This window comes from Streptomyces sp. NPDC090021, assembly GCF_044748225.1.
In the GTDB taxonomy this organism is placed as follows: Bacteria; Actinomycetota; Actinomycetes; order Streptomycetales; family Streptomycetaceae; genus Streptomyces.
This window is the reverse complement of record NZ_JBIVFO010000024.1, coordinates 55307-112977: the sequence shown is the minus strand read 5'-3', so window position 1 is coordinate 112977 and position 57671 is coordinate 55307. Positions and strand designations below refer to the sequence as shown.

Below are 57671 nucleotides of genomic sequence, written 5' to 3'. Positions count from 1 at the left end.
ACACGGCTGGCTGGGCGAGTTCCCCACATAGCCGGGGTCCGGCGCTTGAGTAGGGTTGGCGGAGATCAACACGGACGGGGAGGGGGATCGCGCGTGGATGCGCCGCGTCTCGACGACCCTCGACGCATCGGGCCCCACGGCGTTCTGGCGCGGCTCGGTGACGAACTCGGACACACCGCCGCCGAAAGGCGGTTCATCGTGCGCGCCGACGACGGCGACCGCACCCTCCTCGCCCGGCTTCCCCGCCCCGGCGTCGACCCGACCCGCTGGGCCATCGAGGCCGAGGGGGCCCGGCGGCTCTCCGTACCCGGGTTCCTGCCGGTCGGCGAGGTCGGCGAGGTCGGCGGCGGCGGGGCGGAGCCGCCCTGGTGCGCGGGTCCGTACATTCCCGCCGTCCCGCTCCCCGACGCCCTGCGGGCGCACGGCGGGCCGCTGCCCGACCCGGTCGTACGGGCCCTGGGCGCGGCCCTCGCCCGGACGCTGGCCACCGCGCACGCGCAGGGCGTCGCGCACGCGGGCCTGACCCCCGCCGCCGTCCTGCTCACCGCCGACGGGCCCCGCCTGAGCTGCTTCGGCGCGGTACGGGCCGCGGCTCCCGACGGCGCACCGCGCAGCGGCCTGCCGGGCCTCGACTCCGGCGCTCTCGCCCCGGAGCAGGCGGCCGGCGGACGACCCCGCCCGCCGGGCGACGTGTACGCGCTGGGGGCGGTACTCGCCTACGCCGCGACCGGCCACACCGTCCCCGAACGCGAGGAGCTGCCCGAATTCCTGCGCGAACCGGTCACGGCGTGCCTCTCCCGCGACCCCGCCCGGCGCCCGCAGGCGCACCGGCTCTTCGCCCACCCGGAACCGGCGCCGCATGCGGCGACCGTCCTGGACACGGCCGGACCGATCCCGCTGCCCGCGCCCGTCGTCGTCGCCCTCGCGCACCAGTCGGCGCGGGTCCTCGCGGCCGAACTCCCCGTTCCTGCTCCCTGGACCGCCCGCTGATGCTGACCCCGCTGACCCCACTCACCCCGCTCCTCCCCCTCACCCACGACGACCCGTACGCCCTCGGCGGCCACCGCCTCGTCGCCCGCCTCGGCAGCGGCGGCATGGGCACCGTCTACCTCGCCCGCTCCGCCACCGGCCGGACCGTGGCGCTGAAGACGATGCACGCCCGCATAGCCGCCGACCCCGCCGTCCGCACCCGCTTCCGCCTTGAGGTGGACGCGGCCCGCGTCATGGGTCCCGTCCACGGCGCCCGGGTCTTCGACGCCGATCCGCTCGCCGAAACCCCCTGGCTGGCCACCGAGTACGTGCTCGGCCCGCCCCTCGACGAGGCCGTCTCCCTCGCGGGACCGCTCCCCGAGCCGGCCGTACGCGCCCTGGGCGCCCGGCTGTGCGCGGCCCTGGCCCAGCTCCACGCCTCGGACGTCGTCCACCGCGACCTCAAGCCCTCCAACGTGATGATCACGGCCGACGGTCCCAAGGTCATCGACTTCGGGATCGCCCGTGCCCTCGGCGACGACCGCCTCACCCGCACCGGCACCGCCGCGGGCACGCCCGCCTTCATGTCCCCCGAGCAGGCGACCGGCCTGGAACACACCTCGGCAGGCGACGTGTTCGCCCTCGCCGGTGTCCTCACCTACGCCGCCACCGGCCACGGCCCGTTCGGCAGCGGACGCCACGCCGACCTCATGTACCGGGTCCGCCACGCCGACCCCGACCTGACCGGAGTCCCGGCCGCCCTCGTCCCCGTCCTGACGCGCTGCCTCGACAAGGACCCGGCCGGCCGACCCACCACCTCCGGCCTCGCCGCCCTCCTGCGACCCGGGCAGGACGGGGGCTCCTTCGCCGGGCACCTGCCCCAGCCGCTGCTCATGGAGATAGCCCGCCGCGTCGGCGGTGTCTGGAACGCCCCGCCCCCGCGGCTGCCGGCCCCTCCGGAGCACACCCTCACCCCGCCGCTCCCGAGCAGCACGCCGCCGCCCGCCTCCGGCCTCTCCCGCCGCCGGCTCCTCGCCCTCGGCGGGGGTTCCGTGCTCGGGGCGGCGGCGGTCGGAGCCGGCGCCCTGGCCTGGCTCGGCCGCGAGGACACCACCGCCGCGAAGCCGCCCTCCCCCGCCTCCGGGGAACCGGCGTGGGACCTCCTCTGGCAGGAGCCGGCCAGCTACGCCGAACCGCTGATCCCACCCGCGCCGCTGCTCCTGAACGGGCTCCTCCTCGTCGGCGAGTACGACGTCAAGGGCCTGGACCCCGCGACGGGAGCCGCCAAGTGGGATGACCCCGACGTCTACTTCATGCGCCGCACCACCACCGACGGAACGAAGGTCTACGCCGCCGACACCACCCTCGACGAGGCCGACCCGCTCCGCGTCTCCACGGTCGACACGGCAACCGGGAAGCTCAACGCCCCCTTCAGCGAGCTCAAGGACCTGCGGGCGATCCTCTACGGCACCCAGCTGCTCTGTGCGACGGCCGAAGCCGTGCACCTGGTCGGGGGCCGCGGCACCCACACCCACGACGGCTTCGGCAAGGACCAGACGTGGTTCCTGCTGAAGGTCGACGCCCGCTCCGGCCGCAGGCTCTGGGAAGTGCCGCTGCCCGCACGCCCCGCCGGCTCCCCGCACCTGCACTTCCTGTCCGCCCGGGCCACGGGCAGGTACCTGGTCCTCGTCCAGCAGTCCGCGGACGCCGAACCACGCCTCGTCGTGCACGACTCCCCGACGGGCAGGGCACTGTGGGACAGGCCGCTCCAGGGCGCGCAGCCGGTCCTGAGCCGGGCCCACCTGGCCGTCGACGACCGGCACGTGTACCCGGCGGCCGGTGAACTCCTCGCGCTCGGCCTCGCCGACGGCAAGCCGGTCTGGCGCTTCGAGGGCCTGACGCCGAAGGCCCGGTTCGGTCCCCCGGCCGTCAAGGACGGCGTGGTGTACGCGGTCGAGGAGAACCGGGGCCTCGTCGCCCTCGACGCCGTGACGGGCGCCCTGCGCTGGGCGGAGAAAAGCCGCGCGGTGACCGCCGAGGACCTCGCCCTCCCGCCCGCCGTCGGGATCTCGTACGTGTACACCTACGCCCGGGCCTCCTCCGGGCTGGTGGCCGCCGACATCCGGACCGGCGCCGTCAGCCACCCGTTCAAGGCCGCCCGGGCCCGGTACTTCGCCGACACGACCGCCGAGCGGCTCATCGCGATCGGCGGCGAATACGTCGCCGCGTACCCGCTCGCCTGAACCCCTCACAGAAAGCCGCACACGTCATGAAGCCCCTGGAATCCGGAGATCCGATCCGCCTGGGCCCCTACCGCGTCCTCGCCGTCCTCGGCGAAGGCGGCATGGGCAAGGTCTACGTCGGCCAGGACGGCGCGGGGCAGACGGCCGCGGTGAAGGTGCTGCACCCCCACCTGGCGCACGACGCGGACCTCGGCCGGCGCTTCGTCCGCGAGGCCCAGGTGGCCCGGGCCGTCGAGAGCCGATCCGTGGCCCGGGTCCTGGACGCCCGGACGGAGGGCGGGCGGCCGTGGATCGCCACCGAGTTCCTGACCGGGCCGACGCTCGCCGATGCCGTACGCGCCCACGGCCCGCTCGACGAGCCGACGGTACGGGCCCTGGCGGCGGCGCTCGCCGGCGCGCTGCGCGACATCCACGCCGCCGGCCTCGTCCACCGGGACCTGAAGCCCGCCAACATCGTGCTCACCGCGACCGGCCCGCGCGTCATCGACTTCGGCATCGCCCGCCCCGAACACGGCCTCACCCTCACCGCCACCGGCCAGGTCCCCGTCACTCCCGGCTACGGCGCGCCCGAGCAGGTCCTCGGGCAGCGCGTCGGCCCGGCGGCGGACGTCTTCTCCCTCGGCGCGGTCCTGGTGTTCGCGGCGAGCGGGCACCACGCCTACGAGGGTTCGCACGTCGCGGCCGTGCAGTACGAGGTCGTCCACGGCGAGCCGCGCCTGGACCGCGTACCGCCCGCGCTCCGGCCGCTGATCGGGCCGTGCCTGGCCAAGGACGCGGCGGCGCGGCCCCTGCCGGAGTCGATCGTCCGGGCGGCCGCCCCGCCCCGGGGCGCCGACCGGCTCTGGCGCCGGGGAGTGATCGCGCAGGACATCACGACCCGCGAGCACAGCCTGCACCGGCTGACGACCGTGCCGGGCGGGGTCGCACCGCGCTCCGTGTCGCGTCGCCGCCTGCTGACGGGTCTCGTCGCCGGCGGATCCGTACTCGCGGTCGGCGGCGGCACGGCCGTGTGGTGGAGCCGCCGGACCGGCCCCTTCGACATCCCACCGGCCGTACCGACCCCGCAGGCCAGGCTCTTCGACGCGAAGAAGGGCGACTACGTCCTCGGCGAGACTCCGGCGCCGCTCTGGAGTGTCGCCTCGGCCGTCCAGGACACCACGCCCGCGCCCCTGCCCGTACGGGACGTCGTCATCGTCGGGGCGCCCGGGGGCGGCATCGCCGCGCGCAGCGTCGTCGACGGGACGCTGCGCTGGTCGGCCGGAGGGGTGGTGGCCGTCGGCCGCTACCTGTCCCTCTCCGACCGGCTGGTGGCCGCCGCCGACGGCGACGGCACCCTCATGACCTTCGTCGCGTCGACCGGCGAGCCGAAGTGGACGTCGCCCGCCGAGGCCGCCTCCCTCCTCGCCGCGGACGACGAAGCCGTCTACGTGATCACCAAGGAGGGCCGGGTGCGCAGCATCGGCCGCTCCGACGCCAGGATCCGCTGGACCGTCGGCGTCGACGCGGACCTCGGCAAGGAGGCCGCCTCCCGCGGCCTGGTCGCCCAGGGCCGGCTCGTCGTCACGGCGGCGGACGGGTCCGTCGTCGCCCTCGACACGGCCGACGGCCGCAGGGCGTGGGACCGCCGCAAGCTGTCCGACGAAGGCCGGGCCAAGGCCGCCGTGTCGGGCCGCACCCTGTGCGTGACCGGCAAGAACCTCACCGCCGTCGACGTCGTCGACGGCAGGGAACTCTGGCAGGCGGGGAATCCCGAGCCGATGAACGGCATCGCGCCGTTCTGGGGCCCTCCGACCATCCACGGCGACCACGTGTACGCGACCTGCCTGAACCTGCCCCTGCGCCTCGACCTGCGGACCGGCGGGGGAACGGGCTGGAACTTCGCGGGTCTCCTCGAATGCGACCCGCCCAGCCCGCTCGTCGTCCAGGGCAGCGGCATGTGGTCGGTCACCGTCAACCGGACGGAGGGAGGCATCAACGTCGTCGACCTCTCGCCCGAGAACCGGACGCCGTGGGTCTTCCGCATCATCAAGAACCCCACCCGCTACTGGATCACGGCCGACGCGAACCGCGTGTTCCTGCTGGACGGCACGACGCTCGCCGCCCTTCCCGTGTTCTGAACCGCCGGAACGCGCCGGCTCGGCGGTCAGACCCTGAAGGGCGGCTGCGGCCAGCGGTGGGGCCGGTGGGGGGCCCACCACCAGAGGTCGCCGACGGCGAGCAGGAGGGACTCCGCCGCGAGGTCGGCCCGGACGTCGGGGGCGACGCCGTCGGCCGACGGGAACGCCCGTACCGCGGCCACCGCGGCGAGGTAGTCCGGTTCGTCGATGACGATCCGGTTCAGCACGCCGGGCCGGTGGTCGCGGATCTCCAGGAAGCCCGGCCCGTTGCGGACGAGGCACTTGCCCAGGAAGAAGCCCTCGGCCCAGGCCGACCGGAGCTCGGCCGCGTCGGCCGGCCCCTCGACCCGCGACGGCGGGTAGAGGTGGCTGAGCGTGTACGCCGACGGGCCGGTCCGGCAGGCCCCGGCGTCGGGCAGCCGCACCCGCCAGTCGACGACGACGCCCCAGGCGGTCAGCTCCCGGACCAGGTCCAGGACCCGTACCGCGCAGGTCGGTTCGGCCGTGGCGGACAGATCGACGAGGGCATGGAACTCGGCCCTGCGCACGCCCGTGCGGTACAGCTCACGGGCGGTGCGCGCCGCGTCCACGGAGGCCTCGGCGACGGTGACGCTGCCGAGGTGCATGCCCGGGAGGGTCCGTGCGTGGTCCCGGTAGTCCCGCCAGAGGTCGATCACCGGTTTGCGGGCGGGGATCACGAGGCGCCCCCGGGTCCCTGCGCGGGGCCGGGAGCCCGGGTGAAGTCCCGGGTCAGGTCCGGGGCCGAGCCGCCGAGGCGGGTCAGCTCCCCGTTGGTGCCCAGGGGCACGACGTGGACGTACCGGCCGGCGTCCTCGAAGAGGAGCCCGGCCTCTCCCCACTGCGCGAGCAGTTCGGCGACCCGGGCGGGGGTGACGCTGGCGGTGAACCTGGCGCTGAGCCGGTGGGTCAGCGACTGGACGCTGCGCGGGTCCTCCAGGAGCCGGAACGCGGCCACCTCGACCGGGTCCGTGATGGTCCTCGTCGTCCAGCCGAAGTCCTCCCGCCGGCTGGTCAGCACGATTCTCGATCCGATGTCGTAACGGGTCAGGCTGCTGTGCAGGTGCTGGTCGCGCCACCGCTCGACGGCGACGCCGAGCTCCTTCGCGACGGTCTCGTCGATGCCGGCGTGCGGGGCGTCGAAGAGGTAGGCCAGGTCGTACAGCTCCGCCTCCGGCAGGTCGTACACGACGCCGTAGTGGGCGGCCGGCCGCAGCGGCGTGAAGCCCAGCTCCGGCCGGTCGAAGTAGGGGCTGAACCTCTCGATCTCGATGCGGGTGACACCGTCCGGCGGGGTGAGGTGGGCGAGGGCGGGGAACTGCCGGATCACCTCGGTGTAGTCGCGTTCCTTCTCGCCGGGGAACCCGTAGAGGTAGTTCCAGGTGGCCCAGAGGCCCGCGGACTGGGCGTCCCGCAGGTGGCGCACGTTCTGGCAGCCGGTGACGCCCTTGTCCATCAGGCGCAGCACCCTGCTGCTGAGGCTCTCGATGCCGGGCTGCACCTGTACCAGACCTGCGTCGGCGAGCGTCTTCAGATGGCGGTAGCGGAGGTTGGACTTGATCTCGTAGTGGAACCGCAGGTCGTGGTCGAGGTCGATCAGGGCGGGCAGCACGCTGCGCAGGTATCCCATGTCGAGGATGTTGTCGACGACGAGGACGTCGAGCACCTGGTGCTGCCGGGCCTGTTCCACGATCTCGTTCAGGAAGGTCTCGGGGGCCTTGCTGCGGAAGGCCATCGACGATCCGTTGAGCCCGCAGAACGTGCAGTGGTGCTTCTCGCCCCACCAACACCCGCGGGATCCTTCCAGGACCAGCTTCGGCTCGATCCGGGAGCGGGCCGCGGAGCTCTCCACGCGGGTGAAGTACGGCCGGTAGTCCGGCTGCTTCAACTCGCCGGGCGGGAGCGGGAACCGGGGCATGCCGTTCGCCCGGTGCGCACCGTCCTCGCCGCGCCAGCACAGCCCGGGAACCGTCCCCGGCTCCACCTCGCCGCGGACCACGCCGAGCAGCGCGGGGAACGCCCGCTCCGCCTCGCCGCGCACCACGTAGTCGACGGCCGGGAAGTTGCGGTGCAGGGCAGCCCCCTGCGGTCCGTCGCAGTTGGCGCCGCCGAGCACCGTGGTGGTGCCCGGCGACAGCCTCTTGACCGCCGCGGCCGTGGCCAGGGCGGCTGTGTTCTGCTGGAACGTGGTGGTGAAGCCCACCACGTCGGGACAGGTGTCGGCGATCCGCACGGCCAGTTCCTCGACGAACCGTGCGGACGCCTCGTGCAGCGCCAGGCACACGTCCCGCAGGTGCGGGCCGAGGCCGGGCGCCATCTGCTCCTCGAATTCGCGCACCCGCCACTGCGGAACGCCGTGCAGGGCGCTGGAGAACACCCAGTCCCCGTAGCCTTCGAAGTACGCGTGACTGGCGAAGAACTCGTAGTCCTCGACCTGCAGCCCGATCGCTTCCGCCGCCCAGTCGAAGTAGTCCAGGTTGGCGTTCACCGTCTCCACGTCCGCCCGGTGGGAGCGGCCGATGGAATGCAGGATCCCCAGCGCGAGGGACGGCGTGTCCAAGGAAGCCCACGGCATGTTCACCAGAGTCACACGCATGTGCCGAGCAGCCCTCCGGTCTGTATCAGGGTCCTTCCACCACAAGAGGCCTGCGCACGCCGATGACGTCCGTGCCTGATCTCCTGCTTTCCGCCATCGCGCGTGGGTCGACGTGGATGGTGGTCTTCTTCACGATGGTTCCCGTCCGTTTCCGTGGTCAGTGGATCGGTTGCAGAACGGGAACTCTAGGCAGAGTCACTACCGGATTCCTTCCGGTCACTCTGCGTGCAACCTGGGTGAGGATCGATTCGAGGCAGTGGGCCGGCGCGGGGGTGCCCACGCATGCGGCCAGCTCGGCGAGCTCCATGCGCAGCACCCGGCCCGCCGCCGGGTCCGTGGTGTCCAGCGCCTGGCAGAGCAGCTCGACGGCGGAGAGCAGCACGTGGTGGACCGGCTCCGCCCCCAGCAGCCGGATGGACTGCGTCAGCCGCTCGACGGCCCGGTCGATGTGGCCGTCGGCGAATTCCAGGGAGGCCAGCACGTAGAAGAGTTCGCCCATGCCGAACTCCAGGTTCATGTCCCGCAGGACGGCGTGCCCCTCCTCGATGAACCGGCGGGCCGAGGGATCGCGCAGCTCCAGCAGGCTCAGGCCCAGGGTGAGGCCGCTGAACGCCTCGTAGGGGCGGTCCCCCAGCTCGTGGAAGGCCGCGAGGGCCGTCTCCGCCTTCTCCCTGGCCTCCTGGAGTTCCCCGCGGTGGCGCAGTACGACGGCCCAGTGGCGCAGCGCGAGGGCCTCCTCGCGCCGGTTGCCGGCCAGAGCGCTGAGCCGGACCGCCTCCTGGAAGGCGTCCGACGACAGCTCCCAGCGCCCCTGCTCGTAACGGATCGTGCCCAGCTCACGGGCGGCCACCGCCTGTTCGAGCGGGCTGGCGGAGGCCAGCGCCGCCCCGGCGGCCCGGGTCACCTCGGTGAGGGCGGGTCCCAGCCGGCCCAGCGCCCGCAGCGCTCCCGCCCGGATCGCCAGGCACTCGCTCCGCAGCGCGGTGAAGTCCAGCTCCTCAAGGACGGCGCTCGCCCGGTCCACGAGCTCCAGCCCGGCCTCGGGATCCCTGCGGATGCACCGCAGCCGCGCCAGTCGCAGGGACATGACGCCGACACCGGCGGCGTCGCCGTCGGCCTCGGCCGCCGCCAGGGCGAGCCGGTGGCCGGCCTCCCAGTCGTCGTAGTGGTGGCGCATCTCCAGGAAGTCGGTGGTGCTGTCGGCCAGTTCCCAGGCGGTCCGGCCGAATCCGTTGGAGCAGGCCATCGCGACGGCGGAGGCCAGTGCCGGGCGCTCGGCCTCGAACCAGAGGTAGGGGTCCTCGACGATGTAGTCGACGTCGGAGCGGTCGAACCCGTCGTAGCGGTTCGCCGCACCCCGCGCCGCGAGGGGCCATTCCCGGGCCCTCGCACCGGTGATGCGCTGCGCCGCCGTGGTGGACAGCGTGAGCCACCCGTCCAGCACCCTGCCCAGGGCCTCGCGGCACTGCGCCTGCGAGTACTCGGCCTGGGCCCGCTCCTTGGCGTAGAGACGGACCAGGTTGTGGTACCGGTAGCGGGTCTGTCCGGCGGCGTCGCATCCGACGACGTCGAGGAGCTGGGTGCTGACGAGTTCCTCGATCAGGTCCTCGGCCTCGTCGATGGTGATACGCAGCAACGGGGCCAGTAACCACGACGCGAAGTCCGGTGTGTCGATCAGGCCCAGCAGGCAGAACGCCTCGCGCTCGCGCGGCGCCAGCTCCTCGTATCCGGTCTCTAGGGTGGCCCGCACCTCCAGGTCCCCGGAGACCAGCACGTCCAGGCGCCGCCGCTCGTCGGCGAGGCGGCGGGCGAACCGGGTGATGCCGCCCCGGGAGTGCTGGGCGAGCCGCGCGGCAGCGATCCGGACGGCCAGCGGCAGGTAGCCGCACAGCCGGGCGATCTCCGCCGTGGTGGCCTCGTCGCCGGCGACGCGGTCGCGCCCCGCGATCCGTTCGATCAGGGCGCCGGACTCCTCCGCGTCGAACACGTCGAGGTCTACGTGCGTGGCGGACTCCAGGCCGCTCAGCCGCGGCCGGCTGGTGATCAGTACGACGCAGCCGGGTGAGCCCGGGAGCAGCGGTCGCACCTGCGCCTCGCTGACGGCGTCGTCGAGCAGGATGAGCATGCGGGAGGAGGCGGTGCGGCTGCGGAAGAGCTCGCTGCACTCCTCCAGGTCGTCCGGTATGCCCTCCTCCCCGACGCCGAGCGCGCGCAGGAAACGTTTGAGCGCCACCAGCGGGTCGAGCGGCCGCGTGTCGGCGGTACGCAGACGTATGTAGAGCTGTCCGTCGGGGAACTGGCCGGCCACCCGGCGTGCGGCCTGCACCGCGAGGGTGGACTTGCCGACCCCGCCCTTCCCCGAGAGGGCGACGAGCGCCAGTGACTCCTTGTCGCCCGTCGTCAGCGTCTCGCGGATGCGGCCGACCTGTTCGGCGCGTCCGGTGAAGTCGGCTATGGACGGCGGGAGCTGGGCCGGTACGACCGCGGCGATGGGGGACCAGACGCGCTCGGGCACCTCGTCGGGCGCCTTGCGGGGCAGGTCGAGGCCGGGGCCGCCGACCAGGATCGCCTCGTGGAGCCGCTGGAGCTCGCCCCCCGGCTCCAGGCCGAGCTCCTCGGCGATCAGGGTGCGTCCGGCCTGGAAGACGGCGAGCGCGTCGGCCACCCGACCGCACCGGTAGAGCGCCAGCATCAGCTGGCCGCGCAGCCGCTCCCGCAACGGCTGCTCCCCGACGAGGGCCTTGAGTTCGCTGACGAGTTCGCCGTGGCGGCCCAGGGACAGCTCCGCCTCGATGCGTTCCATGACGACGCCGATCCGGCGTTCCTCCAGCGCCGGCGACTCGGTCCGGATCAGCTCCTCCGTACCGTCGGCCAGTGCCTCCCCCCGCCACTGGGCGAGGCCGGCGCAGTACGCCTCCACCGCGTCGAGTTGCCGGTCCTGTGCGAGCGCGGCCCTCGCCTCCGCGACGGCCCGGTCGAAGGCCCGCAGGTCGAACCGGTGCTCGCCGAGCTGGAGGCGGTAGCCGTTGCCCGACCGGATGATCAGCTCCGGCCCCAGCTCTCCGCGCAGCTGGGACACGCACTTCTGGATCTGGGCCACGGCGGTCGGCGGCGGCGATTCCCCCCACAGGATCGCGACGAGTCGTTCCACCGGGACGACGTGCTCGGCACGGAGCAGCAGCGCGGCCAGCACCGACCTCGTCTTGCGCCCGTTGAGTCTGACTGCGAGTCCGTCGCGCCATGCCGTGATCGGCCCGAGAACACGGAACTCGAATGTCACGCAGCCCCCTCCTCATCCCGTCCGCCGTCTGCGGATCCAGGACTCCCACCCCCACCTGATGACCTGCGCTTCTGGACGATACCGCACGGTCGGAAGCCCGGCGGAAGCCAACCGGTAGCGGTCAGTGAAAAGCTCATTACATCTCGGACGGCGACGGAAGCTGCAGTTCAAATGACCAGAAATGCGGACACCGATACAGCGGCCGGGGACACCGCCGGCTCCTCGCCGGCAAGCGACCTCACCGGCCCGGACGCCGCTCAATGGGCGGTCCCGCACGCAGCGGGGACCCTCAGCGACGGCGCGTTCTTCGCCGGCCGTCACGCGGCCGGGCCGTACTCCGACGGCGCTTGCGCGGACGTGCAGGCGGTCTCCCGTCCGTGAACCAGCCGGCATGCCGTCGGCATGCCGAGCACATCGACCCTGGAGGTTCAACGTGCACGATGTCTATGACGTTCTCTGCGTGGGATACGGACCCGCGAACGTCGCCGTCGCCGTCGCGTTCGAGGAGCTGTGGCCGCAGGCCCGGGTGAAGTTCCTGGAACGCGAGCCCGGCCCCTACTGGCAGCGCGCCATGCTCCTGGACGGCTCGGACATCCAGAACAATCCGCTGCGCGACCTGGTGACCCCGCGCAACCCGCGGAGCCGGTACACCTTCACCAACTTCCTGCACGAGCAGGGCCGACTCTTCAAACACCTCAACCTGCCCTCCCATTACCCGCTCCGCAAGGAGTACGCGCGCTACGTCCAGTGGGTGGCCGAGAACGTGAGCGCCGACGTGGACTACGGCTGCGAGGTCACCGGCATAGGCGTGACGCCGTCCGACGAGGGCCAGCTGGTCGAGGTCACCGCCGCCGACGGCAAGACCTACCACGGCCGCTCCGTCGTCGTGGCCCCCGGCCGTACGCCCAACGTTCCCGAGGTCTTCACCGGCGTACCGGCCCCGCACCTGTTCCACACCTCCCAGTTCCTGCCCAACATCGCCGATCTGGAGCGGGACTTCGACGGCACGCTCGCCGTGGTCGGCGCCAGCCAGAGCGCCGTCGAGGTCGTGCTCGACCTGATCGCGCGCTTCCCCGCCGCCCGCATCGTCAACGTGATGACCGGCTTCGGCTACCGCCTGAAGGACACCAGCCCGTTCTCCGAGGAGGTCTACTTCCCGGAGTTCGTGGACTACTACTTCAAGGCCACGGAGGAGGGCAAGAAGCGGCTGCGCGACCAGCTGCGCCCGACCAACTACTCGGCCGCCGACGCGGACGTGGTCAGCGCCCTGTACATGCGCATGTACGAGGACGAGCTCGACGGACGCGACCGGGTCCGGCTCTTCACCAACCGCCGTGTCGACGCCGTGGAGCGCACCGCCGAGGGAGTCGCGCTGGACGTCACCGAGCACATCACCGGTGAGAGCGAGCGGATCCACGCCGACCGGGTGGTCCTGGCCACCGGCTACCTGGACCTGGGCATCACCGGCCGCACCGAGCAGCTTCCGCCGCTGCTCAAGGACCTCACGGACGTGCTCGGCGTGACCGACGGCCGCCCGCTGTCCGTCGGCTACGACTACGGCGTCGTCCCGCACCCCGCCTTCGAGGGCGAGGTCCCGCCGATCTTCGTCAACGGCCTGTGCGAGTCCACCCACGGCCTCGGCGACGCGGGCTCCTTCAGCCTGCTGGCGCTGCGCTCCCAGGCCATCGTCGAAAGCCTTGAGCGGCGCCTGGTCGCCGAGCAGGGAGCTGCCGACCTCGTCGCCGCCCGGGCGACCGGCTCCGACCTCTGAGAGAGACGATCATGCAGACCCTTGATGCGACCTCACCGAAACCGGCGGCCGACCTGACCCGGCCCGGCCCCAACGGACGCGTGCTGCTCGACAGCCAGGCCGCCACCGAGTCCAACGCCCGCACGTACCCGCGCCGGATTCCGGTCGCGATCGCCGAGGCCTCCGGGTCCTACATCACCGACCTCGACGGCCGCCGCTACATCGACTTCCTCTCGGGCGCGGGCGTCCTCGCGCTCGGCCACAACCACCCCGAGCTCGTCGCCGCCGTCACCGAGCAGCTGCCGAAGCTGACGCACGGCCTCGACTTCCCGACGCCGGTGCGCGACGAGTTCAAGCGCCGTCAGATCGCGATGCTGCCCGAGCACATGCGCGACGACGTCAAGATGCACTTCTGCGGCCCCACCGGCTCCGACGCCGTCGAGGCCGCGATCAAACTGTGCAAGAAGGCGACGGGCCGCGGCCAGGTCGTCGTCTTCCAGGGCGCCTACCACGGCTCCACCCAGGGGGCCATGTCCCTCACCTCGGAGCACGCGCCCAAGACCGGCCTGCAGAACCTGCTGCCGGGCATCCACTTCACCCCGTACTCCTACTGCCACCGCTGCCCGATCGGTCTGGCACCGGAGACCTGCACCACCAACTGCGCCGACGTGCTGGTCAACACGCTGACCGACACCCACGGCGGGGTACAGCTGCCGGCCGCGATCATCATGGAGCTGGTCCAGGGCGAGGGCGGGGCCATCCCGGCCCGCCACGAGTTCGTCCGCCGGGTCGCGGACACCGCCCGTGAGCTCGGCATCCCGCTGATCGTGGACGAGGTCCAGACGGGCTGCGGCCGCACCGGCACCTGGTTCGCCTTCGAGCAGTACGGCATCACCCCGGACGTCGTCGTGGCCTCCAAGGGCCTGTCCGGCATGGGCCTGCCCGTCGCCGCGATCCTGTACCGCAAGCACCTGGACACCTGGACGCCGGGCAGCCACATCGGCACCTTCCGCGGCAACAACCTGGCCTTCGCCAGTGCCAACGCCTTCCTCGACATCGTCGAGCGCGACCAGCTGCTGCCGCACGTCCGCGTCATCGGCGAGCACCTGCTCGGCGAGCTGAAGCGGCTCGGCGACAGCGACCTCGTCTCCGACGTGCGCGGGCTGGGCCTGATGCTCGGCATGGAGATGGCCGGCAGCGGGTCCCTCGACGCGACCGCCGTCGCGGCCAGGTTCCAGCAGGAGGCACTGCGCCGCGGGCTGATCGTCGAGCTCGGTGGCCGGGACGACTGCGTCGTGCGGCTGCTGCCGCCGCTGAACATCACCCGTGAGGTCGCCGACGACGCCGTGGCCGTCCTGCGCGACGCGCTGGCCGCCCTGGAGTCGGAACTCGCCGCGGAGGCCGGCCGATGAGCACGCTCGTATCCGGACACCCCGGCCGCCCGCCGCGCATCGGCATCGTCAACCTGATGCCGCACGCCGAGCAGTACGAGAACTGGCTGATGCCGCAGCTGTCGCTGGCGCAGCCGTTCGAGCTGCAGTGGATCCGGATCTCCTCCCGCCGCTACCACCTGGACGACCCGGACCGCATCGCCGCGACCTACCGCACCTACGAGGAGGCCACCGCGGACGCACCGCTGGACGGCCTGATCGTCAGCGGCGCCGCGGTGGAGCACCTCCCCTTCGAGGAGGTGCGGTTCATGGACGAGCTGAACGACATGCTGCAGGACGTCCACGCGCGGCGCTCGCCGATCCTGGGCCTGTGCTGGGGCGCGATGGGCGTGGGCCACCTGCTCTACGGCCTCCCCAAGGACATCTACAGCGCCAAGATCTCCGGCATGTACGAGACCGAGCTGCTGGCGCAGGACGGCCCCGTCGCCTCCGCCCTCGACGACCGCTTCTGGTCGACGCACAGCCGCTTCGCCGGTTTCGACGACAAGGCGCTGGACGCCAGCACCACGGTCCGCGCCCTGGCCCGGGCCGACGGCGCGGGCACGGTGATCGCCGAGTCCTACGACCACTCCGTCCTCATGCACACCGGCCACCCCGAGTACTACGGCTCGCGCCTCGCGGAGGAGTACCACAGGGACGTCAACCAGCAGGTGGCCGGCGTCAAGGCACCGGTCGGCGTGGACCTGGACCGGCCGCTGCGGCTGTGGCGCAGCCACAGCCTGGCGTTCTTCGCGAGCTGGGTCCGACTGGTCGCCGACCAGTCGGCCGCGCGCTAGAGGACGGGGAGGACCTGTGTCATCTGTGTCAGATGTGCCGTCCGAGTCATCCGTGCCATCCGTGTCATCCGTGTCCGCGACACACCCCTCCGGGCGCGCACTGCGGCCGGTCGTATGGAAGTTCGGCGGCTCCTCGGTGGGCGACATGGACCGGCTGCGCCGGGTGGCCCAGCGGCTGGTGGAGGCCAGGCGCGCGGGGGCGGACGTCGTCGCGGTCCTGTCCGCGATGTCGGACACCACCGACGACCTGCTGGAGATGGCGAACGGACTCACGACGCAGCCCGACGCGCGGGAGCTCGACGCACTGCTGGCGGTCGGCGAGTCCATGTCGTGCGCGCTCGCAGCGATCGCCGTGCACGAGCTCGGTGAGCGCGCCGTCTCCCTCAACGGCCGCCAGGCCGGGGTGCTGACCGACACCGCGCACGGCAACGCCCGTATGCAGTCGATCGACCCGGCCCGGATCGTGGCCGCCCTGGAGCAGGGGCTGATCGTCCTGGTCACCGGCTACCAGGGCGTCACCGACGACGGTGACGTCACCACGCTGGGCCGCGGCGGCTCCGACGCCTCGGCGATCGCCGTGGCGGCGGCGCTGGGGCTGGACGAGTGCGACATCTGGACCGACGTGCCGGGTGTCTTCACCGCCGACCCCCGGGTCGTGCCCGACGCACGGCGACTGGACCGGCTCAGCCACGAGTCGATGCTCCAGCTGGCCGAGGCGGGGGCCCAGGTCATGCAGCCGCGGGCGGTGGAACTCGCGGCGGCACATGGTGTCGCCATCCATGTCCGGTCCTCGTTCACCGGCGAGCCGGGCACGTGGATCACTGAATCCAGGGAGGAGAACGACATGTTCGAGACGGCCAGGATCATCGGTGTCGCCCACCGCCGGCACGACCCGCTCTACCAGGTCGGCGGCCTGACGCCGGCGCAGGTCTCGGCTGCCCTCGCCGGACACGGCCTGCCGGTCGGATCCATCATCGGCAGCCCGGGCGAGCTCCGGTTCACCTCGCCCGGCGCCGAACCGCAGACGGTCATCGCCGCCCTCGGTGACGTCGGCGCCGTCGTCAAGGTCCACGACGAGGAACTCGGCAGTGTGAGCGTGGCCGGGGACGCCTGCGGCAACCGGTCCGAGGTCACCCTGCAGATCCTGGAGTCCCTGGAGCGCACCGGCATCAGACCGGTGCTCGTCACCAGCACCCCCAGCCGGGTCTCCTGCCACGTCGCCTCCGGCGCGGTGGACGAGGCCGCCCGCGTCCTGCACCGCGCCTTCAACCTGCACACCGACGCTGCCGCCCCGCAGCCCGTCGGCGCGGGCCTGGCCAACTGAGAGGGGGCGAGAGCATGACCACCACGCAGGGGAACGAGGACACCGCGGGCCGACGCGGCGTCCTGGCCAACCGGGACTTCGTCAAACTCTGGAGCGGGCAGACGGTCTCCCTCGTCGGCTCGCAGGTGACCGACATCGCGCTGCCGCTGGCAGCCGTCCTCACCCTGAACGCCAGCGCGTTCCAGATCGGCCTGCTCAACGTCGCCAGGTTCGCACCGTATGTACTGGTGACCCTGCTGGCCGGAGTCTGGTTCGACCGGCGGCGCAGAAGGCCGACCCTGATCGCGTCCGACGCGGTCCGGGTGGTGCTGATCGGCGCCCTGCCGGTGGCCCACCTGCTCGGCGTGCTCTCGCTCCCGTGGCTCTACGTCGTCGGGTTCATGGCCGGCGTGGCCACGGTCCTCTTCGACGTCGGGATCCTCTCCTACATCCCCGGACTCGTCGACAAGAACGACCTGGCGGACGCGAACAGCAAGATGACGGCCAGCTACTCGGTCGCCGGCATCGCAGGCCCCGGCCTGGCCGGTTTCCTGGTCGGCGCGCTGACCGCACCCGTCGCACTCACCGTGGGCGCCACCACCTACCTGGCCTCGGCCGTGGCCCTGTGGTGGATCCGCAGACCGGAGGCCGAGCCCGAACGGCCCGCAGAGCCGACGTCGGTCCGCGCCGACATCGTCGAGGGCCTGCGCACCGTCGTCGGCAGCCGGATCCTGCGACACCTGGCGGCGCAGTCCGCCGTGTTCAACCTGTTCGAGAACGTCATGACGACGGTCTTCCTGGTCTACGCGGTGAGGTCCCTGGGACTGAGCCCGTTCCAGCTCGGCCTGGTCGTCGGGGCCGGCTCGGTCGGCGCGCTGCTGGGCGCCACGTTCTCCGGCCGGATCAGCAAGCGCCTGGGCTTCGGCCCGGCGCTGCGCCTGGTCACACTGCTGGCCTGCCTGTCGCCCGTACTGCTGCTCGTACCCGGGGACACCGGTCTTGTCTCCCTGGTGATCCTGGGCGGGACGCTCGCCGTGCACGGCTTCCACCTGGCCGTCTTCAACGTCAACTCGCTGACCCTGCGCCAGACCGTCACCCCGGCCCGCCTGCTGGGCCGGATGAACGCCAGCTACCGGCTCATCCTCTACGGCACCATCCCGCTCGGCGCCCTGCTGGCCGGCTCGCTGGCCTCCCTGTTCGGGCTGCGAGCCGCCCTGGCCGTCGGTGTCGCGGGTATCGCCCTGCCGGTGGTGTGGATCGCCTTCTCGCCCGTGTACCGGCTGCGCGAGATGCCCCAGGGTCCCGTCGACGCCGACCAGCCCGAAACCGTCGCATGAGTCACGCGCGGCCGTCGTGACCGTGCCCTTGACGCTGCCTCATCCACTGCTCGAAAGAAGGACTAACCAGTCATGTTGACCGATTCCCAGCGGGCCGCGCTGACCGCCAGGCTGCGTCGCACGGCCCCCCCGATCTCCTCGATCCCCCGCCGCTCGCCCGCGCTGCAGGACCTGCCGCTCTCCTACGGGCAGGAGCAGCTCTGGTTCATCGACCAGCTGGCCCCCGGGGAATCCACCTACACCATCGCCGGCGCGGTGCGGATGACCGGCGCCCTCGACCGCCCGGCCCTCGGTGCGGCGATCGACTCCCTGGTCGCCCGCCACGAGGCGCTGCGCACCCGCCTGGTCACCGTGGACGGCGCACCGGTCCAGGTGATCGACCCGGCCGGACCGGTCGAGCTGGCCTTCGTGGACCAGCGGGCCGTCGCCGCCGACGAGATCGAGCAGCACTGGCGGGCGGCCGCCCAGGAGGAGACGTCCCGCCCGTTCGAGCTGGAGCGCGGCCCCCTGTTCCGCGCGCACCTGCAGCAGCTGGGCGACGAGGACCACGTCCTGCTGATCACCGTCCACCACACCGTCTTCGACGGCTCCTCGTTCCCCGTGCTGCTGGCGGAGCTGGCCGAGTCCTACTCCGGCGCCGTCGCCGGAACGGCCGCGCAGCTGCCCGAGCTGCCCATCCAGTTCGCCGACTTCGCCGTCTGGGAGCGCGACCGGCTGCAGGGCGAGACGCTGAAGGAGCTGACCGAGTACTGGAGCGAGAACCTCCAGGGCGCGCCCGTCCTCCAGCTGCCGACCGACCGGCCCCGCCCCCTCGTCCAGACCTACCAGGGGACCACGGAGTCCAGGGACCTCGGCGACAAGATCCTGTCCCGGCTCACCACCCTGGGCCGCGACGAGGGCGCGACCCTGTTCATGACCCTGATGGCCGCCTACCACGTCCTGCTCCACCGCTACAGCGGCCAGGACGACATCGTGGTCGGCACCGTCAGCGCCAACCGCAGCCGCCCCGAACTCCAGCCGGTGATCGGCTACCTGATCAACACCCTGCCGGTCCGGGTCGACCTGTCCGGCGACCCGACCTTCCGCGAGGTCCTGGAGCGCACCAAGACGGCCACGCTGGGCGCCTTCGGACACCAGGACCTGCCCTTCGCGAAGATCGTCGAGGCTGCCAAGGCCCCCCGCGACCCCTCGCGCTCCCCGGTCTTCCAGGTCGGCTTCATGCTCTCCGACGACCAGAAGCGCGACCTGCGGCCCGGCGGCATGACCTGGGCCTCCGAGGAACTCCCCGCCGAGGCGGCCAAGTTCGACCTGCTGGTCTCCGCCGTCGAGAGCGGCGGCCGGCTGGGCCTGAACCTCAGCTACGCCACCGCCCTGTACGACGCGGCCACCGCGCAGCGTCTGCTCGGCCACTTCGAGACGCTGCTCGACGGCATCCTGACCGAGCCCGACGCCCGCATCTCGCAGCTGCCGATCATGACCGAGGCGGAGCTCCACCAGGAGCTCGTCGCCTGGAACAGCGACAAGGCCGAGTTCCCCGACTGGAACCTGCACCAGGCCTTCGAGGCCAAGGTCGCGGCGCACCCCGACGTCATGGCCGTCGAACTCGACGGCGAGGGCCTGACCTACGCCCAGCTCGACGCCCACGCCAACCAGGTCGCGCGGCGGCTGCGCGAGCTCGGCGTCGGCCCGGAGGCGCTCGTCGGTGTCAGCATGCAGCGCACCGTACGCCGCATCGTCGGCATCATGGGCATCCTCAAGGCCGGCGGCGGCTACGTGCCGCTGGACCCGGAGTACCCCGCCGACCGCCTCGCCTTCATGGTCGAGGACGCGAAGATGACCGTCGTCCTCACCGACGAGGCCAGCGCTGCCGCGGTACCGACCGACGACGTCACCGTGCTGGACCTGGACCGGTCCTGGAACGACCTCACCGCGCTGGACGACAGCGCCGTCGAGGCCACCGCCGACCCGTCGAACGTCGCCTACGTCATCTACACCTCGGGCTCCACCGGCCGCCCCAAGGGCGTGGTCGTCGAGCACCGCAACGCCGTCAACTTCTGCTACGCCGAGATCGAGTTCTGGCCGCTGGGCCCGGGAGACCGGATCCTGCAGTTCGCCTCGCTCAACTTCGACGTGTCCGTCCTGGACATCTTCGGCGCGCTGCTGTCCGGCTCCACCCTGGTCCTCGGCAGCACGCAGACACTGCTCTCCCCGCCGCGGCTGGCCGACCTGATCCGTGGTGAGGGCATCACCTTCATGTGCCTGCCGCCGGCCGTGCTGAACCTGCTGGCCGAGGAGCAGTTCCCGAGCCTGCGCGTGGTCATCGCCGGCGGCGAGGCCTTCTCCTCGGAGCTGGTCCGCAACTGGGCGCGCCCCGGCATGCGCTTCATCAACGGCTACGGCCCGACCGAGACCACGGTCGGCTCGACCATGGCCCGGTGCCAGGACGACGGCATCGACCCGCCGCCGATCGGCCTGCCCCTGACGAACTACACGGCGTACGTGCTGGACAAGCACCTCAACCCGGTGCCGGTGGGCGTCGCGGGCGAACTCCACATCGGTGGCGCCAGCGTCACCCGCGGCTACCTGGGCCGCCCCGAGCTGACCGCCGAGCGCTTCGTCATGGACCCGTTCAGCGAGCTCCCCGACGCGCGCATGTACAAGACCGGCGACCTGGCCCGCCGTCTGCCCGACGGCAACCTGCAGTACCTCGGCCGGCTCGACCACCAGGTCAAGATCCGCGGCCTGCGGGTGGAGCTCGGCGAGATCGAGGCCGTGCTCGCCGCCCACCCCTCCGTCGCCCAGGCCATCATCATCGTCGGCGAGGACCAGGCCGGCCAGAAGAACCTCATCGGCTACGCGCGGACCAACCCCGACGCACCGGCCGTCACCGTCGGCGACCTCCGCGCCCACCTCGGCGAGGCGCTGCCCGCGTTCATGGTCCCGGCCCACCTGATCATCCTCGACACCTTCCCGCTCAACGCGAACGGCAAGGTCGACCGCGCCGCCCTGCCCGAGCCGGACGGCGCCGGGGAAGCGGGCGACTACGTCGCCCCGCGCACCATCCTGGAGACGGTCCTCGCCGACATCGTCTCCGACATCCTCAAGCTGCCGCGGGTGGGCATCGAGGACAACTTCTTCGAGATGGGCGGCAACTCCCTCCAGGCGATGCAGGTGATCACCCGCCTGCGCAAGGACCTCGGGGTCGACACGGACGTGACGGCGATCTTCCTCGCCCCCACGCCCGCGCGGCTCGCCGTGACCCTGGTCCAGAAGCACGGCCTGGAGGACGCCCCGCTGGACGAACTGGACGACCTCGACGCCCTGGAGGAGGTGGCCGGCCCCACCACCCCGGGCACCTCGGCCGTCGCCGCCGGCTCGGACACCATCGTGCCCCTGTCGGAGAACACCGACGGCGACCCGCTGTTCCTCATCCACGCCGTCGGCGGCACCGTCTACCCGTACTTCGGGCTGATGCAGGAACTGCAGAGCCGCTACCGCGTGCTCGGCGTGCAGGCCGCCGGCCTGCGGGCCGGCAGCGAGCCGCGGCGGGACCTGCGGGAGATGGCCGACGCGTACACCGAGGCCGTCCGCCAGGCCCAGCCCGCCGGACCGTACCGCCTGGCCGGCTGGTCCATGGGCGGTCTGCTCGCCCTGCAGGTCGCCCGCCGCCTGGAGGCCGCGGGCGAGCAGGTGGCCCTGGTCGGCCTGCTGGACACCCCCTTCTCCGCGGACGACGTCTCCGGAGTGAGCGAGCAGGCCTTCGCCGCCCAGTTCGTCCTGGACGGCGCCCGGGCCCTCGGCCCCGACGCGGGCGAACTGCCCGACCCGGAGACCACGCCGGTGGCCGAGCAGCTGCGCTGGTTCGGCGAGAAGCTGACCGGCGGCACCGGCGACGCGGAGGAGGTCCAGGAGGACATCAACCGCAGGTTCCAGGTGTTCAAGGCCCACATCACCCTGATCGGCGGCCACCGCCCGGAGCCCGTGGCGGCCCCCGTCGTGGTGGTCTCGGCCGAGCAGTCCCCCGACCTGTCGGCACTGTGGACCCAGCTGCTGGGATCCGGCACCCGGACCGTCCGCGTGCCCGGCGACCACTACACCTTCCTGCGTGCCCCCGGCGTCCAGCAGGCGGCCAAGGCCCTCCTCACCGCCGACGAGGCCTGACCCACCCACCGGGGCCCGGCACCACCGCGCCCCGGCCCACCCGAGACCCCAGGCCGGAACAGTCCGGCCTGGGGTTTCCCCATACGCCGCCTGGCGAACCGAACCCGAGACCTCCGCACGACAAGGCCCACCAGAGTCATCCCGGCTGTTTCCGGACAGTGCCGCAGAATCCCGTTTCCCCAGGTCAGAGGCCTACACCTCGCAACCCACGCACCGCCCAATCCGGCCCGCGCCACCCACAGTCCGCTCACGCCATGCCGTCGCCCCGGGCCGTTGGGGTGAGCCACGCCGTGAGCTCCTCGATCCGGCCGCTCGTAGCAACGACCCCGCGTCGCCTCTGAGGAAGTGTTGGGTGATTGATCAACTGCAGGGGGTGGTTGGCTGGTGGTGATCGCTGAGGGCTGGTGTTCTGGGACGATCACCGCCATGTGTGTCTGCGTGTGCAAGGTGGTTCCGGGCGTGGACGGCGGACGGTGCCTGGAACCGGGTTCACGACGCGTTGCGTGACCGGGTCCGGGTGGCGGACGGCCGGGATCCGCAGCCTTCGGCGGCGGTGCTGGACTCGCAGTCGGCCCGCGGCCACCAGGGCGGGCAGGCGATCGGCTACGACGCGGGCAAGCGTGTCCGGGGCCGCAAGCGGCACCTGCTGGTGGATACCTGCGGTCTCGTGCTGCGGGTCGTGGTGCACTCGGCGTCGGTGCAGGACCGGGCGGGTGCGAAGCTGGTCCTGGCCGGGGTCCGGGAGGAGTTTCCGCAGGTCGGGTTGGTCTGGGTCGACGGCGGCTACGTCAACGTCGTGGATGCCGGCCTGGTCGGCTGGGCAGCGGGGCACGAGAACCTGGAGATCGTCGCGATGCCGCGCAACGCGGATGTGAAAGGGTTTCAGGTGCTGCCCCGCAGGTGGGTGGTCGAGCGGACATTCTCCTGGCTGGGACGGTGCAGACGGTTGGCACGGGACTACGAGCGCAAGACCGCGCACGCCGAAGCGATGATCAAGGTTGCCATGATCAGGCTCATGGCCGCCCGCCCCGCAGCGAAGAGATCGAACCACGCGGCCCCATCGAGACCGAAGCAGCCCGCCGCCTCGCCGACGACCTCAAGAACGAGTAATCACCCGAGCACCCAACACCTTCTGACATCCAGGGCAGTCGACCGCTCGCAGGACGTAGGTCCTCACCCGGCGCTGGACGAAGGCGGCCGCATGATCGCAGGTGGAGACGGTGAATCGTTCGACTCCGACCCGTAGTCGGTGGTGACGCCTAGTAGCTGCCCTTGACCGTGATCTTATGGTGGGTGGTATCAAGTCCCTTATGGCGACGGTGCTCTCCGGGCCGCCGGCGCTGGTCGTGGTGGGACGGTGGTGATCACGGCCCGCACCCGGGATGCGGCGGTGCCGTGTCCGGTGTGCGGGACGCCGACGGCCAAGGTCCACGCCTATCACCGCCGGATGGTACGGGGCCTGCCGGCCGACGGTCGCCAGGCCGTGGTCCTCCTGCGCGTACTGCGGCCGGTCTGTCCCGTACTGGGCTGTCGGCGACAGACCTTCCGCGAGTAGATTCCCGGACTACTGAGGCACCATCAACGCCGCACGGTGCGGCTTGCCTGGCAGATATCGCATGTGGCGCGGGAGTTATGCGGCCGGGCGGCCGCACGCCTGGCCGTGTTTGTATCCCGCAGCACCGCGCCGCGCCATCTGCGGTACCTGCCACTGCCGATGCAGGCGGTTCGCAGGTGATCGGCGTGGACGCTTTCGCTCTGCGCCGCCGTCACCACTACGCCACACTCATCACCGAGGCCGAGACCGGCGGACGCGTCGCGGTCCTGCTGACACCCGCGGCGCGCGGATATGCGACAGATGCACAGACGCGCCGGATTCGGCCTTCTCCGCCACCGCCTCCTCCCGCCCTGACCACCACTCGGCATCACCGCTGACTACGGACCGGAGCCGTCGGTCGTGGGGGCGCGCGTCCTGCAACTCGACGGGGCCGAGTTACTCCGGACCCATGCACCTGTTGGCGTGCCATGGTTCAGGAGTTGTCGGTGGTAGATCCCAGAACGGTGACCTCGCCGGTCTCGGCGTCGACAGCGAGGAGGGCTCCGGAGGGGGCTGCTGCTACTTCCTCGGTGCCGTCCGGGGCTGGGGAGACGGCAGGAGCCGGCAAGGCGAAGGCGATCATCCAGAAGGTCGCCCATTCCCCTGCGGGATTCTTCTTCAGTACCAGCTCGGACTCGGTGAACTTGCCTTGGGGCACCTTGCGCTGCGCGGCCTCCCGGGCTTCCTGCGCGGTGACGTGGTGCGGGGGAAGGACGGCGGGTCCCTGTTCGTTGCGGCCGGTGAAGGCGGAGATCCGACCGTCGGCCTCCACCACGACGTCCATCCGCATCGGCATGAGTATGTCCTGCTTACGCAGCCGCCAGGCGACTGTGAACTGGCCTGTTCCCGGCGCGGTCGGCTCGGCGGTAACCTTGCTGCCGCCTTCCAGAGCCCACGGGAATCGGGACCGCACGAAAGCCGTCGCCTGGACGATGCCCTCCTCTGGCGTACGTACCGGATGAGAGTCGATCCCAGGTATGGACTTGGCCGAGGTGGATCCGCTGACGAACTTCGCTCCGTCGCTGAAGTGCAGAGAGCCGTCCTCGAGTGTGACGAGGGTCTGCCCCTCACTGCCGGGCGTCTTGGGGTCGGCGGCCATGTACTGCACGCTGGAGATCCGGGCCTGCGGGCCCCACACATCGCGCACCATCGACTCGGCGACCCGCCGCTGCCCCGGTGTGGCCTTGGTGAGCTCGGTGACCTCCGCGAGGACGGGTGTAACCGTCAGCGCGCCGATCACGAGGCTCGCGAGGGTGCCGACGGCCAGCACCTTCCCACCCTGTAGCAGGTCCCTGCGGTCCAGCACGTGTGGGGCGTCTGCCCGGCGGGATCGCCCCGCACGCGCAAAGACGAGCGCCACGCCAGAGCCGATGGCTGCTCCCAACCCGTTGGCGATGAGGTCCTCGCTGGTGCAGGCGCGTCCCAGCACGGGCAGCGCGGATTGCAGCAGCTCGGTGCCGGCCGAGAGCAGCACGGCGGCGGCCAGAATGACCGCGCGGCGGCGGAAGACCAGAGTCGCCAGGCAGGTGACGGGGATGAAAAGGGCGATGTTCAGCAGGCCCTGTTGAGTGGCCAACGGTCCGAGCAGGTCCCTGTTCACGATGCAGACGCCCCCGGACGCGGCCGAGTGCACGGGGTACAGGGTGAGAACGAGTTCGCCGGCCAACGCCCATCCGAAGGCGACCGCAGTGAGCTGGGCCAGTGCGTGGCGACGGGCCAGGAGCAGCATGACGAATCCGAGCAGCAGCCCGGTCACTAGGAGGATGGGAATCAGCCAGGGATTCCCATTGAGTATGGCGCTGATCATCGAAATGGACCTCGTCCGGAGGCGGGAACGGGAGCGTGGAGAACGCGACCAGGTCGCCCTCCGGAGAAGAGGGCGACCTGGCGAGGGTAAACCGTCAGCAGCTCGTGACGGGCGGCGTCTGGAAGGTCTGCTGACCGCTGACCTCCATCAGCCCCACGGCGGACTTGCACCCGCTGACGGAGTACCCGTTGGTCCATGTCGTGCTCTTGGTGGTTCCCGAGGACTGGTTGAACCAACCCCCCCAAGCGTTCGAGCCGTTGTAGGTCCTGCCGAAGCGCGCCGAGACGGTTCCGCCCCCGGTCTTCTTGTAGGACACCACGATGCTGAGAGTGTTATCGATCGTGCTGCTCGACGACAGGAAGATCGAGAGCGTTCCGTTGCTCAGCGAAGTACACGATGTGCGGTATCCGCAGTTACCGCCAGCGAAAGCGGGCGCGGCCACGCCGAGTGAGAGAGCGCCGGTCATGGCGAGAACGGCTGCAGTCTTCTTCATTAAGGTTTCCCTCCCCTTGATTCACGCAAGATCATGACCAAAATCATCCCTGCCGTCAACCTCGCCGGCAGGGAATGCAGGCTTCCCATGCGGGAACATTCTGAACTACCTCGATCCGCGGGCAAACCGGAGGCCAGAATTCTAATTCTGGAGTATTGCGACGGATGCCCGCACACACCCCAGAAATGGTTCGACCAGTAGGTGCATGGGCCTCCCGGCAAGCAGGCGACCTGCAGTAGGGGGATAACACCCTACGGATCGGCCGAAACTTACACCCGAGGCAGGGCGCATACCGGATTCCGGGAAACGCGTTCCCGATTTCCACTCTTGAACGGCATTCCAGAATGAAGCACTCTACCCATTCTGGTTTCACTTGAGCGACAGTTGGTGGCGACAGACACTCGGCACGAAAAGGACTGGCGTACCGAGGCTCGATTCAGGCAGAGGTCAAGGATGGTATTCCATGGCGCTTGACGCTGGAAGGCCGAGCTTCCCGAGCCAGTCGATTCGAGCCGATAAGCGACTCTGATGGCCCTGATACTTGTCAGGCTTGTTACGTACCCTGCCGGGAACCACAGATCCAGAGATTCGAAAGCATCCATCGTTGGGTGTCCGAGAGCCCGAAGAACCTCCTTTGTCAGTCCGATTCCCACGCTTCGGGGTTTGCCGGCCCTACGGCGCCGGTGACGGCATCCAGAAACAGGATCTGCGAAGGCGTTCCGTCCCTGCCGGCTCCGGCTTGGGGTGCTCCGTCTTGGGGCACACCGTCCCAAGGAGTGGTGGTTGATGTTCCGACAGAGCCGATGCTGACGATCCAGTAAGGGCGCCAGTTGCCTGCGCTGTCCCTGCGGGCTAGAAGGTCGGTGAGTTCGACCTTCTTGCCAGGGAAGTCTCTGATCACGATGGCCTGGGCTTGTTGCCTGTCGAGCCGAGGCGAGGGCAGCGACGGAGGGTCGGGCGTGTGGCGTGCAGCGAAGGAGATGATCGATTGATCGGGGCCGACAACCACGTCCATCCGCATGGGCATAAGTACGCCACCCTTGTGGGAACGCCAAGAGACCAGTTTGGAGGCTTCTTGCGGGCCGGTAGCCGTGAGCTGCGTGCGGCCAGTCAGAGCCCAGGGGAAGTGATCACGCACGAACTCGGTGCTGATTCTCAGGGCCGCTTCGTCGGCGAGAGGGGCCGTACCCGGGTCGAGGGCCGCACTGATCGGCTGGAGTACACCGGAGACTACCTCTCGGGACAGCAACTCGATGTCCAGAACACCGCGGTCGGTGTTGGCCGAGACCAGAGAGGGGCGTCCGGGGGGAGCAGGCATGTACTGCACGTCTCTGACCTGAGCCTGTCCGCCAAAGAACTCTGCGACTACCTCCCGGGCGAGCTCCCGCTGCTCGTCCGTGGCGTTGTTCGCCCAGGCGACCTCCGCCATCACGAACGTGATCGTGAAGGAAGCAGTGAGGCTGATCGCTGCGATTCCGGCGGCGAAGCCCACGAGGGACCGGCGGATCTGGCGGCGGCTGATGATGATGGGGGCACCACCGGCATCGCGGGTGTAGCGTCGGCGCAGGACAGCGGTGGAGAGACCGGCTCCCAAGGCGACACCGAGGCCGTTGGCCCATAGGTCGGCGCTGTCACAGGCCCGCCCGATGCCCGGTGTCAGCGCTTGTGTGACCTCGATGACCACCGAGAGGCTGACGCAGCCCAGGGCAATAGGCACCGGGCGGCGGGTTGCCCAGGTGGCAAGGGCCGCCAAGGGGGCGAAGAGAAAAACGTTCATCAACCCCTGGGTCGTGAACGTTCCCGAGATGACATCGCGCTCGATGACACAGGTCGCAGAGGCAGGAGCCCCGAGAGCGATGGGGTAGAGAGTGGCGGTCACCACGACCGCCGATGCTGCGCCTACGGACGCCCATAGGGGTCCAGATTTCCCGCCGCGTCGACGCCCCAGGAAATAGAACATCAGGGCTGCAGTCAGTGAGGAAATAATGGCGGTTGCCAAAATTCCTTGATTGCCGTTGAGTATTGCTTGAATCATGCGATGATTCCTGGGGTCGCGCCGGCGAATCGGGTACGTGAGGACCTCATTGCGAACGAGTCCGCACGACGATGGGTCCGCGCTTAACAGGCGGTGACCGGAGCGTTGTTGAAGGTCTGCTGACCATCGACCTGGAGCCATCCAACGAGGGAGTCACAGGTGTTAATCGTCTGGTTGGACCATGTGGCCCTCTTCGTCGAGTTCGCGCCCTGACTGAACCACCCACCCGTCTTCGAAGAGCCACGGTACGTGTATCCGAAGCGCGCCGTGATGGTCCCGCCACCGGTCTTCTGATACCAGTCGTCCACATTCCAGCCGCTGACCGTGCCGCTGTTCAGCGAGGTGTAGAGATATCCGTTGCTGAGTACTGTGCGAGATGTGCCGTAGTCCCAGTTACCGCCGGCCGAGGCAGCCGGAGCGATGACACCCATGGTGATAAGTGCAGCCGCTGTGGCGGTTGCGACACGGCGAATCTTGAGCATTTCCAAATCCCCCATTGCTTAGAGCTCTCCGAAGCGATCTTGATCGGCAGCCCTGAACGTAGAGGACTAACGGAGGGTGCGCAAATGAGTTATAAAATCTGTGACCTTGATCACTGACGGCGGGCGTCAACCTCGAGATGGCCAAAATTCAACCCGATAGCAATTTGGCTTGAAATGGTCCAGGTCCACGAAAATTGGAATGCAATATTCCGATGACTCTTGCGAGGGCTCGATGCACGGGGGGAGTGGACGTGGAGGTTCTCGACATCGCAGCCACACCTGCGGGCCACCCGGTGGCCTGCCGCCGCTGTGCCACGGCCTACCCCGCCGCACCTGGCTGCTCACTCCGCCTAGTACTGCAACCGCATGTGGGTGTCGTGGCCCCGTCGTTGGTAGTGGCAGCGGCGGGCTCGGGCTTGGCTGCGGCGCCGGAAGTGTGACCAGTGCAGACGGTGCTCGTTGGTGTGGCAGCGGGGCGTGAGGACGACGTGCCCGATCATCCGGCGGATCTCCGGGACGCTGAGGGGTATGAGGTCTCGCTCGTCGTCTCCGCTGCCCCTTTTGTGGCTTCTGTGGCACGGATGGCCGTGAGGTAGGCCAGGGTGGCCATGGCGAGGGTGATGTGGCGGTACCAGGCCCGGTAGAGCCGGACCTGGTAGTGGTCGAGCCCGCATTCACCCTTCGCGGTCTGGAAGCATTCCTCTACCGCCCACCTGGCTCCGGCGGTCCTGACCAGGTCTTTCAGCCGGGAAGTGACCGGGCCGTAGCAGACGTAGTAGGCGATGTCGGTGGGGTCGGACAGGTTGCGGCGGGCGAGCACCCAGTGCCCGAAGCCGCCCTCCCAGGTGGGCCGGATCGCGACGCGGGCCCAGTGGTAGATCCGCTGGCCATGGGCGCCGGCTCCGGCCGAGATCCGCTTCCACGCCTGCTTCGGCAGGGCCGCGATCAACTCGTCGACGCGTGTGTCCTGGCCGTCGGCGGTGGTCACGGTGTCGTTGACCTTCGTCGCCAGCACATACGCGGCCCGCCGCTCTTCCAGCCAGGCACGAAAGTGTTTGACCTGCCCGTATGCCTCGTCCGCGGTGACCCAGGCGAAGGGAACGGCCGCGTCGATGGCGCGTTGCAGCATCCACTTGAGGTGTTCGATCTTCGTGGCGAACGGCACCGTGTCGTCGATTCCGGCAGCCCGGCAGCGTTCCCGGTCGTCCGTCCAGGACTTCGGTACGTAGAGTTCCCGGTCGATCAACGCCCGCCCTTTGCCGGATGCGTAGGCGAGGAAGGTGCCGATCTGGCAGTTCTCGGTGCGGCCAGCGGTGCCGGAATACTGCCGCTGCACCCCTGCCGACCTGGTGCCCTTCTTCAGAAACCCGGTGTCGTCCCCGATGAGCACGCCGTCTTTCGTCCCGATGCTCTCCACAACGAAGTCCCGGATATCGTCACGGACTGCGTTCTCGTCCCATTCGGAGTGGTTGAGCAGGCGTTGCACGCCGTCCGGGCGGAGCTGGCCGACCTGCTCGGCCAGCGTCCACCCGTTTTTCCTCTCCAGTGGCGCCAGCAGGCCCCTGAGGTAGTCCAGAGCCCGTTCACGTGGCTCCGACCTGCCAAAACGATGCCCGAACCGGGCATGCAGGTCCGCTACACCCTCGGACCACGACTCGATCTGCTCGACCGTCAGCGATTGATCACACAGTCACAACAACGAGCATCGGCGCCAACCGTCACGCCACATGCGGTTGCAGTACTAGGGCTGCCAACGTGCGACAACCCCATGGCCCGCAGCGCTGAGATCCGTCCTCCGCTCGCGCATCGCTCACGCAACCAAACCTGCAGCACCCAGGCCACAGGCCCGACCCTGCGCCGGGCAACAGAAAAAGCCAGGTCAGAAGGTATCTGACCTGGCCTTTCTCTGAGCCGCCTTCGGGATTCGAACCCGAGACCTACGCATTACGAGTGCGTTGCTCTGGCCAACTGAGCTAAGGCGGCACCGCTGGGTAGACAAGGATTCCCCTGGAAGGGATCGCTCATCAGCAGCGGCGCCAAGTCTACAGGGTCCCGGCGGGTGCCCCGAACCACGTTCCGCGTGGGTGAGGCGCAGGTCACGGAGCCGGCCGGCGGGGGCCGCTACGAGGCCGGGTGCGGTCCCTCAGGTGCTCCGGAGTTCCGGAACTTCCACCGGCCGAAGCAGGCGTCGTCCTCGTACCGTGCTGCGCGCTGCTGCCCATGGGCGTGTGCCATCGGGTGCGGCCCGGTGCGGGCAACGGGGCATGCACTCGCGCGGCGGGTCAGCACTTCTTGCCGTCCGCCGGGGGCTTGCCCTCAAGGAGGTAGCGGTTGATCGCGGAGTCGATGCAGTCGCTGCCGCGTCCGTACGCCGTGTGGCCGTCGCCGTCGTAGGTGAGGAGGGTGCCCGATGCGAGCTGGCCGGCGAGTGCCTGTGCCCACTTGTACGGGGTCGCAGGGTCGCGGGTGGTGCCGACCACCACGATCGGCGCGGCGCCCTTCGCGGTCAGCGGCCCCGCCTGGCCCGTGGGCTTCACCGGCCAGTACGCGCAGTTCAAGGCGGCCCAGGCCAGGCCGGCGCCGAAGACGGGGGAGGCCTTCTGGAAGGAGGGGAGGGCCGCGTCGACCGCGTCCGGGCCCTTGAAGGCAGCGGGCTGGTCCAGGCAGTTGACGGCGGCGTTCGCGAACATCAGGTTGGCGTACTCGCCGTCCGCGCCGCGCTCGTAGTAGCTGTCGGCCAGGCCCAGCAGGCCCGCTCCGTCGCCGTTCATCGCCGAGGCCAGCGCCTCGCGCAGCTGGGGCCAGGCGTTCTCGTCGTAGAGCGCCGCGATCACCCCGGTCGTCGCGAGGGCCTCGCCGAGCGGGCGCTTGTCGTCGCCGCTGGGCACGGGCTGCGCGTCCAGCTTGCGGAAGAAGTCCTTCAGGCGGGCGGCCACCTCCTCCGGGCTGCCGTTGCCCAGCGGGCAGTCGGGCTGCTGCGCGCAGTCCTTGGCGAAGGAGGTGAAGGCCGTCTCGAAGCCCTCGGTCTGGTCCCGGTTGAGATCCAGCGCCTGGCGCGTGGGGTCCATCGCGCCGTCCAGGACCAGCCGGCCGACCCGGTCCGGGAAGAGGTTCGCGTACGTCGCCCCCAGGAGGGTGCCGTACGAGGCGCCGACGTAGTTGAGCTTCCCGTCGCCGAGGACGGCACGCAGCAGGTCCATGTCGCGGGCGGCGTCGACGGTGGAGACGTGCGGCAGGACCCGCTTCGAGCGGGTCTCGCAGCCCGCCGCGAACTCCTTGAACGCCGCCACCAGGCGGGCCCGCTCGGCCGCGTCGTCCGGCGTCTGGTCGACCTGGGTGTACTTGTCCATCTCCGGGCCGGTCAGGCACTCGACGGGGCTGCTGCGTTGCACGCCGCGCGGGTCGAAGGACACCATGTCGTACCGGGCGCGGACCGGAGCGGGGTAGCCGATGCCGGCGTACGCCTGGAGGTAGCCGATGCCGGAGCCGCCGGGGCCGCCCGGGTTGACCACCAGCGAACCGAGCCGCTTGCCGGGACCGGTCGCCACCCGGCGGGCCACCGCGATGTCCACGTCCTCGCCGGACCCGGGGTTCGCGTAGTCCAGCGGGGCCTTCATGGTGGAGCACTGGAATCCGGGGACACCGCAGTCGCGCCAGGTCAGCTTCTGCTCGTAGTACGGGCGCATCGCGGCGGCGTCGGGGGACGGGGGCACCGACGGCGTGCCCCCGGCCTCTCCTCTCGCGGACGCGGCGGTCCGGAGCGTCTCCGGCCCGCCCGAGGTGCAGCCGGAGAGCAGGAGCCCGGCTGCTGCGATCACGGTTCCGGTGGTACGCAGCACGCGACTGGTGTCCATCCCCGGAGCCTACGTCCTGCCGGCGGGCGCGGGCGGGCCCTGTCCGCCGGCAGGACCCGGGCCTTCCGTGGCGCTCGCCGGGCGAGGCACGGACCGGGCCCGCTCCGGCCCCGGCGGCCGGTTCGCCCGTACGGGTGAGCCGGGTCGGCACCCGATGACCCCGGAGGCGGCCCGACGGCGGCCCGGCGATCGCTCGGCGGTCGCTCGGCGATGACCCGCGAGGGCCCGGCAATGGCACGGGCGGTGGCCTGTGGCGGCGTGGCAGCAGCCCTGCGGCGGCCCGCGGCGGGGCCGCTGATGCCCCGGCAGCAGGTCTGCGGCGGCCCGGCGGGGCAGCCCGCCAGCCGGGCGGGCCGGCGGCCGGTACGGGGCGTCCGGTCAGCCCGCGCGCAGCGACATCGTCATCGCCTCCACCGCGAGGAGCGGGGCGACGTTGCGGTCGAGGGCGTCCCGGCAGGCGATGATCGCCTCGATCCGGCGCAGGGTCCGCTCCGGCCCCGAGGCCTTGGCGACGCGCTCCAGGTCCTGCCGTATGTCCTCGTTGGCGATGGCGATGGCGGTACCGAGCTGGAGGGCCAGGACATCGCGGTAGAAGCCGGTCAGGTCGGTGAGGGCAAGGTCGAGGCTGTCGCGCTGGGTGCGGGTCCGGCGCCGCTTCTGCTTGTCCTCCAGCTCCTTCATCACACCAGCCGTGCCGCGCGGCATCCGCCCACCCGTCCCGGCGGCGCCCAGGGCGGCCCGGAGTTCCTCGGTCTCCTTGGTGTCGACCTCCTCGGCCATCTGCTTGGCGTCCTCGCCGGCGGCGTCCACCAGCTCCTGGGCGGCCTTCAGACAGGCTCCGATGTCGTCCACCCGGAGCGGGAGCCTCAGGACCGTCGCCCTGCGCTCGCGGGCTCCCTCGTCCGTGGCCAGTCGGCGGGCGCGGTCGACGTGCCCCTGTGTGGCCCGCGCGGCGGCCAGGGCCGCCGCCGGCTCGACGCCGTCCCGCCGCACCAGCATGTCGGCGACGGCAGCGACGGAGGGGGTGCTGAGGCTGAGGTGGCGACAGCGGGAGCGGATGGTGGGCAGCACGTCCTCCAGCGAGGGCGAGCACAGCAGCCAGACCGTGCGGGGCGCGGGCTCCTCCACGGCCTTGAGGACCGCGTTGGCGGACTTCTCGTTCAGCCGCTCGGCGTCCTCGACCAGGATGATCTGCCAGCGTCCCGTGGCGGGGGACGTGTAGGACTTGCGGACGGTGTCCCGCATGTCGTCGACGAGGATCTGGCTGCCGACCGCGGCGACGGTGGAGACGTCCGCGTGGGTGCCGACCATCGTGGTGTGGCAGCCGTCGCAGAACCCGCAGCCCGGCTCACCGCCGAGGGCGCGGTCCGGGCTGGTGCACTGCAGGGCCGCCGCGAAGGCGCGGGCGGCCGTGACCCGCCCGGATCCCGGCGGTCCCGTGAACAGCCAGGCGTGGGTCATCTTCGAAGCCGTCGGCGGCGCGGTCCCCTCCGTGGCGGCCGTGACCAGCGCGTCGGCATCGCGGGCGGCGGCGGCCAGCTGCGTCTGGACCCGCTCCTGACCCACCAGGTCGTCCCATACGGGCATCCCGCCCACCACCTCTCACTCTCCGTGCACCCATTGTGTCGGGCGCCACCGACAATCCCGTACCGCCGCCATCGCCACCCGCGTCAGCGGCGGCGGCGCTTCCCGCGTTCGCCCTCGTCGCCCGCGTCACCCTCGCCGTCGTACTCGTCGTCCCGGCGGCGGCCCAGCAGCTCGTCCGCCAGGGTCGGCAGGTCGTCCAGCGGGGTCTCCTCCGCCCAGTCCGGCCGGGGACGGCGCGGCCGGCCGTCGTCGTCCAGGACCGGGAGCTCCCGCGTCCGGTCGTTGCCGGAGTCCCGGAAGATGCCCGACGGAACCCGGTCGGCCGGGTCCTCCTCGGGGCGGCGGGCCGTCGGCCGCGTGGCGGACCGGGCCGGGCCAGCGCTGCCGGAGCCGCTGCCCGTGCCGGAGCCCTGAGGGGCGTCCGGGCGCACCGGCGGCAGCACCGCCGTCTCGTCGAAGGGACGCACCGGAGGCAGCACCGCCGTCTCGTCCACGGCCGACGCCGCGGACGCCGACGACGACGCCGCCGACGCCGGATCGATCTTCGGCACCGGGACGGTCTGGGTGACGTCGTCCGGGCGGACGACCCGCTTGACCGCCGGGGTCTCGATCGTCACCGCGTCGTCCGGGTGCGGATCGTCCTTCGTCATGTCGACCCTGCGTGCGGGCGCCGCTCCGGAACCCGCCGCCGGTGCGGCCGGAACCGCTGGTGCCTCGGCCGCCGCCGCGGCAGCGGCCCGGGCCTCGGCGGCGGCCGCCGCGGCCGCCGCCTTCGCCGCGGCCTCGGCCGCCTGCGCCTCGACCAGCCGGCGCGCTTCCTCGGCCTTCAGCAGGGCCTCCTCGGCCCGCCGCTGCTTCTCCAGCCGCCGCTCCTCGGCCTCTGCCCGCAGCCGGGCCTCCTCCTCGGCCTGCTTGCGCAGCCGCTCGGCCTCCGCAGCGCGCGCCTTGGCCTCGGCCTCCAGGCGCAGCCGCTCGGCCTCGGCCCGTGCCCTGGCCTCCTCCTCGGCCCGCAGCCGCTCCTCCTCCGCCTTGCGGGCGGCCTCGGCCTCGGCCCTGATCCGTGCCTCCTCGGCCTCACGGGCCTTGCGCGCTTCCTCCTCGGCCCGCAGCCGCGCTTCCTCCGCCTTGCGCGCCGCCTCCTCCTCGGCCTTGCGCCGGGCCTCCTCCTCGGCGAGGCGCCGGGCCTCCGCCTGCGCGGCCACCTCGGCCTCGGAGAGCGGCAGCATCCGGTCCAGGCGGTGCCGTACGACCGTGGTCACCGAGTCCGGGTCCTGCCCGGCGTCGACCACCAGGTACCGGCCGGGGTCGGCGGCGGCGAGGGTGAGGAAGCCGGACCGGACCCGCTGGTGGAACTCCGCCGGCTCCGACTCCAGCCGGTCCGGCGCCTCCGTGAAGCGTTCCCGTGCGGCCTCCGGCGACACGTCGAGCAGCACGGTCAGGTTCGGTACGAGCCCGTCGGTCGCCCAGCGCGAGATCCGGGCGATCTCCGTCGGGGAGAGGTCGCGGCCGGCACCCTGGTAGGCCACCGAGGAGTCGATGTAGCGGTCGGAGATGACGATCGCTCCGCGTTCCAGGGCCGGGCGCACCACCGTGTCCACGTGTTCCGCGCGGTCCGCCGCGTACAACAGGGCCTCGGCACGGTTCGACAGCCCGGCCGAGGAGATGTCGAGCAGGATCGAGCGGAGCCGCTTGCCGACGGGGGTGGCCCCCGGCTCCCGGGTCACGACGACCTCGTGTCCCTTGCCCCGTATCCACTCGGCGAGCGCCTTCACCTGGGTGGACTTGCCGGCTCCGTCCCCGCCCTCCAGCGCGATGAAGAATCCGGTCGTGGAGGGGGCCTGGACGGGCTCCCCGCCGCGCAGCGCGTCGCGCAGGTCGCGCCGCAGCGGCACGCCGCTGCGGTCGTCGGCCTTGGTGAGCACGACGACGGCGACCGGCAGCAGCAGGGCGCCGACGAGCATCAGGGTGAAGGCCGCCCCGCCGTGCGAGAGGACGGCCTCGGCGCCGGTGAGCCGGTGCGGGCCGATCACCGCGGCCAGGACCGGCGCGGCGACGGCCCCGACGGCCACGGCCACCCTGACGACCGCCTGGAGGTGCTCGGTGATCCGGGCCCGGCGGAACTCCTCGGTCTCCTGGTCCAGCAGGGTGTGGCCGGTGTTCGCCGCGACGCCCGCGGCGGTGCCGGCGAGCAGCGACAGGAACAGCACGGTCGCCATGTCGGGGACGAGGCCGCTCAGCAGCAGTGCGAGGCCCGCCACCGCTGTGGCGAGGGCCAGCAGCCGGCGCCGGGACAGCCCGGGCAGCACCTTGCCTGCCTGGGTGGCGCGGATACCGGCGGCGGTGCCGCCGACCAGCGCGAGGACGAACAGCGCGAAGGCCGCCGGGCCCCCGCCCAGGTCGAAGGCGTGCAGGACGGACACGGCGACGGCGCCGGAGACCGCTCCGGCGACGGCGGCGCAGGTCAGGACCAGCAGGGGAATGGCCCCCGTACGGCCCTTGTCCGGCCGGTCTCCCGTCTTGGGGGCGCGCAGCCCCTCCAGCGGGGAACGCGGCCGGGGGGTCGCCGTGTCGGGCAGCACCAGCGGGAGCAGGAGCGAGACCGACGCGGCGAAGAGGCCGGCGGCCACGTACGAGCCGAGGGCGGCCTGGTTCGCGGCGAACCAGTCCACGCCGAGGCCGAGCGCCTTGCCGACGAGGGTCGCCGCGAGCAGTGCGGCCGCCGCGACGGGGAGCGCCGCGAAGGCCGTACGCAGGGTCAGGCGCCGCAGGGCGTCCATGTGGTCCGGCAGCGGCCGTACGGTGGCGCCCTCCGGCGGCGGCTCGGGCAGCAGGGCGGGGGCCGCGCTCTCCTTGGCCAGCGTCCACAGCCGCTCGGCGGCGCCGGACACGAAGACGGTGGCCAGCAGCGCGGTGAGCGCGTGGGCCGGGATCCAGTCGAGCCACAGCGGGGCGACGACGAACAGTCCGATGCGGACCCCGTCGGCTCCGATCATCGTCCAGCGGCGGTCCAGCTTGCCGTTCGCGCCGACGAGCCCGGCCAGCGGGCCGAGCAGGACCGCGCCGAAGAGCAGGGTGGCGAGGATCCGGACGCCGAAGACGGCGGCGACGGCGAGGGCCGCACCGCGGATTCCGCCGCCGAAGGCCCCCTCGGAGGCGGCTGCCTGAAGGGCCAGCAGAACCAGCACCAGCAGGGCGAGGGCATCACCGATGCCGCTCACCAGCTGGGCGCTCCACAGGCGGCGCAGCCGGGGGGTGCGCAGCAGTGCGCGCACCGCACGCTCGCGGGAATCCGCGGCTAGGGCTTCGTCGTAGGTGGGGTTCGCCGGAGCGGTCACGACCGCCGGCTGCTCGGCTCGCGTCATCCGCCCAGCCTATCCGCTGTGCCTGGCCACTGCGGAGGCCTGTGGACGAGCCCGGGTGTGACCCCGGACCCACCTTTCCGCCCGGCCCGCACGAGGGGCGCGCCAGGGACGGACCGGGGACGCGCCAGGGACGGACCGGGGACGGACCGGGACGAAAACACGGGAGCCCCACGCGTCACGTGGGGCTCCCGTGGCGGCTGCTCGTCCGCTACTCGTCCGCGCTACTCGTCCGAGGCCGGGGCGGCGGCCGTCTTCTTGGCCGCGGTCTTCTTCGCGACGGTCTTCTTGGCGACCGTCTTCTTGGCGGTCGTCGTCTTCTTGGCCGCGGTCTTCTTCACGGCCGTCGTCTTCGTCGCGGCCGCCTTCTTCGCCGGGGCCTTCTTGGCGGCGGTCTTCTTCGCCGTCTTCTTGGCCGGGCCCTTCGCCCGCTTCTCCGCGAGCAGCTCGTAGCCCCGCTCCGGCGTGATCGTCTCGACGTCGTCGTCCCGCCGCAGCGTCGCGTTCGTCTCGCCGTCCGTGACGTACGGCCCGAAGCGGCCGTCCTTGACCACCACCGGCTTCTCGCTGACCGGGTCCGTGCCCAGTTCCTTCAGCGGCGGCTTGGCCGCGGCCCGCCCGCGCTGCTTGGGCTGCGCGTAGATGGCGAGGGCCTCGTCGAGGGTGATCGTGAAGAGCTGCTCCTCGGTCTCCAGGGACCGCGAGTCCGTGCCCTTCTTCAGGTACGGGCCGTAGCGGCCGTTCTGGGCGGTGATCTCCAGGCCCTCGGCGTCCGCGCCGACGACGCGCGGCAGCGACATCAGCTTCAGGGCGTCGTCGAGTGTGATCGTGTCCAGGCTCATCGTCTTGAAGAGCGAGGCCGTGCGCGCCTTGACCGCGTTCTTGCCGGTCTTCGGCGTGCCCTCGGGCAGGATCTCCGTCACGTACGGGCCGTAGCGGCCGTCCTTGGCGACGATCTCGTTGCCGCTGACGGGGTCCTTGCCGAGCTGGAACTCGCCGCTCGGCTTCGCGAAGAGCTCCTCCGCGTAGGCGACCGTCAGCTCGTCCGGAGCCATGTCGTCGGGGATGTCGGCGCGCTGGTGGCCCTCGGCGTCCTTCTCGCCCCGCTCCACGTACGGCCCGTAGCGGCCGACGCGCAGCACGATGCCCTCGCCGACCGGGAAGGAGGAGATCTCCCGGGCGTCGATCGCGCCCAGGTCCGTGACCAGCTCCTTCAGGCCGCCGAGGTGGTCCCCGTCGGCCGGTACGACCTCGGTGGCGTCCTCGGAGCCGAAGTAGAAGCGCTTCAGCCACGGCACGGACTGGGCCTCGCCCCGCGCGATGCGGTCGAGGTCGTCCTCCATCTTCGCGGTGAAGTCGTAGTCGACGAGCCGGCCGAAGTGCTTCTCCAGCAGGTTGACCACGGCGAAGGACAGGAAGGACGGCACGAGGGCCGTGCCCTTCTTGAAGACGTAGCCGCGGTCGAGGATCGTGCCGATGATCGACGCGTACGTCGACGGCCGGCCGATCTCGCGCTCTTCGAGCTCCTTGACCAGCGAGGCCTCGGTGTAGCGGGCCGGCGGCTTGGTCGCGTGACCGTCCGCCGTGATCTCCTCGGCGGCCAGCGCGTCGCCCTGCGCGACCTGCGGCAGGCGCCGCTCGCGGTCGTCGAGCTCGGCGTTCGGGTCGTCCGCGCCCTCGACGTACGCCTTCATGAAGCCGTGGAAGGTGATCGTCTTGCCGGACGCGCTGAACTCGGCGTCGCGGCCGTCCGCGGCGCGGCCGCCGATCTTCACGGTGACGCTGTTGCCGGTCGCGTCCTTCATCTGGGAGGCGACGGTCCGCTTCCAGATCAGCTCGTACAGGCGGAACTGGTCGCCGGTCAGGCCCGTCTCGGCCGGGGTGCGGAAACGATCACCCGAGGGGCGGATCGCCTCGTGCGCCTCCTGCGCGTTCTTGACCTTGCCCGCGTAGACGCGCGGCTTCTCCGGCAGGTAGCCGGCCCCGTAGAGCTGGGTGACCTGCGCCCGGGCGGCCGCCACCGCGGTGTCGGACAGCGTGGTGGAGTCCGTACGCATGTAGGTGATGAAGCCGTTCTCGTACAGCTTCTGCGCCACCTGCATCGTCGCCTTCGCACCGAAGCCCAGCTTGCGCGAGGCCTCCTGCTGCAGCGTCGTCGTACGGAAGGGCGCGTACGGGGACCGGCGGTACGGCTTGGACTCGACCGACCGGACGGCGAAGGCGGTGTCCGCGAGCGCGGCGGCCAGGGCCCTGGCGTTCGCCTCGTCGAGGTGCAGCACCTCGCTCTTGAGCTGCCCGTTCGCGCCGAAGTCACGGCCCTGGGCGACGCGCTTGCCGTCCACCGTGTTCAGGCGGGCGACCAGCGAGGACGGGTCGGACGGGTCCCCGGCGCGGCCGGTGGAGAAGGTGCCGGTCAGGTCCCAGTACTCGGCGGAGCGGAAGGCGATGCGCTCGCGCTCCCGCTCGACGACGAGGCGGGTGGCCACCGACTGGACCCGGCCGGCCGACAGGCGCGGCATGACCTTCTTCCACAGGACCGGCGAGACCTCGTAGCCGTAGAGGCGGTCGAGGATGCGGCGGGTCTCCTGGGCGTCGACCATGCGCTGGTTCAGCTCGCGCGGGTTGGCGACGGCGTCGCGGATCGCGTCCTTGGTGATCTCGTGGAAGACCATCCGGTGGACGGGGACCTTGGGCTTGAGGACTTCCTGCAGGTGCCACGCGATGGCTTCGCCCTCGCGGTCCTCATCGGTGGCGAGGAAGAGTTCGTCGGACTCGGCCAGCAGCTCCTTGAGCTTGCGGACCTGGGCCTTCTTGTCGGCGTTGACGACGTAGATCGGCTGGAAGTCGTGCTCGACGTCCACACCGAGGCGGCGGACCTCGCCGGTGTACTTGTCGGGAACCTCGGCCGCGCCGTTCGGGAGGTCGCGGATGTGCCCGACGCTCGCCTCGACGACGTATCCCGGGCCGAGGTAGCCCTTGATCGTCTTCGCCTTGGCAGGGGACTCGACGATGACGAGTCGGCGGCCGCCCTTTGCGGTCTCGCTAGTCGGGGACAACTTGGCTCTTCTCTCCGGTCGGCACTCGGTCGCAGTACGGCGACGCTGCGGAGTGTGACGGTACAACCCGCCCCCGTGTCAAACGGCACAAGCCCGCAACGGCCACTCGAACGGTAACCCGACAAGTGCCGTTTCTGCCGCCCGGATGCCGTGCCGGACCCTTCCCGATCACCGGGCCGAGTGGCCCGGGGGCCGTCTGGCCCCGCCCCCGCGACCCGTGCCGCACCGGCTTACGGCACGTGTGCCACCGCCCCCGGCAGGCCTCCCGCGGCAGTGCCGGAACCTTACGCCGCGCCGGGCCCCGCAGGCCGGCGGAGCCGCGCCGGAAGAAGCGGAGGCAGGGGTGCGACCGTGACGGGGCACACGCCTGAGGCCACCGGCGCACGGCGGCTGGCGCGCGCTCCCGTCCCGGCCTGCACAGCGGCCCCGGACAGCGGGGACGCGACCCGGCCAAGATCACCGGACCGCGCTCCGCGCCGTTCCCCCCACCCCGGCCGCTCTCGGACTCCCCCCGGACCCCGCTGTACCGCACGCTGCCAGCCCCGGGGATACGCCGGGCGAACCCCGGGTTACATCACGGTGCCGCCTACTGCCCGGGGCGTACCACGGGCTCCAGGAAGCCCTGCTCGACCAGCAGCCGGATGGCCTCCGGAGTCCGGTCCCGCAGCACGACGGGGTCCTCCTGCATCAGCTGCGCGATGGCGTCCAGGATCCGCCCGGCGCTCAGTGAGCCGTCACACACTCCCGCGAAGCCCGCGCCGACCGTGTCGACCTTCGTGGCGCGCCGCATGCCCCGGTTCTGCCGGAGCACGACGTGCTCGGGGTCCTCCGCGCCGGGCGAGCCGACCTGCTCCTGGACCACTTCCTCCACCAGCGTGAAGTGGGCCTCCAGCAGGGCCGCGTCGTCGTGCTCGCGCAGGTAGTCCTGACGGGCGAAGTGGGCGAGCACGGCCTCGCCGAGCGGCTGCTCCACCGTGTGCGGCCACTCCTCGATCACGATCGAGGGCTCGGCCGCGTCCGACCGGCGCAAGGTGATCCATCCGAAGCCGACGCTCCTGGTCTTGCGGGCCTCGAACTCGTCCAGCCAGTCCTCGTAGCGCCGGGCGTACTCGGCGGGGTCGGTGCGGTGGTCGCCCGCGTCGCGCAGCCACAGCTCCGCGTACTGCGTGACGTCCTGCACGTCGCGCTGGACGATCCAGGCGTCGCAGCCGCGCGGCACCCAGGAGCGGAGCCGGTCGTGCCAGTCCTCGCCCTCGACGTGCTGCCAGTTGCCGAGGAACTGCGCGTACCCTCCGGGGTTGAGCCGCGCCCCCGCCTCCTGGACCAGGGTCCGGCACAGGTCGTCGCCGCCCATCCCGCCGTCGCGGTACGTCAGCCGGGCGCCGGGGGAGATCACGAACGGCGGGTTCGACACGATCAGGTCGTACGTCGCCCCGCCGACCGGCTCGAAGAGCGAGCCCGTGAGCAGTTCGGCCTCCGGCGCCCCGGAGAGCGCCAGCGTCAAACGGGTGAATCCGAGGGCCCTGGGGTTGACGTCGGTCGCGGTGACCCTCGTCGCGTGCCGGGTGGCGTGCAGCGCCTGGATGCCCGATCCGGTGCCGACGTCGAGGGCGGAGCCGACCGGGGTGCGCACGGTGATCCCGGCCAGCGTGGTGGAGGCGCCGCCGACGCCGAGGACGACGCCCTCCTCCCGGCTGCCGATCCCGCCGGCCCCGCCCACGGCGCAGCCGAGGTCCGAGACGATGAACCAGTCCTCGCCGTCCGGACCGCCGTACGGACGCACGTCGACGGTGGCGTGCACGGTGTCCTCGCCGTCGGCGGCATCCCCGCGCCGCAGCCAGCCGTCGGCCAGGGCGGTATCGACCGGCATCGCCGACGCGGCGTGCACGTACGGCACGGGCTGCTGGAGCAGGAACAGCCGGACCAGGGTCGCGAGCGGGCCGTCGCCGCCGCCCCTGGTGGCGCGCAGGGCGGGGACCGTCTCGCTGCGGGCCAGTGCGGCGTAGGCGGGGGCGCCGAGCAGGTCGAGCAATCCGTCGGCGGTGAAGCCGGCGGCCAGCATCGCGCTGCGAAGTTCGGCGGCGTGGTCGGGCGTGGGGAGGCTGGTGGTACTCACCCGTCCATTGTGTCCGCTGGGGCCCGTCCCGCCGGTCACCGCAGGCCCGGATGTACGAATGGGCGGCCGTGCCCCCTCTCGGGGGCCCGGCCGCCCGGGACTTCGTACGGCGTACCGCCGGACCCTCGGGGCGCCGTGGCCCCGTACCGGGCCGGGTTACTCGGGCGCCGGGCTACTCGGGCGATGCCGAGGTCGTCGCGACCTGGCAGCCCTTCTGGTTGTTGATGGCCTTGTCCAGACCGCCCGCGTTGAGCGTGGCGAGCGCGTCCTGACCGCCCTTCGTCGCCTCCTGCAGGCCGCCGGCGACCTCCTTGAGGCCGTCGGCGAACTTCGTCTGGTCCGCGGGGTCGAGGGCGTCCATCTTGGCCTTCAGGTCGGCGTACCCCTTGGAGGTCGCCTCGAAGCCCTTGACGGCCGACTCCTGGGTCGTGGAGCCGTTCTTGACCGGTGGCACCCCGGCCTGCTGCAGGGCGTTGCCCATGGTCTTGTACGACTCGGACATGGTCGCGAACGCCGCCGAGTCCGTCTGCTTGACCTCGTCGGGCTTGCTGCTCTCGGTCGCCACGCGCTTGATGTCGGCGTTGGCGGTCTCGATCTTCTTGAGTTCGGGCTGCCACTGGTCGCAGACCTTCTTGGCCCAGGCGTTGGCCTTCTCGTCTCCGTCGTCCCCGCCGCAGCCGGACAGGACGAGCATCAGTACCGCACTGCCCGACAGTGCGGCCGCAAGCTTCTTGTTCACCGGATTGGTCCCTTCGGAGGCTCTCGGCCCGGAAGATACACGCCTGCCGTCCGGGGACGCACAAAGGCGGACAGACGACGCGTAGGTCCGCGCCGCCTGTCCGCCTTTCGGGCGCACGGCCGGCCCTGCCCGGCCCCGGCCCTTCCCGCTGCCGGGCCTCGGTCAGGAGACCGTCGCCGGGTCGGCCGACTGGGCCACCCGCTCGGCCGTCCCGTCGCTCTCGTCGCCCACGGCGATGCCGCGGCGCTTGGAGACGTACACGGCGCCGATGATGACGCCGATCGCGACGACCGCGACGACCGCCCGTACGGTCGGGCTGGTGTCCGCGCCGTAGCTGAACTGCACGACGGCGGGGGCGATCAGCAGCGCCACCAGGTTCATGACCTTGAGCAGCGGGTTGATCGCGGGACCGGCGGTGTCCTTGAACGGGTCGCCGACGGTGTCGCCGATGACGACCGCCTCGTGGGCCTCGCTGCCCTTGCCGCCGTGGTGGCCGTCCTCGACCAGCTTCTTCGCGTTGTCCCACGCGCCGCCGGAGTTGGCGAGGAAGACCGCCATCAGCGTGCCCGTGCCGATGGCGCCGGCCAGGAAGGACCCGAGCGCGCCGACGCCGAGGCAGAAGCCCACCGCGATGGGTGTCAGGACGGCGAGCAGGCCGGGCGTGGCGAGCTCGCGCAGCGCGTCCTTGGTGCAGATGTCGACGACGCGCCCGTACTCGGGCTTCTCGCTGTAGTCCATGATCCCGGGGTGCTCGCGGAACTGGCGGCGCACCTCGTAGACCACCGAGCCCGCGGAGCGCGAGACCGCGTTGATGGCGAGGCCGGAGAACAGGAAGACCACGGCCGCGCCCAGGATCAGCCCGACGAGGTTGTTGGGCTGTGCGATGTCCAGGCTGAGGTTCATCTCCCCGGCCTTCGCCCCGACTTCCTTGACGGCGGTGGCGATCGCGTCGTTGTACGAGCCGAAGAGCGCGGCGGCGGCGAGTACGGCCGTGGCGATGGCGATGCCCTTGGTGATGGCCTTGGTGGTGTTGCCGACGGCGTCCAGGTCGGTCAGGACCTGCGCGCCGGCGCCCTCGACGTCGCCGGACATCTCGGCGATGCCCTGGGCGTTGTCGGAGACGGGCCCGAAGGTGTCCATGGCGACGATGACGCCGACGGTGGTGAGCAGACCGGTGCCGGCCAGGGCCACCGCGAAGAGCGCGAGCAGGATCGACGTGCCGCCGAGCAGGAACGCCCCGTAGACGCCGAGGCCGATCAGCAGCGCCGTGTAGACGGCCGACTCCAGGCCGACGGAGATGCCGGCGAGGACGACGGTGGCGGCCCCGGTGAGGGAGGACTTGCCGATGTCCCGGACGGGACGGCGGTTGGTCTCGGTGAAGTAGCCGGTCAGCTGCTGGATCAGGGCCGCCAGCACGATGCCGATGGCGACGGCGACGACGGCCAGGACGCGCGGGTCACCGGAGTGGTTGGTGATCGCCGCGTTCTCGACGCCGACGAGGTCCGCGTAGCTGGAGGGCAGGTAGGCGTAGACGGCGATGCCGACCAGCACCAGGGAGATCACGGCCGAGATGAAGAAGCCGCGGTTGATGGCGGTCATGCCGCTGCGGTCGCTGCGGCGCGGGGAGACCGCGAAGATGCCGATCATCGCGGTGACGACGCCGATGGCGGGCACGATCAGCGGGAAGGCGAGGCCCAGGTCGCCGAAGGCGGCCTTGCCGAGGATGAGCGCGGCGACGAGGGTGACGGCGTAGGACTCGAAGAGGTCGGCCGCCATTCCGGCGCAGTCTCCGACGTTGTCGCCCACGTTGTCGGCGATGGTCGCGGCATTGCGCGGGTCGTCCTCCGGAATGCCCTGTTCGACCTTGCCGACCAGGTCGGCGCCGACGTCGGCGGCCTTGGTGAAGATCCCGCCGCCCACGCGCATGAACATCGCGATCAGGGCGGCTCCGAGACCGAAGCCCTCCAGGACCTTGGGGGCGTCCGCGGCGTAGACCAGGACGACGCAGGAGGCGCCGAGGAGGCCGAGGCCGACGGTGAACATGCCGACCACGCCACCCGTGCGGAAGGCGATCTTCATCGCCTGGTGGGAGACCTCGGTCAGGTCCTTGGCGGGCTCCCCCTCGGCCGGGGTGGCCCGGCGCGCGGCGGCGGCGACGCGGACGTTGGCGCGGACCGCGAGGCGCATGCCGATGTAGCCGGTGGCCGCGGAGAAGACGGCGCCGACGAGGAAGAAGGCGGAGCGTCCCGCCCGCTGGTTCCAGTCGTCGGCGGGGAGCAGGAAGAGCAGGAAGAAGACCACGACGGCGAAGATGCCGAGGGTGCGCAGCTGGCGGCCGAGGTAGGCGTTGGCGCCTTCCTGGACGGCCGCGGCGATCTTCTTCATGCTGTCGGTTCCCTCGTCGGCGGCGAGGACCTGGCGGACCAGGAACTGCGCGACGACGAGTGCGGCGAGTGCCACGGCCGCAATGACCATCACGATGAGCCGATTGTCATCGGTGAGTACTGCGGATGCCAGATCAGCGGTGCTTTCCGGCGCGAGAGGGGTGAAGAGCCCCGTCATTCGTCCTCCTTGACGTGATGAGCTCAAGATGTGGACGGATTGTAGGGAGCGCACCCCGATCAAAACAGTGCGCAGGAAACGCAATTGGCGTGCTCCTGCTCCTCAGCAATAGATCGCGTCACTCCATTACCCTCGAAAGTAGTAATGGGGCAAAGGCATTGACGGATGCTCATCGATCCAGGGAAATGAAAAAGGCCCTGCTCAGCAGGGCCTTGATAAAGATCAGAAGATAGGAGCGGTGGTGCGCGCAGCGGATCTCAAGGGAGGTCGGAAGATCCCGAGACGGGCCAGCTCATCCGGATGGTCCCGCCCGATTCCCCACTGGTCACCTCGACGTCGTCGACGAGCCCGCTGATCACCGCGAGTCCCATCTCGTCCTCGGTGTCCCCGTCGGACTCCTGGACGGCGGCGATGCCGGACACGGTCTCGGCCGGGCTCCCGTCCGGGCCGGGTACCTCGTCGCCGACCTCGATGGAGAACGTCTTGTCCTCCTCGGTCAGCAGAACCCGGACGGGCGCGGTCAGCCCGTTGCTCCGGTGGAGTCCGACGGCACGCGAACAGGCCTCGCCGACGGCGAGGCGGACCTCGTCGAGGACGGCTTCCTCCACACCGGCCCGGCGCGCCACGGCGGCCGCGACCAGGCGGGCCGTCCGGACGTGTTCGGGCTGGGCGCTGAAGCGCAGTTCAACGGTGGCCATGCGCGTCCCCCTCGGACTACGGGCGTGCCTTGACAGGGGCCCGGACCACCCATGGCCCGGCACCCCCGCTCTCCTTGCCGGCCCCCAGCTGCCCGAAGACTGCCGGGGGCCGCCTGGAGCCGTCAGTCGGTGGCGTTGACGGCGTCGTCCACCGTGGTGTGGATCGGGAACACCTTGGTCAGACCGGTGATGCGGAAGATCTTCAGGATGCGCTCCTGGTTGCACACCAGTCGGAGCGAACCCTCGTGCGCGCGGACGCGCTTGAGGCCACCCACGAGCACACCAAGACCGGTGGAGTCGAGGAAGTCCACTCGCTCCATGTCGACGACCAGGTGGTAGCTGCCGTCGTTCACCAACTCGACCAACTGCTCGCGCAGCTTGGGCGCGGTATACACATCAATCTCGCCACCGACCTCCACGACCGTACGGTCGCCGACAGTGCGAGTCGACAGGGACAGGTCCACGGATCCTCCAGCACCTTGCTATCGAGCGGCGCCCCCCAGGGGCCTCCCCACCCGAAGGTAGGTGAGGGATTGGCTGCCGCAATGGCATTCAATCACTTACCGGCAGGCGCGCACGACGCCTTCCGACCATTGTCCCGCACGCCGGTGACACACTCGGTTCCGATGGCCAACACTCACGGTCCCGGACGGCCCACGGCAGACGCGGACTCCCGACCCACCCCCGGCACGGTCCTGGACCGCCTGTCACGGGGGCCTTTCCGCTCTGCGCGCATCACCCATACGGAGCACTTGCCCCCTCGGGCGGGCCGTCATGCAGTCTGGCCCGACCGCATCCGAACGGATGTCGTAGCCGCGATCCGGGCCGCCGGGATCGACCATCCGTGGGAACACCAGGCCGCGGCCGCCGAGCACGCCCTGGACGGCGAGTCCGTGGTCGTGGCCACCGGAACCGCCTCGGGCAAGTCCCTGGCCTACCTCGCCCCCGTGCTCTCGGCGCTCGCGGACGGCGCACGGGCGCCGAACGGGCGGGGTGCGACCGCCCTGTACCTGGCCCCCACCAAGGCCCTGGCGGCCGACCAGCGGCGCGCCGTACGGGACCTGGCCGCCCCGCTCGGCAACGCCGTCCGTCCTGCGGTCTACGACGGGGACACCCCCGTCGAGGAGCGCGAATGGGTGCGCCAGTACGCAAACCACGTCCTCACCAACCCCGACATGCTGCACCGCGGGATCCTCCCGGCCCACCCGCGCTGGTCCTCCTTCCTGCGCTCCCTGCGCTATGTGGTGATCGACGAGTGCCACACCTACCGCGGGGTGTTCGGCTCCCACGTGGCGCAGGTGCTGCGCCGGCTGCGGCGGCTGTGCGCCCGCTACGGCTCCCATCCGGTGTTCCTGCTGGCCTCCGCCACCGCCAGCGACCCGGCGGCGGCCGCCTCCCGGCTGACCGGCGTACCCGTGACCGAGATCACCGACGACGCCTCGCCGCGCGGCGAGGTGGTCTTCGCCCTCTGGGAGCCCCCGCTCCTCACCGAGCTGAGGGGCGAGAGGGGTGCTCCCGTACGCCGTACGGCCACCGCGGAGACCGCCGACCTGCTGGCCGACCTGGTGGTCCAGGGCGTGCGTACGGTCGCCTTCGTGCGCTCCCGGCGGGGCGCCGAGCTGATCTCCGTGATCACGCAGGAGCGCCTCGCCGAGGTGGACCGCTCCCTGCCCCGGCGGGTCGCGGCCTACCGGGGCGGCTACCTGCCCGAGGAGCGCCGGGCCCTGGAGCGGGCCCTGCACTCCGGCGAGCTGCTGGGACTGGCCGCCACGACCGCCCTGGAGCTGGGCGTGGACGTCTCCGGCCTGGACGCCGTACTGATCACCGGCTATCCGGGCACGCGGGCCTCCCTGTGGCAGCAGGCGGGCCGGGCCGGGCGCTCGGGCCAGGGCGCCCTGGCCGTGCTGATCGCCCGGGACGATCCGCTCGACACCTACCTGGTCCACCATCCGGAGGCGCTGTTCCGCCAACCGGTGGAAGCCACCGTCCTGGACCCCGACAACCCGTACGTCCTCGCCCCCCACCTGTGCGCGGCGGCGGAGGAGCTCCCGCTGACCGAGGCCGACCTGGATCTCTTCGGCCCGGCCACCGAGGAACTCCTCCCCCAGCTCGAGGCGGCCAAGCTGCTGCGCCGCCGGCCGTCCGGCTGGCACTGGACCCGCCGCGAGCGGGCCTCGGACCTCACCGACATCCGGGGCGGCGGCGGCCGCCCGGTGCAGATCGTCGAGGCCTCCACGGGCCGGCTGCTGGGCACGGTCGACGAGTCGGCCGCCCACACCGCCGTCCACGAGGGTGCCGTACACCTGCACCAGGGCCGCACATATCTGGTGCGGCACCTGGACCTGGAGGGCTCGGCAGCCCTCGTGGAGGCGGCGGACCCGCCCTTCTCCACCACGGCCCGCGACACCACCTCCATCTCCGTCCTGGACACCGAGACCGAGATCCCGTGGGGCTCGGCCCGGCTCTGCTTCGGCTCCGTGGAGGTGACCAACCAGGTCGTCTCCTACCTGCGCCGCAAACTGATCACCGGCGAGGTGCTCGGCGAGGCCAAGCTGGACCTGCCGCCCCGCACCCTGCGCACCAGGGCCGTCTGGTGGACGGTGACCGAGGACCAGCTCGACGAGGCCCGGATCAACCCGGAGATCCTCGGCGGCGCCCTGCACGCCGCGGAGCACGCCTCCATCGGCATGCTGCCGCTGTTCGCCACCTGCGACCGCTGGGACATCGGCGGCGTGTCCGTGCCGCTGCATCCCGACACCCTCCTCCCCACGGTCTTCGTCTACGACGGCCACCCGGGCGGCGCCGGCTTCGCGGAGCGGGCCTTCCACACGGCCCGCGCCTGGCTGACCGCCACCCGCGACGCCATCGCCGCCTGCGAGTGCGAGGCCGGCTGCCCCTCCTGCATCCAGTCCCCCAAGTGCGGCAACGGCAACGACCCCCTCCACAAGCGCGGCGCCGTCCGCCTGCTCACCCGCCTCCTCTCTGAGTCGCCGGACTCCCCGTCCTCCACCATCTGACCCGCCCTACGGCCCTCGGCCGCGCAGGGAAGAACTCGCGGGCGGCGGTGCGCGGCGCTCTTCCGCCGGGCGGTCCCGGGGCGGACCGGCGCGGGCGCGGATCTCGGGCCTGAAGGGGCCCGCCGCGACCCGTGCGGCCACTTCGGCGACCTCGCCGCCGACGTGGCACCCGGCGAGCTCCGCGCCCTGCGCCCGGGCCACCCGGCGGGCCGTGGCGCAGGCGGTGTCCGGCCCGTGCGCCCAGGTGGCCGCCGCCGCGAGCGCCGCCAGGTCCGCGGCCGCCGCCGCCCGGTGGCGGGCCACGACAGCCTGCCCGAGCAGCAGCACCCCCGCGAACACCGCGCCCAGCACCGTGGCCACCAGCGCCGCCCAGACCGTGGCCGAACCGCGGTCCCGGCTCACGGCGGCGGCCCCACGCTGTCCTCGGCGAGGGCCACCGCCTGCGCGCCCAGCCGCAGCGGGATCCCGGCCGGCCCAGGCGCGGGCGCCGCCACCCGGACCCGCCAGAGGTCGCCCACCCGCTGCAGCTCCACCCTCGCTCCCGGTGGCGCGGCCTCGCGGGCCGCCGCCACCGCGATCTCCACCGGCTCCGACCTGGACGCCGCCCGGGCACCGGCCCGGGCCGCGTCGACACACCGGATCTGTCCGGCCGCCGCCATCAGGGCCCACACCAGCGACGCCGCGAAGAGCACCAGCGCAGGAATCACCAGGGCGGTCTCCGCCGTCACATATCCCCGGTCCCGCATTCCACGCGCCCGCCCGGGCCTCTTCTCAGAACGGCACATCGAGCGCCTTCCCGATGGTCGACTGAAGCGCCGTGGCGACGACGTCACTCGTCACCACCTTGTAGAGGACGGCCGCGAATGCGCACGCCGCGATGGTGCCCATGGCGTATTCCGAAGTGGACATCCCCGCGTCGCTCCCGCGACCGGAGAGAACCGTCCGTACACGAAACCAGATGATCCTCATGGCAACCTCCAGTGGATTTTCGTTGTTGATGTGTGGTCAATGCGACTTCAGGGGTTGGAGAGAAGTCCCGAGGCCATACCGATCACCACCGGCGCGACCCCGATCGAAAGAAATGCGGGGAGGAAGCACAGCCCCACCGGTGCGGTGACGAGAACCGCCGCCCGCTGGGCCCTGGCGCCGGCCCGGCGGGCCCGGTCCTCCCGGAGACCGGAGGCGAGCCGGGACATCGGCTCCGCCGCGGGCGCCCCGGTCCGGGCGGCCCGCTCCAGGCATTCGGCGAGCGCCCGGGCACCCGGCATGTCCGCCAACCTCCCCCACCCGGAGCCCGGTTCGCCGCCGAGCCGCAGCTCCGCACCCGCGCTCGCGAGCCGCTCGCCCACCGGGCCGCCCAGCGATTCGCCCACCACCTCCGCCGCCTCGACCGGCCCGGCGCCGGCCGCCAGGCAGGCGGCCAGCAGATCGGCGGCGAACGGCAGTTGACGCTCCGCCTCCCGCGGATCCACCGCGGGAGGCGGCCGCCGCCGGGCCGGCAGACGCCTCGCCCCGGCCGCAGCCAGGCAGCCGACGGCCACCCCGGCCACCCCGCCGACGAGCAGCCAGCCCGCCAGCAGTGCCCCGGCCGGGAGGCCCCACGCCACCGCCGCACCCCGCAGTGCGGAGCCGAGCGCCGGCCCCCTCACCCCGGACCGGGCCCCCGGTCGCGCCCCCAGCAGCGCCGCGGTCCTGCGCCGGACGGCACGCGCCCTGACCCGCGCCGCCACCGCCGACACCATCCACAGGGCCGCCGCCGCGCCCAGGACGATCCCCAGCCTGTGGACGGAGGCGCCGGCCATCACCGCTCCACCGCCCTGACGATCCGACGGCACCACAGCAGCCCCAGCCCCTCCAGCACCCCGCCCGCCACCAGGCAGCCCCACCCCATCGGGGTGTGCAGCAGGATCCTCAGCGGATCCGCGCCCAGCCCGGTGCCGATCAACAGGCCCACCAGGGGCAGCAGGGCGAGCACCAGCACCGTCGACCGCGCGCCCGCCAACTGGGCCCGCAGCGACTCCTGCCGGTCCCGCTCGGCTCGCAGGGCTCCCTCCAGCCGGTCCAGCCCGGCGGCCAGCCCTGCCCCGCCGTCCACCGACACCCGCCAGCAGGCGGCCATTCCGGCCAGCCCCTCGGCACCGGGTTCCCGTGCCGCCTGCCGCAGCGCCCCGGGCACGTCCCCGCCGAAGGCCGCGGCGGCCAGGACGCCCGTCTCCGCCGCGCCCGGCCCGCCGGGGCCCGCGGCCGTCCGCCGCAGCGCCGCCATCAACGCCTGCCCGGGCTGGGCCCCGGCCCGCAGCTCGCCCACCACCGCCCCGCACAGGGCCACCACCTCGGCCGCCCGCTCGCTGCGGGCCCGCTCGCGCGCCCGTACCCGCAGCCACCGCCGTACCAGGGGTACCGCGGCCGCTCCGGCCGGCAACGGCAGCACCGACCCGCCCAGGACCGCGATCACCAGCCCGGCCCCGAGGCAGACCCACTCCCGCCACCGCACGGCCCGCACCCGTACGGCGCCGAGCAGCAGCTCCCGGCGCGGCGGCCCGCAGGCGAGCGGCCCGCCCCCTCCGGCCAGCACCGCCCCGGCCCGTCGGGACACCCGGTCGCATCCGGCGATCCCCCAGGCGGCCGCGCCCGCGCACAGCACCCCCGCGAACAGCGGCAGCGGAAATGCCGCCCCGGCGCTCACCGGGCACCCCGCAGCAGCGGACGCAGACGCTCCCAGCCCTGCTCACGTACGAAACCGCGGGCGGCCCACCGCAGCGCGGGCACGGTCACCACCAGTCCGGCGCGATCCCGTTCCAGGACGTGCACCTCGGCCACCCGGCGCCGCCCCGCCCGGTCCCGCACCAGGTGCAGCACGAGGGTCAGCGCGGCGGCCAGCTGGCTGTGCAGCGCGCCCCGGTCGAGCCCCGCGGCCGTCCCCAGGGCCTCCAGCCGGGCCGGGACATGAGCGGCGGCATTGGCGTGCACCGTGCCGCAACCCCCCTCGTGGCCGGTGTTCAGGGCGGCGAGCAGGTCCGCCACCTCGGCGCCCCGCACCTCCCCCACCACCAGCCGGTCGGGCCGCATCCGCAGTGCCTGCCGGACCAGGTCCGCCAGCGTGACCAGCCCCGCGCCCTCCTGATTGGCCGGCCGGGTCTCCAGCCGCACCACGTGCGGATGGTCGGGACGCAGCTCGGCGGAATCCTCGGCCAGGACGATCCGCTCACCGGGGCCCACCAGCCCCAACAGGGCACTCAGGAGCGTGGTCTTGCCGGTCCCCGTCCCGCCGGAGACGAGGAACGACAACCGGGCCTCGACCATGTCCCGCAGCAGCCCCTGCCCGCCGGGCGGCAGCGTGCCCGCCGCGACGAGCTCGTCCAGGGTGAACGCCCGCGGGCGCACGACCCGCAGCGAAAGACAGGCCGAGCCCACGGAGACCGGTGGCAGCACGGCGTGCAGCCGGGTCCCGTCCGGCATCCGGGCGTCCACCCAGGGTCGGGCGTCGTCGAGACGCCGGCCGGCGACGGCGGCCAGCCGCTGGGCGAGCCTGCGCACGGCCCCCGCGTCGGCGAAGGTCACGCCTGTCAGTTCCAGCCCGCCGCCGCGGTCCACCCACACCCGGTCCGGGGCCGCGACCAGCACGTCGGTCACCTCCGGATCGGCGAGCAGCGGCTCCAGCGGACCCGCGCCGACCAGTTCGGAACGCAACTCGGCGGCCGCGCCGAGCACTTCCTCGTCGCCCAGCAGCCTGCCCTGTGCGCGCAGGGCCGCCGCCACCCGCGCCGGGGTCGGCTCCGCGCCGCTCTCGGCGAGCCGTCGGCGCACCGCGTCCAGCAGCACCGCGCTCATGCCGGCACCCCCTGAGCGGCACCGAGCGCCCGCTGCCAGAAGCCGTCGCAGAAGCGGGCGAGCGAGCCGCGCGCCTGCGCCCCTGGTGGCTCGCCCTCGGCCACCCGGCCCGGGAGGCCCACCTCGACGGGCACCTCACCGGCCAGCGGCGCCCCCAGCAGGCCCGCAACGGCCTCCGGATCGAGTCCGCCCGGGCAGCGTCCCCGGACGACGACGCGGACGTCCCGGGCCACCATCCGCACACCGGCGGCCACCCGGCCCGCTGCGGCCACCGACCGCAGCTCGCCCGCCACCACCATCAGCACCAGGTCGAGCTGGGCCAGCACCTCGGCCACGGCCTCGTCCACCCGGCGCGGGAGGTCGACCACGACGACCCCGCCCCGGCGGCGCGCCGCGGCCACCACCGAGCGGACGGCGGTGGGCGGCACGACCACCCGGTCCCCGCGGTCCCAGCTGAGCACCCGCAGCTCGTGCAGTTCGGGCAGGGACTCCTCCAGCGCTCCGGCGCCCACCCGCCCCCGGGAGGCCGCGAAGTCCGGCCAGCGCAGGCCTGTGGCGCTCTCGCCGCCGAGCAGTACGTCCATACCGCCGCCCAGCGGGTCGCCGTCGATGAGCATGGTCCGCTCGCCGGCGCGGGCGGCCCGGACCGCGAGGGCGCAGGCCAGGGTGGAGGCGCCCGCCCCGCCGCTGCCTCCGATCACCCCGACGGCGAGGGCGGGCCGGCCGGCGCCTTCGACGACATCGGCGATCCGGTCCACGAGCCGGCCCTCGGCGTCGGGGAGGCGCAACACTTCCTCGGCGCCGATCTCCACCGCCCGCTGCCACACGAGGGGGTCGTCGAGGTCCCGTCCGACCAGGAAGACCCCGGTCCTGCGAGGCGCACCCCGCACCCGCCGCGCGGCATCGTCCCCGACCAGCACGAGGGGGGCCGAATCCCAGCCGACTCCGGTGCGATTGAAGCCAGTTGACGAAATCGACGGATCGGCCCCGCCTGCGGCCCGCCCGGCCTCCGCTTCCACGGCCGCACCGCCGGGCCCCGGCGCCCCGTGGAGCACGTGCGGCTCGGCCCCCGCTGCGGCGCAGAGCCGCAGCAAGTCGTCGAGCAGCAGGGGGTCTTCGGTGATGATCAGCGGCCGGCCCCCGGCGGACGCGCCTGCGGGCGGGGCTCCGGTGACGGCTTCAACCCCCGCCGCCCTTCCGGTCGTCACGGACTTCGGTGTTTCGCACGACTTCGATCGAGCCACGATCTCCGCCCCCTTCTCACTGCAAATCCCAGCGCCACGGACTTCGCGGCTGGAATCACCGTGCAGCGATCGGGAAAAAGAAGTGGATCTTGCCCAATAACTGTGGACAACCCATCGATTGTGAATAACCCGGTCACCCTCACAGGTGAGTTCCGGAGCGCACGGGAACGACTACGCAGCGTCACACGTCTGACGGGGTGAGGGCCTGGCACGGGCGGGTCCCGCAGAAGGGGAGGGCCGAGGAGATGGTCGATCGGGGCCGAAGCCGGGGACGCGAACCGCGTCCGGACATGCGACGACCCCCGCCGGGGGGGAGAGCGGGGGTCGTCCCCACGGTCCGACTCGGGGGGGGAGGAGCCAGACCGGGTTAGCACGGTCGCGAACGATCCGTGACTTCCATGGTGTACCCGAGAGCCCTCTCAGGCAAACCCACGCGCCACACCTTACGCCGAATGGTGGGCGCATATGCTCGGGGCGTGGAAAATCAGCCCTTGCCGCACTCCTCGCCTCGCACCGCCGCGTTCTTCGATCTGGACAAGACGGTCATTGCGAAGTCGAGCACCTTGACGTTCAGCAAGTCCTTCTACCAAGGCGGCCTGATCAACCGGCGGGCCGTGTTGCGCACCGCCTACATCCAGTTCATCTTCCTGGCCGGCGGCGCCGACCACGATCAGATGGAACGGATGCGGGAGTACCTGTCCGCCCTCTGCAAGGGGTGGAACGTGCAGCAGGTGCGGGAGATCGTCGCGGAGACCCTGCACGACCTCATCGACCCGATCATCTACGACGAGGCCGCTTCCCTGATCGAGGCCCACCACACGGCCGGCCGTGACGTGGTGATCGTGTCCACCTCGGGAGCGGAGGTCGTCGAGCCGATCGGCGAGATGCTCGGCGCGGACCGGGTCGTCGCCACGCGCATGGTCGTGGGCGAGGACGGCTGCTTCACCGGCGAAATCGACTACTACGCCTACGGGCCCACCAAGGCGGAGGCCGTACGGGAGCTCGCCGAGTCCGAGGGCTACGACCTCTCCCGGTGCTACGCCTACAGCGACTCGGCGACCGACATCCCGATGCTGGAGGAGGTCGGGCACCCGCACGCCGTCAACCCGGACCGCGCGCTGCGCCGGGAGGCGACGGCCCGCGAGTGGCCGGTCCTGGTCTTCAACCGGCCGGTACGGCTCAAGCAGCGGCTCCCCGGACTGTCGATGCCCGCCCGCCCGGCCCTCATCGCCGCGGCCGCCGTGGGCGCGGCCGCGGCCACCGCCGGGCTGGTCTGGTACGCGAGCCGGCGCCGGGCCCACGCCCTGTCGGCCGCCACCTCGGCCTGATTGCCCCACCTGCACCGATTCAGGCTGTCCGGTTCACACCCACTCGCCCCGGAAAGTAAAAAGTGGAGCCAGGGGTTTCGCACAGCAGCGAAGCGGAGTACAAATAAAGCAACGGCCCGCGAGACCAAAGAACATCCGAGAGGATCATCTTTCAACGCAGTAAGGCCCACGGACCGATGCATGAACGCCGAGCACCCACGCGACGTCGACCCGTCGATTACGGGCCAGCCGCACCAGGTGACGGGCAAAGTACCCGACCTGATGGGCAACTTTCGAGGACGCTTGGTAACTGGGCGTGAATGCCAGCGGCGACACCAGAGCAGTACGGTGTCGCCGCAACCCATGTCGGGCCCGCATCCCTCGAAGGGCTCAGGCAGCGCCGCGCTGCAGGGCTTCGCAGACCGCCGTCGACTCGCGCACCCCGAGCTCGATCGCCCGGCCGCAGTGGCCGATCCACGCCGCCACGCCCTCCGGGGTTCCGGAGAGGTAGCCCTCGAAGGCCGCCAGATAGGCCTCGGCGCCCTGCTCCGCGTGACCGACCTCGGCCGGGCAAATGGCCTTGGGGTCCAGCCCGCTGTTGATCAGGACGATGCGCTCGGCCGCACGCGCGACCAGCCCGTTGTACGAGGCGAAGGGCCGCAGGGCCAGCAGCTCGCCGTGCACCACCGCAGCCGTGACCAGCGCCGGGGCCGAACCGCCCGCGATGATGATCCGGGACAGGCCGTCCAGCCGGCCGGCGACCTCGTCGGCCCCCGGAAGCGGTGCCTCCACCAGCGGCTCGGCCACCGGCTCGCCCGCGAGGCGCGGTCGGCCCACCACGTCACCCTCGGCCGTCGACCCGACCGCCACCAGATGCAGGCGCGCCAGGACCCGCAGCGGCGACTGACGCCAGATACTCAGCAACTGCCCGGCCTCCGCGGTGAGCCGCAGCGCGGCGCCCACGGTCAGCGCCTCCGGCTCCGCACCGAAGTCGGTACGCCGCCGCACCTCCTCCAGCGCCCAGTCCGCACCGGACAGCGCCGCGCTGCCGCGGGCGCCGCGCAGGGCGGCCTCCGAGGTGATCTCACCGCTGCGGCGGCGCATCACCCGGTGCCCGTAGACCCGGTCCACGGCCTTGCGTACGGAATCCACGGAATCGGCGACACCCGGCAGCCCGGCCAGGGCGGCCAACGGGTCAGAAGCGCTACTCATAAGTAAGGAGCCTACGCACTGCGCGGGCTCGGTACCGACCCCTCCTTGGAGTGGTCTTCTTCACTCACCTTGACAACACAGCGCTACTCACCCACTACGCTTGGTGAACATGAAGATCGCTTTCGTGGGAAAGGGCGGCAGCGGCAAGACGACGCTGTCCTCCCTCTTCATCCGTCACCTCGCCGCCAACGAAGCCCCCGTCGTCGCGGTGGACGCAGACATCAACCAGCACCTCGGCGCCGCGCTCGGCCTCGCCGAGGACGAGGCCGCCGCGCTGCCTGCCCTGGGTGCGCACCTGCCCCTGATCAAGGACTATCTGCGGGGCTCCAACCCGCGCATCGCGTCCGCCGACACGATGATCAAGACCACTCCGCCGGGCCGCGGCTCGCGGCTGCTGCGCGTCACCGGGGACAACCCGGTGTACGAGGCCTGCGCGCGCACGGTGCTGCTCGACGGAGATCCCGTACGCCTCATGGCCACCGGGCCGTTCACGGAGGCCGATCTGGGCGTGGCCTGCTACCACTCCAAGGTCGGAGCCGTCGAGCTGTGCCTGAACCACCTCGTCGACGGACCGGACGAGTACGTGGTCGTCGACATGACGGCGGGCTCCGACTCCTTCGCCTCGGGCATGTTCACCCGCTTCGACGTGACCTTCCTCGTCGCCGAACCGACCCGCA

Annotated in this window: 40 protein-coding genes, 1 tRNA gene and 1 pseudogene (2 of these 42 running past the window's edge); 16 read left to right on the top strand and 26 right to left on the bottom strand. The window is 71.9% G+C overall.

What is annotated here, in order from left to right; all coding sequences use genetic code 11:
• From ACIPXC_RS20655 to ACIPXC_RS20640, 4 genes are all read left to right on the top strand, one after another.
• Positions 1 to 31, top strand: the final stretch of a protein-coding gene (locus ACIPXC_RS20655; protein WP_401620081.1) for an immunity 49 family protein. The gene continues 761 nt to the left of window position 1, outside the view; 31 of the gene's 792 nt are visible here — the last part of the coding sequence; its start codon lies beyond the left edge, outside the window; the stop codon is at positions 29 to 31.
• A 62-nt stretch (positions 32 to 93) separates the two neighbouring features.
• Positions 94 to 990, top strand: a complete 897-nt coding sequence (locus ACIPXC_RS20650) for a serine/threonine protein kinase (protein WP_401620078.1) — start codon at positions 94 to 96, stop codon at positions 988 to 990.
• Positions 990 to 3212 (top strand): PQQ-binding-like beta-propeller repeat protein, encoded by a 2223-nt coding sequence (locus tag ACIPXC_RS20645; RefSeq protein WP_401620075.1) that lies wholly within the window; start codon positions 990 to 992, stop codon positions 3210 to 3212. Before ACIPXC_RS20650 ends, ACIPXC_RS20645 begins: the two co-directional genes overlap by 1 nt.
• Positions 3213 to 3238: 26 nt before the next feature.
• Entirely contained in the window at positions 3239 to 5329 is a 2091-nt protein-coding gene (locus ACIPXC_RS20640; protein ID WP_401620072.1) for a PQQ-binding-like beta-propeller repeat protein, read from the top strand.
• A gap of 26 nt (positions 5330 to 5355) precedes the next feature.
• Here the strand turns inward: ACIPXC_RS20640 and ACIPXC_RS20635 are convergent, their stop codons facing one another.
• The 3 genes from ACIPXC_RS20635 to ACIPXC_RS20625 all read right to left on the bottom strand — a co-directional run bounded on the left by ACIPXC_RS20635 (position 5356) and on the right by ACIPXC_RS20625 (position 11223).
• Complete coding sequence (locus ACIPXC_RS20635; protein ID WP_401620070.1) at positions 5356 to 6027, bottom strand: DUF5825 family protein; 672 nt, start codon at positions 6025 to 6027, stop codon at positions 5356 to 5358.
• A complete protein-coding gene (locus ACIPXC_RS20630; RefSeq protein WP_401620068.1) occupies positions 6024 to 7922 on the bottom strand; it encodes a RiPP maturation radical SAM C-methyltransferase in 1899 nt (632 codons plus the stop codon). The genes ACIPXC_RS20635 and ACIPXC_RS20630 overlap by 4 nt, the downstream gene beginning before the upstream one ends.
• A gap of 178 nt (positions 7923 to 8100) precedes the next feature.
• Positions 8101 to 11223, bottom strand: coding sequence for an AfsR/SARP family transcriptional regulator (locus ACIPXC_RS20625; RefSeq protein ID WP_401620066.1), 3123 nt, complete (start codon positions 11221 to 11223; stop codon positions 8101 to 8103).
• A 171-nt stretch (positions 11224 to 11394) separates the two neighbouring features.
• Between ACIPXC_RS20625 and ACIPXC_RS20620 the strand changes: the two genes are divergently transcribed.
• The 9 genes and pseudogenes from ACIPXC_RS20620 (at position 11395) to ACIPXC_RS20580 (ending at position 23556) form a co-directional block, all read left to right on the top strand.
• Positions 11395 to 11604 (top strand): hypothetical protein, encoded by a 210-nt coding sequence (locus tag ACIPXC_RS20620; RefSeq protein WP_401620064.1) that lies wholly within the window; start codon positions 11395 to 11397, stop codon positions 11602 to 11604.
• 10 nt (positions 11605 to 11614) lie between these two features.
• Positions 11615 to 12994: a lysine N(6)-hydroxylase/L-ornithine N(5)-oxygenase family protein gene (locus ACIPXC_RS20615; protein ID WP_401620062.1), complete on the top strand. Its 1380-nt coding sequence runs from the start codon at positions 11615 to 11617 to the stop codon at positions 12992 to 12994.
• Positions 12995 to 13005: 11 nt separating this feature from the next.
• A complete protein-coding gene (locus ACIPXC_RS20610; protein WP_401620060.1) occupies positions 13006 to 14385 on the top strand; it encodes an aspartate aminotransferase family protein in 1380 nt (459 codons plus the stop codon).
• Complete coding sequence (locus tag ACIPXC_RS20605) at positions 14382 to 15200, top strand: homoserine O-succinyltransferase (protein WP_401620058.1); 819 nt, start codon at positions 14382 to 14384, stop codon at positions 15198 to 15200. Before ACIPXC_RS20610 ends, ACIPXC_RS20605 begins: the two co-directional genes overlap by 4 nt.
• Positions 15201 to 15270: 70 nt before the next feature.
• Positions 15271 to 16524, top strand: coding sequence for an aspartate kinase (locus ACIPXC_RS20600; RefSeq protein WP_401620055.1), 1254 nt, complete (start codon positions 15271 to 15273; stop codon positions 16522 to 16524).
• A gap of 14 nt (positions 16525 to 16538) precedes the next feature.
• Positions 16539 to 17840, top strand: coding sequence for an MFS transporter (locus ACIPXC_RS20595; RefSeq protein ID WP_401620053.1), 1302 nt, complete (start codon positions 16539 to 16541; stop codon positions 17838 to 17840).
• Positions 17841 to 17912: 72 nt separating this feature from the next.
• Positions 17913 to 22001, top strand: a complete 4089-nt coding sequence (locus tag ACIPXC_RS20590; protein ID WP_401620050.1) for an amino acid adenylation domain-containing protein — start codon at positions 17913 to 17915, stop codon at positions 21999 to 22001.
• A gap of 436 nt (positions 22002 to 22437) precedes the next feature.
• Positions 22438 to 23111 (top strand): annotated as a pseudogene (locus tag ACIPXC_RS20585) (IS5 family transposase); the annotation flags it as partial.
• Positions 23112 to 23448: 337 nt separating this feature from the next.
• Entirely contained in the window at positions 23449 to 23556 is a 108-nt protein-coding gene (locus ACIPXC_RS20580; RefSeq protein ID WP_401620047.1) for a hypothetical protein, read from the top strand.
• 472 nt (positions 23557 to 24028) lie between these two features.
• On the opposite strand, the gene ACIPXC_RS20575 is transcribed toward ACIPXC_RS20580, so the two are convergent.
• The 15 genes from ACIPXC_RS20575 to bldG form a co-directional block, all read right to left on the bottom strand.
• The gene (locus tag ACIPXC_RS20575; RefSeq protein ID WP_401620044.1) at positions 24029 to 25402 is read right to left on the bottom strand and encodes a VanZ family protein; all 1374 of its coding nucleotides are present in this window, start codon (positions 25400 to 25402) and stop codon (positions 24029 to 24031) included.
• Positions 25403 to 25496: 94 nt separating this feature from the next.
• Positions 25497 to 25895 (bottom strand): hypothetical protein, encoded by a 399-nt coding sequence (locus ACIPXC_RS20570; RefSeq protein ID WP_401620042.1) that lies wholly within the window; start codon positions 25893 to 25895, stop codon positions 25497 to 25499.
• Between the two features lie 637 nt (positions 25896 to 26532).
• On the bottom strand, positions 26533 to 27930 hold the full coding sequence (locus tag ACIPXC_RS20565) for a VanZ family protein (RefSeq protein WP_401620039.1): 1398 nt from the start codon (positions 27928 to 27930) through the stop codon (positions 26533 to 26535).
• Positions 27931 to 28013: 83 nt separating this feature from the next.
• Positions 28014 to 28412, bottom strand: coding sequence for a hypothetical protein (locus ACIPXC_RS20560; RefSeq protein WP_401620036.1), 399 nt, complete (start codon positions 28410 to 28412; stop codon positions 28014 to 28016).
• A 496-nt stretch (positions 28413 to 28908) separates the two neighbouring features.
• Entirely contained in the window at positions 28909 to 30072 is a 1164-nt protein-coding gene (locus ACIPXC_RS20555) for an IS701 family transposase (RefSeq protein ID WP_401620119.1), read from the bottom strand.
• A 249-nt stretch (positions 30073 to 30321) separates the two neighbouring features.
• Positions 30322 to 30395 (bottom strand) — tRNA-Thr (locus ACIPXC_RS20550).
• A gap of 299 nt (positions 30396 to 30694) precedes the next feature.
• A complete protein-coding gene (locus ACIPXC_RS20545) occupies positions 30695 to 32266 on the bottom strand; it encodes an alpha/beta hydrolase (RefSeq protein WP_401620033.1) in 1572 nt (523 codons plus the stop codon).
• A gap of 378 nt (positions 32267 to 32644) precedes the next feature.
• Positions 32645 to 33853 carry a DNA polymerase III subunit delta' gene (locus tag ACIPXC_RS20540; RefSeq protein ID WP_401620030.1) on the bottom strand — a complete coding sequence of 403 codons (1209 nt, stop codon included), beginning with the start codon at positions 33851 to 33853 and terminating at the stop codon, positions 32645 to 32647.
• A gap of 83 nt (positions 33854 to 33936) precedes the next feature.
• Positions 33937 to 37215: a dTMP kinase gene (gene tmk / locus ACIPXC_RS20535; protein WP_401620027.1), complete on the bottom strand. Its 3279-nt coding sequence runs from the start codon at positions 37213 to 37215 to the stop codon at positions 33937 to 33939.
• 221 nt (positions 37216 to 37436) lie between these two features.
• A complete protein-coding gene (gene topA, locus ACIPXC_RS20530; RefSeq protein WP_401620024.1) occupies positions 37437 to 40268 on the bottom strand; it encodes a type I DNA topoisomerase in 2832 nt (943 codons plus the stop codon).
• Positions 40269 to 40854: 586 nt separating this feature from the next.
• Positions 40855 to 42384: a methyltransferase gene (locus ACIPXC_RS20525; RefSeq protein WP_401620021.1), complete on the bottom strand. Its 1530-nt coding sequence runs from the start codon at positions 42382 to 42384 to the stop codon at positions 40855 to 40857.
• 172 nt (positions 42385 to 42556) lie between these two features.
• Complete coding sequence (locus tag ACIPXC_RS20520) at positions 42557 to 43123, bottom strand: small secreted protein (RefSeq protein WP_401620019.1); 567 nt, start codon at positions 43121 to 43123, stop codon at positions 42557 to 42559.
• 162 nt (positions 43124 to 43285) lie between these two features.
• Positions 43286 to 45685, bottom strand: a complete 2400-nt coding sequence (locus ACIPXC_RS20515; protein ID WP_401620016.1) for a sodium-translocating pyrophosphatase — start codon at positions 45683 to 45685, stop codon at positions 43286 to 43288.
• A gap of 257 nt (positions 45686 to 45942) precedes the next feature.
• Positions 45943 to 46383, bottom strand: a complete 441-nt coding sequence (locus tag ACIPXC_RS20510; RefSeq protein WP_401620014.1) for an ATP-binding protein — start codon at positions 46381 to 46383, stop codon at positions 45943 to 45945.
• A gap of 122 nt (positions 46384 to 46505) precedes the next feature.
• Positions 46506 to 46847 (bottom strand): anti-sigma factor antagonist BldG, encoded by a 342-nt coding sequence (gene bldG, locus ACIPXC_RS20505; RefSeq protein WP_030028781.1) that lies wholly within the window; start codon positions 46845 to 46847, stop codon positions 46506 to 46508.
• Positions 46848 to 46928: 81 nt separating this feature from the next.
• On the opposite strand from bldG, the gene ACIPXC_RS20500 reads away from it, so the two are divergent.
• The gene (locus tag ACIPXC_RS20500) at positions 46929 to 49400 is read left to right on the top strand and encodes a DEAD/DEAH box helicase (RefSeq protein WP_401620010.1); all 2472 of its coding nucleotides are present in this window, start codon (positions 46929 to 46931) and stop codon (positions 49398 to 49400) included.
• A gap of 6 nt (positions 49401 to 49406) precedes the next feature.
• On the opposite strand, the gene ACIPXC_RS20495 is transcribed toward ACIPXC_RS20500, so the two are convergent.
• Genes ACIPXC_RS20495 through ssd form a run of 7 tightly spaced genes read right to left on the bottom strand, consistent with a single transcriptional unit; the run spans position 49407 to position 54439 of the window.
• Complete coding sequence (locus ACIPXC_RS20495) at positions 49407 to 49802, bottom strand: Rv3654c family TadE-like protein (protein WP_401620007.1); 396 nt, start codon at positions 49800 to 49802, stop codon at positions 49407 to 49409.
• Complete coding sequence (locus ACIPXC_RS20490) at positions 49799 to 50128, bottom strand: TadE family type IV pilus minor pilin (protein WP_401620004.1); 330 nt, start codon at positions 50126 to 50128, stop codon at positions 49799 to 49801. The genes ACIPXC_RS20495 and ACIPXC_RS20490 overlap by 4 nt, the downstream gene beginning before the upstream one ends.
• Positions 50129 to 50171: 43 nt before the next feature.
• A complete protein-coding gene (locus ACIPXC_RS20485) occupies positions 50172 to 50369 on the bottom strand; it encodes a DUF4244 domain-containing protein (protein WP_030957773.1) in 198 nt (65 codons plus the stop codon).
• Positions 50370 to 50416: 47 nt separating this feature from the next.
• Positions 50417 to 51202 (bottom strand): type II secretion system F family protein, encoded by a 786-nt coding sequence (locus tag ACIPXC_RS20480; RefSeq protein WP_401620000.1) that lies wholly within the window; start codon positions 51200 to 51202, stop codon positions 50417 to 50419.
• On the bottom strand, positions 51202 to 52086 hold the full coding sequence (locus ACIPXC_RS20475) for a type II secretion system F family protein (RefSeq protein ID WP_401619997.1): 885 nt from the start codon (positions 52084 to 52086) through the stop codon (positions 51202 to 51204). The genes ACIPXC_RS20480 and ACIPXC_RS20475 overlap by 1 nt, the downstream gene beginning before the upstream one ends.
• The gene (locus ACIPXC_RS20470; RefSeq protein ID WP_386457177.1) at positions 52083 to 53231 is read right to left on the bottom strand and encodes a TadA family conjugal transfer-associated ATPase; all 1149 of its coding nucleotides are present in this window, start codon (positions 53229 to 53231) and stop codon (positions 52083 to 52085) included. The genes ACIPXC_RS20475 and ACIPXC_RS20470 overlap by 4 nt, the downstream gene beginning before the upstream one ends.
• On the bottom strand, positions 53228 to 54439 hold the full coding sequence (gene ssd / locus ACIPXC_RS20465; RefSeq protein ID WP_401619994.1) for a septum site-determining protein Ssd: 1212 nt from the start codon (positions 54437 to 54439) through the stop codon (positions 53228 to 53230). The genes ACIPXC_RS20470 and ssd overlap by 4 nt, the downstream gene beginning before the upstream one ends.
• Before the next feature lie 488 nt (positions 54440 to 54927).
• On the opposite strand from ssd, the gene ACIPXC_RS20460 reads away from it, so the two are divergent.
• Positions 54928 to 55803 carry an HAD family hydrolase gene (locus ACIPXC_RS20460; protein ID WP_401619991.1) on the top strand — a complete coding sequence of 292 codons (876 nt, stop codon included), beginning with the start codon at positions 54928 to 54930 and terminating at the stop codon, positions 55801 to 55803.
• A gap of 369 nt (positions 55804 to 56172) precedes the next feature.
• Here ACIPXC_RS20460 and ACIPXC_RS20455 read toward each other — a convergent pair whose 3' ends face one another.
• On the bottom strand, positions 56173 to 56994 hold the full coding sequence (locus ACIPXC_RS20455; RefSeq protein ID WP_386398185.1) for an oxidoreductase: 822 nt from the start codon (positions 56992 to 56994) through the stop codon (positions 56173 to 56175).
• A gap of 109 nt (positions 56995 to 57103) precedes the next feature.
• On the opposite strand from ACIPXC_RS20455, the gene ACIPXC_RS20450 reads away from it, so the two are divergent.
• Positions 57104 to 57671 carry the 5' portion of an ATP-binding protein gene (locus ACIPXC_RS20450; RefSeq protein WP_401619988.1) on the top strand. Its footprint extends 491 nt past the window's final position, so 568 of the gene's 1059 nt are visible here — the first part of the coding sequence; its start codon is at positions 57104 to 57106; the stop codon falls past the right edge of the window.

What these genes read in the sequence shown, in the direction of transcription:
- ACIPXC_RS20645 (WP_401620075.1), top strand. Translation starts at nt 990, where the DNA reads ATGCTGACCCCGCTGACCCCACTCACCCCGCTCCTCCCCCTCACCCAC.
- ACIPXC_RS20640 (WP_401620072.1), top strand. Translation starts at nt 3,239, where the DNA reads ATGAAGCCCCTGGAATCCGGAGATCCGATCCGCCTGGGCCCCTACCGC.
- ACIPXC_RS20630 (WP_401620068.1), bottom strand. Translation starts at nt 7,922, where the DNA reads ATGCCGTGGGCTTCCTTGGACACGCCGTCCCTCGCGCTGGGGATCCTG.
- ACIPXC_RS20620 (WP_401620064.1), top strand. Translation starts at nt 11,395, where the DNA reads ATGACCAGAAATGCGGACACCGATACAGCGGCCGGGGACACCGCCGGC.
- ACIPXC_RS20615 (WP_401620062.1), top strand. Translation starts at nt 11,615, where the DNA reads ATGCCGTCGGCATGCCGAGCACATCGACCCTGGAGGTTCAACGTGCAC.
- ACIPXC_RS20610 (WP_401620060.1), top strand. Translation starts at nt 13,006, where the DNA reads ATGCAGACCCTTGATGCGACCTCACCGAAACCGGCGGCCGACCTGACC.
- ACIPXC_RS20605 (WP_401620058.1), top strand. Translation starts at nt 14,382, where the DNA reads ATGAGCACGCTCGTATCCGGACACCCCGGCCGCCCGCCGCGCATCGGC.
- ACIPXC_RS20595 (WP_401620053.1), top strand. Translation starts at nt 16,539, where the DNA reads ATGACCACCACGCAGGGGAACGAGGACACCGCGGGCCGACGCGGCGTC.
- ACIPXC_RS20590 (WP_401620050.1), top strand. Translation starts at nt 17,913, where the DNA reads ATGTTGACCGATTCCCAGCGGGCCGCGCTGACCGCCAGGCTGCGTCGC.
- ACIPXC_RS20580 (WP_401620047.1), top strand. Translation starts at nt 23,449, where the DNA reads ATGGTACGGGGCCTGCCGGCCGACGGTCGCCAGGCCGTGGTCCTCCTG.
- ACIPXC_RS20575 (WP_401620044.1), bottom strand. Translation starts at nt 25,402, where the DNA reads ATGATCAGCGCCATACTCAATGGGAATCCCTGGCTGATTCCCATCCTC.
- ACIPXC_RS20570 (WP_401620042.1), bottom strand. Translation starts at nt 25,895, where the DNA reads ATGAAGAAGACTGCAGCCGTTCTCGCCATGACCGGCGCTCTCTCACTC.
- ACIPXC_RS20565 (WP_401620039.1), bottom strand. Translation starts at nt 27,930, where the DNA reads ATGATTCAAGCAATACTCAACGGCAATCAAGGAATTTTGGCAACCGCC.
- ACIPXC_RS20560 (WP_401620036.1), bottom strand. Translation starts at nt 28,412, where the DNA reads ATGCTCAAGATTCGCCGTGTCGCAACCGCCACAGCGGCTGCACTTATC.
- ACIPXC_RS20545 (WP_401620033.1), bottom strand. Translation starts at nt 32,266, where the DNA reads ATGGACACCAGTCGCGTGCTGCGTACCACCGGAACCGTGATCGCAGCA.
- ACIPXC_RS20540 (WP_401620030.1), bottom strand. Translation starts at nt 33,853, where the DNA reads ATGCCCGTATGGGACGACCTGGTGGGTCAGGAGCGGGTCCAGACGCAG.
- tmk (WP_401620027.1), bottom strand. Translation starts at nt 37,215, where the DNA reads ATGACGCGAGCCGAGCAGCCGGCGGTCGTGACCGCTCCGGCGAACCCC.
- ACIPXC_RS20515 (WP_401620016.1), bottom strand. Translation starts at nt 45,685, where the DNA reads ATGACGGGGCTCTTCACCCCTCTCGCGCCGGAAAGCACCGCTGATCTG.
- ACIPXC_RS20510 (WP_401620014.1), bottom strand. Translation starts at nt 46,383, where the DNA reads ATGGCCACCGTTGAACTGCGCTTCAGCGCCCAGCCCGAACACGTCCGG.
- ACIPXC_RS20500 (WP_401620010.1), top strand. Translation starts at nt 46,929, where the DNA reads ATGGCATTCAATCACTTACCGGCAGGCGCGCACGACGCCTTCCGACCA.
- ACIPXC_RS20485 (WP_030957773.1), bottom strand. Translation starts at nt 50,369, where the DNA reads ATGAGGATCATCTGGTTTCGTGTACGGACGGTTCTCTCCGGTCGCGGG.
- ACIPXC_RS20480 (WP_401620000.1), bottom strand. Translation starts at nt 51,202, where the DNA reads ATGGCCGGCGCCTCCGTCCACAGGCTGGGGATCGTCCTGGGCGCGGCG.
- ACIPXC_RS20470 (WP_386457177.1), bottom strand. Translation starts at nt 53,231, where the DNA reads ATGAGCGCGGTGCTGCTGGACGCGGTGCGCCGACGGCTCGCCGAGAGC.
- ACIPXC_RS20460 (WP_401619991.1), top strand. Translation starts at nt 54,928, where the DNA reads ATGGTGGGCGCATATGCTCGGGGCGTGGAAAATCAGCCCTTGCCGCAC.
- ACIPXC_RS20455 (WP_386398185.1), bottom strand. Translation starts at nt 56,994, where the DNA reads ATGAGTAGCGCTTCTGACCCGTTGGCCGCCCTGGCCGGGCTGCCGGGT.